53 protein-coding genes and 1 tRNA gene (1 of these 54 cut by a window edge) are annotated in these 56,155 nt (G+C 63.6%); 39 read left to right on the top strand and 15 right to left on the bottom strand.

The window, feature by feature from the left end:
• The 10 genes from DRB19_RS11940 to DRB19_RS11895 all read left to right on the top strand — a co-directional run.
• Positions 1-422: the 3' portion of a segregation and condensation protein A gene (locus DRB19_RS11940; protein ID WP_114186263.1), read on the top strand. Its footprint begins 379 nt before the window's first position; only the last 422 of its 801 coding nucleotides appear in the window; its start codon lies off the left edge, out of view; the stop codon is at positions 420-422.
• Position 423: 1 nt separating this feature from the next.
• Positions 424-1,128, top strand: coding sequence for an SMC-Scp complex subunit ScpB (gene scpB, locus DRB19_RS11935; protein ID WP_114186262.1), 705 nt, complete (start codon positions 424-426; stop codon positions 1,126-1,128).
• Entirely contained in the window at positions 1,125-2,246 is a 1,122-nt protein-coding gene (locus tag DRB19_RS11930; protein ID WP_114186261.1) for an ABC transporter ATP-binding protein, read from the top strand. The genes scpB and DRB19_RS11930 overlap by 4 nt, the downstream gene beginning before the upstream one ends.
• A gap of 56 nt (positions 2,247-2,302) precedes the next feature.
• Positions 2,303-2,557: a twin-arginine translocase TatA/TatE family subunit gene (locus tag DRB19_RS11925; RefSeq protein WP_114186260.1), complete on the top strand. Its 255-nt coding sequence runs from the start codon at positions 2,303-2,305 to the stop codon at positions 2,555-2,557.
• A gap of 62 nt (positions 2,558-2,619) precedes the next feature.
• Entirely contained in the window at positions 2,620-3,150 is a 531-nt protein-coding gene (tatB, locus tag DRB19_RS11920; RefSeq protein WP_114186259.1) for a Sec-independent protein translocase protein TatB, read from the top strand.
• Positions 3,147-3,947, top strand: a complete 801-nt coding sequence (gene tatC, locus DRB19_RS11915; protein ID WP_114186258.1) for a twin-arginine translocase subunit TatC — start codon at positions 3,147-3,149, stop codon at positions 3,945-3,947. The genes tatB and tatC overlap by 4 nt, the downstream gene beginning before the upstream one ends.
• A 100-nt stretch (positions 3,948-4,047) precedes the next feature.
• A complete protein-coding gene (gene serS, locus DRB19_RS11910) occupies positions 4,048-5,412 on the top strand; it encodes a serine--tRNA ligase (protein WP_114186257.1) in 1,365 nt (454 codons plus the stop codon).
• 1 nt (position 5,413) lies between these two features.
• Complete coding sequence (gene surE, locus DRB19_RS11905) at positions 5,414-6,175, top strand: 5'/3'-nucleotidase SurE (RefSeq protein ID WP_114186256.1); 762 nt, start codon at positions 5,414-5,416, stop codon at positions 6,173-6,175.
• Positions 6,176-6,192: 17 nt separating this feature from the next.
• Positions 6,193-6,897 (top strand): protein-L-isoaspartate O-methyltransferase family protein, encoded by a 705-nt coding sequence (locus DRB19_RS11900; RefSeq protein WP_114186255.1) that lies wholly within the window; start codon positions 6,193-6,195, stop codon positions 6,895-6,897.
• Between the two features lie 117 nt (positions 6,898-7,014).
• Entirely contained in the window at positions 7,015-8,118 is a 1,104-nt protein-coding gene (locus DRB19_RS11895) for a M23 family metallopeptidase (RefSeq protein ID WP_114186254.1), read from the top strand.
• A 185-nt stretch (positions 8,119-8,303) separates the two neighbouring features.
• Here DRB19_RS11895 and DRB19_RS11890 read toward each other — a convergent pair whose 3' ends face one another.
• Positions 8,304-9,188: an ATP-binding protein gene (locus DRB19_RS11890; protein ID WP_114186253.1), complete on the bottom strand. Its 885-nt coding sequence runs from the start codon at positions 9,186-9,188 to the stop codon at positions 8,304-8,306.
• Positions 9,189-9,525: 337 nt separating this feature from the next.
• Between DRB19_RS11890 and yajC the strand changes: the two genes are divergently transcribed.
• The 5 genes from yajC to DRB19_RS11865 are packed head-to-tail and all read left to right on the top strand — an operon-like array spanning position 9,526 to position 13,642.
• A complete protein-coding gene (gene yajC / locus DRB19_RS11885) occupies positions 9,526-9,804 on the top strand; it encodes a preprotein translocase subunit YajC (protein WP_174799949.1) in 279 nt (92 codons plus the stop codon).
• A gap of 37 nt (positions 9,805-9,841) precedes the next feature.
• Positions 9,842-11,449 carry a protein translocase subunit SecD gene (gene secD, locus DRB19_RS11880; protein WP_114186251.1) on the top strand — a complete coding sequence of 536 codons (1,608 nt, stop codon included), beginning with the start codon at positions 9,842-9,844 and terminating at the stop codon, positions 11,447-11,449.
• A gap of 12 nt (positions 11,450-11,461) precedes the next feature.
• Positions 11,462-12,400 (top strand): protein translocase subunit SecF, encoded by a 939-nt coding sequence (gene secF, locus DRB19_RS11875; protein WP_114186250.1) that lies wholly within the window; start codon positions 11,462-11,464, stop codon positions 12,398-12,400.
• A gap of 4 nt (positions 12,401-12,404) precedes the next feature.
• Entirely contained in the window at positions 12,405-12,791 is a 387-nt protein-coding gene (locus tag DRB19_RS11870) for an Mth938-like domain-containing protein (protein ID WP_114186249.1), read from the top strand.
• A 2-nt stretch (positions 12,792-12,793) separates the two neighbouring features.
• A complete protein-coding gene (locus DRB19_RS11865; protein ID WP_114186248.1) occupies positions 12,794-13,642 on the top strand; it encodes a phytoene/squalene synthase family protein in 849 nt (282 codons plus the stop codon).
• A gap of 7 nt (positions 13,643-13,649) precedes the next feature.
• On the opposite strand, the gene trmFO is transcribed toward DRB19_RS11865, so the two are convergent.
• Positions 13,650-15,080 (bottom strand): methylenetetrahydrofolate--tRNA-(uracil(54)-C(5))-methyltransferase (FADH(2)-oxidizing) TrmFO, encoded by a 1,431-nt coding sequence (gene trmFO, locus DRB19_RS11860; RefSeq protein ID WP_114186247.1) that lies wholly within the window; start codon positions 15,078-15,080, stop codon positions 13,650-13,652.
• A gap of 168 nt (positions 15,081-15,248) precedes the next feature.
• Entirely contained in the window at positions 15,249-15,404 is a 156-nt protein-coding gene (locus tag DRB19_RS11855; RefSeq protein WP_114186246.1) for a DUF1127 domain-containing protein, read from the bottom strand.
• 382 nt (positions 15,405-15,786) lie between these two features.
• Here DRB19_RS11855 and DRB19_RS11850 point away from each other — a divergent pair, with 382 nt between their 5' ends.
• Positions 15,787-16,605 carry a hypothetical protein gene (locus DRB19_RS11850; RefSeq protein WP_114186245.1) on the top strand — a complete coding sequence of 273 codons (819 nt, stop codon included), beginning with the start codon at positions 15,787-15,789 and terminating at the stop codon, positions 16,603-16,605.
• A gap of 152 nt (positions 16,606-16,757) precedes the next feature.
• The gene (locus DRB19_RS11845; protein ID WP_114186244.1) at positions 16,758-17,279 is read left to right on the top strand and encodes a DUF6790 family protein; all 522 of its coding nucleotides are present in this window, start codon (positions 16,758-16,760) and stop codon (positions 17,277-17,279) included.
• A gap of 3 nt (positions 17,280-17,282) precedes the next feature.
• Here the strand turns inward: DRB19_RS11845 and DRB19_RS31490 are convergent, their stop codons facing one another.
• Complete coding sequence (locus tag DRB19_RS31490; RefSeq protein WP_174799947.1) at positions 17,283-18,251, bottom strand: hypothetical protein; 969 nt, start codon at positions 18,249-18,251, stop codon at positions 17,283-17,285.
• Between the two features lie 1,357 nt (positions 18,252-19,608).
• Between DRB19_RS31490 and DRB19_RS11830 the strand changes: the two genes are divergently transcribed.
• The 3 genes from DRB19_RS11830 to DRB19_RS11820 all read left to right on the top strand — a co-directional run bounded on the left by DRB19_RS11830 (position 19,609) and on the right by DRB19_RS11820 (position 20,930).
• Positions 19,609-20,028: a hypothetical protein gene (locus tag DRB19_RS11830; protein ID WP_114186243.1), complete on the top strand. Its 420-nt coding sequence runs from the start codon at positions 19,609-19,611 to the stop codon at positions 20,026-20,028.
• A 151-nt stretch (positions 20,029-20,179) separates the two neighbouring features.
• Positions 20,180-20,407 carry a DUF6894 family protein gene (locus tag DRB19_RS11825; RefSeq protein ID WP_114186242.1) on the top strand — a complete coding sequence of 76 codons (228 nt, stop codon included), beginning with the start codon at positions 20,180-20,182 and terminating at the stop codon, positions 20,405-20,407.
• Positions 20,408-20,549: 142 nt separating this feature from the next.
• On the top strand, positions 20,550-20,930 hold the full coding sequence (locus DRB19_RS11820) for a hypothetical protein (protein WP_114186241.1): 381 nt from the start codon (positions 20,550-20,552) through the stop codon (positions 20,928-20,930).
• A gap of 90 nt (positions 20,931-21,020) precedes the next feature.
• Here DRB19_RS11820 and DRB19_RS11815 read toward each other — a convergent pair whose 3' ends face one another.
• A complete protein-coding gene (locus DRB19_RS11815; RefSeq protein ID WP_114186240.1) occupies positions 21,021-21,332 on the bottom strand; it encodes a porin in 312 nt (103 codons plus the stop codon).
• Between the two features lie 83 nt (positions 21,333-21,415).
• The gene (locus DRB19_RS31485) at positions 21,416-22,012 is read right to left on the bottom strand and encodes a YidB family protein (RefSeq protein ID WP_114186239.1); all 597 of its coding nucleotides are present in this window, start codon (positions 22,010-22,012) and stop codon (positions 21,416-21,418) included.
• A 198-nt stretch (positions 22,013-22,210) separates the two neighbouring features.
• Here DRB19_RS31485 and DRB19_RS11805 point away from each other — a divergent pair, with 198 nt between their 5' ends.
• Both DRB19_RS11805 and DRB19_RS11800 read left to right on the top strand, forming a co-directional pair.
• Positions 22,211-23,188 carry a hemerythrin domain-containing protein gene (locus tag DRB19_RS11805; RefSeq protein ID WP_114186238.1) on the top strand — a complete coding sequence of 326 codons (978 nt, stop codon included), beginning with the start codon at positions 22,211-22,213 and terminating at the stop codon, positions 23,186-23,188.
• A 204-nt stretch (positions 23,189-23,392) separates the two neighbouring features.
• Positions 23,393-24,043 (top strand): hypothetical protein, encoded by a 651-nt coding sequence (locus tag DRB19_RS11800; RefSeq protein ID WP_114186237.1) that lies wholly within the window; start codon positions 23,393-23,395, stop codon positions 24,041-24,043.
• Positions 24,044-24,602: 559 nt separating this feature from the next.
• Here the strand turns inward: DRB19_RS11800 and DRB19_RS29905 are convergent.
• Both DRB19_RS29905 and DRB19_RS11790 read right to left on the bottom strand, forming a co-directional pair.
• Positions 24,603-25,403: an SEC-C domain-containing protein gene (locus DRB19_RS29905; protein WP_147021742.1), complete on the bottom strand. Its 801-nt coding sequence runs from the start codon at positions 25,401-25,403 to the stop codon at positions 24,603-24,605.
• An 87-nt stretch (positions 25,404-25,490) separates the two neighbouring features.
• Positions 25,491-26,234 carry a DUF4336 domain-containing protein gene (locus DRB19_RS11790; protein ID WP_114186235.1) on the bottom strand — a complete coding sequence of 248 codons (744 nt, stop codon included), beginning with the start codon at positions 26,232-26,234 and terminating at the stop codon, positions 25,491-25,493.
• Positions 26,235-26,586: 352 nt separating this feature from the next.
• Here DRB19_RS11790 and DRB19_RS11785 point away from each other — a divergent pair, with 352 nt between their 5' ends.
• The gene (locus DRB19_RS11785; RefSeq protein WP_114186234.1) at positions 26,587-27,534 is read left to right on the top strand and encodes a hypothetical protein; all 948 of its coding nucleotides are present in this window, start codon (positions 26,587-26,589) and stop codon (positions 27,532-27,534) included.
• A gap of 74 nt (positions 27,535-27,608) precedes the next feature.
• On the opposite strand, the gene uvrA is transcribed toward DRB19_RS11785, so the two are convergent.
• Positions 27,609-30,593, bottom strand: coding sequence for an excinuclease ABC subunit UvrA (gene uvrA / locus DRB19_RS11780; RefSeq protein ID WP_114186233.1), 2,985 nt, complete (start codon positions 30,591-30,593; stop codon positions 27,609-27,611).
• Positions 30,594-30,790: 197 nt separating this feature from the next.
• On the opposite strand from uvrA, the gene DRB19_RS11775 reads away from it, so the two are divergent.
• From DRB19_RS11775 to DRB19_RS11760, 4 genes are all read left to right on the top strand, one after another.
• Positions 30,791-31,465 carry a hypothetical protein gene (locus DRB19_RS11775; RefSeq protein WP_147021743.1) on the top strand — a complete coding sequence of 225 codons (675 nt, stop codon included), beginning with the start codon at positions 30,791-30,793 and terminating at the stop codon, positions 31,463-31,465.
• Between the two features lie 100 nt (positions 31,466-31,565).
• Positions 31,566-31,913 (top strand): hypothetical protein, encoded by a 348-nt coding sequence (locus DRB19_RS11770; RefSeq protein WP_114186231.1) that lies wholly within the window; start codon positions 31,566-31,568, stop codon positions 31,911-31,913.
• A gap of 239 nt (positions 31,914-32,152) precedes the next feature.
• The gene (locus tag DRB19_RS11765; RefSeq protein ID WP_162815665.1) at positions 32,153-32,461 is read left to right on the top strand and encodes a c-type cytochrome; all 309 of its coding nucleotides are present in this window, start codon (positions 32,153-32,155) and stop codon (positions 32,459-32,461) included.
• A gap of 235 nt (positions 32,462-32,696) precedes the next feature.
• Positions 32,697-33,206, top strand: coding sequence for a single-stranded DNA-binding protein (locus DRB19_RS11760; RefSeq protein ID WP_114186229.1), 510 nt, complete (start codon positions 32,697-32,699; stop codon positions 33,204-33,206).
• A 67-nt stretch (positions 33,207-33,273) separates the two neighbouring features.
• On the opposite strand, the gene DRB19_RS11755 is transcribed toward DRB19_RS11760, so the two are convergent.
• A complete protein-coding gene (locus tag DRB19_RS11755; protein ID WP_114186228.1) occupies positions 33,274-34,665 on the bottom strand; it encodes a cytochrome P450 in 1,392 nt (463 codons plus the stop codon).
• A gap of 127 nt (positions 34,666-34,792) precedes the next feature.
• On the opposite strand from DRB19_RS11755, the gene DRB19_RS11750 reads away from it, so the two are divergent.
• The gene (locus DRB19_RS11750; RefSeq protein WP_114186227.1) at positions 34,793-35,461 is read left to right on the top strand and encodes a TetR/AcrR family transcriptional regulator; all 669 of its coding nucleotides are present in this window, start codon (positions 34,793-34,795) and stop codon (positions 35,459-35,461) included.
• A gap of 33 nt (positions 35,462-35,494) precedes the next feature.
• Here the strand turns inward: DRB19_RS11750 and DRB19_RS11745 are convergent, their stop codons facing one another.
• Positions 35,495-36,820, bottom strand: a complete 1,326-nt coding sequence (locus tag DRB19_RS11745) for a calcium-binding protein (RefSeq protein ID WP_114186226.1) — start codon at positions 36,818-36,820, stop codon at positions 35,495-35,497.
• A 345-nt stretch (positions 36,821-37,165) separates the two neighbouring features.
• On the opposite strand from DRB19_RS11745, the gene DRB19_RS11740 reads away from it, so the two are divergent.
• Positions 37,166-39,796, top strand: coding sequence for a cadherin domain-containing protein (locus tag DRB19_RS11740; protein WP_114186225.1), 2,631 nt, complete (start codon positions 37,166-37,168; stop codon positions 39,794-39,796).
• A gap of 137 nt (positions 39,797-39,933) precedes the next feature.
• Entirely contained in the window at positions 39,934-41,043 is a 1,110-nt protein-coding gene (locus DRB19_RS11735) for a M20 family metallopeptidase (RefSeq protein ID WP_114186224.1), read from the top strand.
• Between the two features lie 61 nt (positions 41,044-41,104).
• Here DRB19_RS11735 and DRB19_RS11730 read toward each other — a convergent pair whose 3' ends face one another.
• Positions 41,105-41,743, bottom strand: a complete 639-nt coding sequence (locus DRB19_RS11730) for a MarC family protein (protein WP_114186223.1) — start codon at positions 41,741-41,743, stop codon at positions 41,105-41,107.
• A gap of 60 nt (positions 41,744-41,803) precedes the next feature.
• On the opposite strand from DRB19_RS11730, the gene DRB19_RS11725 reads away from it, so the two are divergent.
• Entirely contained in the window at positions 41,804-42,661 is an 858-nt protein-coding gene (locus DRB19_RS11725; RefSeq protein WP_114186222.1) for a hypothetical protein, read from the top strand.
• Here DRB19_RS11725 and DRB19_RS11720 read toward each other — a convergent pair.
• Both DRB19_RS11720 and DRB19_RS11715 read right to left on the bottom strand, forming a co-directional pair.
• Positions 42,658-43,656: a M48 family metallopeptidase gene (locus DRB19_RS11720; protein WP_114186221.1), complete on the bottom strand. Its 999-nt coding sequence runs from the start codon at positions 43,654-43,656 to the stop codon at positions 42,658-42,660. The genes DRB19_RS11725 and DRB19_RS11720 overlap by 4 nt on opposite strands.
• Positions 43,657-43,665: 9 nt before the next feature.
• Positions 43,666-44,223 (bottom strand): LemA family protein, encoded by a 558-nt coding sequence (locus tag DRB19_RS11715; protein ID WP_373867401.1) that lies wholly within the window; start codon positions 44,221-44,223, stop codon positions 43,666-43,668.
• A 535-nt stretch (positions 44,224-44,758) separates the two neighbouring features.
• On the opposite strand from DRB19_RS11715, the gene gyrA reads away from it, so the two are divergent.
• The 7 genes from gyrA to tgt all read left to right on the top strand — a co-directional run bounded on the left by gyrA (position 44,759) and on the right by tgt (position 53,059).
• Positions 44,759-47,452 (top strand): DNA gyrase subunit A, encoded by a 2,694-nt coding sequence (gene gyrA / locus DRB19_RS11710; protein ID WP_245439446.1) that lies wholly within the window; start codon positions 44,759-44,761, stop codon positions 47,450-47,452.
• Between the two features lie 1,043 nt (positions 47,453-48,495).
• Positions 48,496-48,990, top strand: coding sequence for a pantetheine-phosphate adenylyltransferase (gene coaD / locus DRB19_RS11705; protein ID WP_114186219.1), 495 nt, complete (start codon positions 48,496-48,498; stop codon positions 48,988-48,990).
• Between the two features lie 29 nt (positions 48,991-49,019).
• A complete protein-coding gene (locus DRB19_RS11700) occupies positions 49,020-49,568 on the top strand; it encodes a peptidylprolyl isomerase (protein WP_114186218.1) in 549 nt (182 codons plus the stop codon).
• The gene (locus DRB19_RS11695) at positions 49,565-50,083 is read left to right on the top strand and encodes a hypothetical protein (protein ID WP_114186217.1); all 519 of its coding nucleotides are present in this window, start codon (positions 49,565-49,567) and stop codon (positions 50,081-50,083) included. Before DRB19_RS11700 ends, DRB19_RS11695 begins: the two co-directional genes overlap by 4 nt.
• A 44-nt stretch (positions 50,084-50,127) precedes the next feature.
• Complete coding sequence (locus DRB19_RS11690; RefSeq protein WP_114186216.1) at positions 50,128-50,595, top strand: peptidylprolyl isomerase; 468 nt, start codon at positions 50,128-50,130, stop codon at positions 50,593-50,595.
• A gap of 115 nt (positions 50,596-50,710) precedes the next feature.
• On the top strand, positions 50,711-51,799 hold the full coding sequence (gene queA / locus DRB19_RS11685; RefSeq protein WP_114186312.1) for a tRNA preQ1(34) S-adenosylmethionine ribosyltransferase-isomerase QueA: 1,089 nt from the start codon (positions 50,711-50,713) through the stop codon (positions 51,797-51,799).
• Between the two features lie 78 nt (positions 51,800-51,877).
• Positions 51,878-53,059, top strand: coding sequence for a tRNA guanosine(34) transglycosylase Tgt (gene tgt / locus DRB19_RS11680; protein ID WP_114186215.1), 1,182 nt, complete (start codon positions 51,878-51,880; stop codon positions 53,057-53,059).
• Positions 53,060-53,124: 65 nt separating this feature from the next.
• Here the strand turns inward: tgt and DRB19_RS11675 are convergent, their stop codons facing one another.
• Positions 53,125-55,518, bottom strand: a complete 2,394-nt coding sequence (locus DRB19_RS11675; protein WP_114186214.1) for a transketolase — start codon at positions 55,516-55,518, stop codon at positions 53,125-53,127.
• A gap of 133 nt (positions 55,519-55,651) precedes the next feature.
• Here DRB19_RS11675 and DRB19_RS11670 point away from each other — a divergent pair.
• Positions 55,652-55,726 (top strand) — tRNA-Lys (locus tag DRB19_RS11670).
• The last annotated feature ends 429 nt before the right edge of the window (positions 55,727-56,155 follow it).

The following is a 56,155-nucleotide window of genomic DNA, read 5'->3' as shown; positions in this document are numbered from 1 at the left end:
AGCTCGGCGAGCGCGACTGGCTGGGCCGTGACGTGTTCGCCCGGGGCGAGCCCGAACCTGTCGTGATCCGCCGCGATGCGCGCTACGAGGCGAGTCTCTACGATCTTCTCAAGGCCTATGCCCAACAGCGGCAGATCCAGCTCAATGCGCGGGTTTCCCTTCACAAGCGGACCGTCTGGTCTCTGGTGGACGCCCGGGAGGCGTTGGAGCGCCTCGTCGGGCACCTGAGGGAGTGGGTGACCCTCGACAGCTACCTGGTCGAGTATATGGTCGAGCCGGCCATGCGCCCCACCGTCCTCGCCTCCGCCCTCTCGGCCACCCTCGAGATGGTGCGGGAAGGAAAGCTCACGGTGCGCCAGGACGAAGCTTTCGCACCCGTCTGGGTCAGACCCGTCGCGGAGCCCGCCGAGGCAGGAGCCTGAAATGGAAACCACCGACGAAACCATCGAGGCCGGAATCCCCGACGAGAGCCGCGTGCCGGATCATGGCGAGGCGACGCGCGTCGCCGAGGCGCTGCTTTTCGCCTCCGCCGAGCCGTTGAGCGTGCAGGATCTGACCGGCCGTCTCCCGGAAGGGGCCGATGTGGAGCGGATCCTGGAGGATCTGGCTGGCTACTATGCGCCGAGGGGCGTCAATCTCGTCCGGGTGGCGGGCAAATGGGCCTTCCGCACCGCCAGCGACCTGTCCTTCGTGCTCTCGCGGGATGTGGTCGAGCAGCGCAAGCTCTCGCGCGCCGCCATGGAAACCTTGGCGATCGTGGCCTATCACCAGCCGGTGACCCGGGCCGAAATCGAGGAAATCAGAGGCGTCGCCACGTCGAAGGGCACCCTCGACACCCTGCTCGAAACGGGCTGGATCCGCCTGAGGGGACGCCGCAAGGCACCGGGGCGGCCGGTCACCTACGGCACCACGGCGGGCTTCCTCGATCATTTCGGCCTCGACGCCATTGACGACCTGCCGGGGCTCGAGGAGCTGAAGGGTGCCGGATTCCTGGAAGGACGCGTTCCGCCGGACCTCTCGGTTCCTGTACCGTCCGACGACAACACCCTGCGCGAGGATGAAGACCCCCTCGACGATGATCTCTTCCAGCCTCTGGACATGGACCAGACCGAGACAGGCGAGGAATGACCGCAAAACCCGCGCAGGCGCGTGACCGCTTCCGTCTTCCCCGGTGGGGGCAGCGTGGAACGGCCGGGGCTTCGATTCCCGCCCAGCTGTCGTTCGAGAACATCGTCCAGACCTACGGCGGGACGACCGTGCTCGACGGCGTATCCCTCACGGTCGAGCCGGGGGAACTCGTGTGCCTTCTCGGCCATTCGGGGTGCGGCAAGACCACCTTGCTTCGCATCGCGGCCGGGGTCGAAGCGCCGACCTCGGGCCGGGTGCTGATGGACGGCCTAGAAGTCAGCGGACCGCGCGCCTTCATCGAGCCGGAGCGGCGGGGCATCGGGCTGATGTTCCAGGATTACGCGCTCTTTCCCCACATGACGATCCTCCAGAACGTCATGTTCGGCCTAAGGGACCTCTCCGCGAAGGAGGCCGACATCGCAGCCCGTCGCGCCCTGTCCCGCGTGGGGCTGGAGCACTACGCGGATGAATTTCCTCACACGCTTTCGGGAGGCGAGCAGCAGCGGGTCGCGCTGGCGCGCTCGATCGCTCCCCGTCCGGGCGTCCTCCTCATGGACGAGCCGTTTTCCAACCTCGACCGGAGGATGCGGGACGCGATCCGCGACGAGACTGTCGCCATCCTGCGGGAGACGGGAGCCACTACGGTGGTGGTGACGCACGACCCGGAGGAGGCCATGCGCATCGCCGATCGCATCGTGCTCATGCGTTCGGGCGTGATCATCCAGCAGGGCCTGTCGGAGGAGATCTACCACGAGCCGGCCAATCTCTTCGCCGCGCGGTTCTTCTGCGACTTCAACGAGATCAGGGGCGAGGTCCGCAATGGCCAGGCCTCCTGCCCGGTGGGGATCTTCCCTGCACCGAATGTGGCCGATGGTCCGGCGGTCATCTGCGTGCGACCGCAGGGGCTCCGACTCAAGCCGGCGGGGTTCTGTCTGCCCGGCCGCGTGGTATCACGACGTTTCCTCGGAGAGGTGGACCTTGTCTACATCGATGTCGAGGGCGTGGACCGGCCGCTCCAAGCGCGTGTTCACGATCCGGTGCGGGTGAAGGAGGGGCAGGACATCGGGATCGAGATCGATCCAAAGGATGTTCTTGTTTTCGCCGCCGCGGATGCCTAGGTTGGCCACGGGTTTAAGTTTAGAAGCCGCGCCGCATAAGGCGCAGGAGGATCGCTATGGGTGGCGCTAGTATTTGGCATTGGATCGTTGTCGGCTTGATCGTCGTCCTGCTGTTCGGGCGCGGCAAGATTTCCGATCTCATGGGCGATGTCGCGAAGGGCATCAAGGCCTTCAAGAAGGGCATGTCGGAGGATGAAACGGCCGTGAAGCCGGTTTCCCCGTCCGAGCCGGTCCGTACGCTCGATCATCAGGCCGGTACGCCGGCCACCGGCGCAACGACCAGCGCGACGACCGATCACAAGATCGGCTGATAAACAGAGCGCCGCTTGCCGCGGCATGTGAGTATTGTTGGGGTAGGGTTCGAGGCCACGCCATGTTGGACATGAGCTGGGGTGAGGTGATGGTGATCGGCGCCGTCGCGCTGATAGTCATCGGCCCCAAGGACCTGCCGCGAGCGCTGCGCACCGTGGGACAGGTGACCGGCAAGGTCCGCCGCATGGCGGCGGAGTTTCAGGGGCAGTTCCAGGAAGCTATCCGTGAGGCCGAGCTCGACGACGTCAAGCAGCAGCTCCAGGGCATGAACGATTCCGTGTCCTCGATGAACAAGGGCTTCAACCCCATCCAGTCGATCCGGGACGAGCTGAAGACCGCTGTGGACGCACCTGTAACGTCTCAGGCGCCGGCTTCCACGGAGGAGCCTGCCATCGCTCAGGTGACCGGAGAGGCGACGTTGCCGGCGCCTGTCGAGCCTGACGTCCCCTTGCCGATTCCCCCTGTCGAGCCCATCGACGATCCGGCCGAGGTGATCGCTGAATCCCTGCGGCGGGAGGCGGAGATCGAAGCCGAGAAGGCCGCGGCAGCCAGAGCCGCGTTGGACGAAAAATCGGATTTGAAAGCCTCATGACCACCGCTGACCATGACGAGGTCGAGGCATCGCGCGCGCCTTTGATCGAGCATCTGACCGAGTTGCGCACGCGCCTGATCCGGGCGCTGATTGCCTTCGTGCTCATGTTCTTCATCTGCTTCGCAGGCGCGAAGTACATCTACAATGCCTTGGTCTGGCCGTATGTCCTCGCGGTCGGCTCGCCCGACAGGGCGCATCTCGTCTACACCCACGGCCTGGAATACCTTTTCACGCAGATCCAGGTCGCGGCCTTCGGCGCGGGCTTCCTGGCATTCCCGGTCATCGCGGCGCAGATCTACAAGTTCGTCGCGCCGGGCCTCTACCGAAACGAACGCAAGGCGTTCCTGCCCTACCTGGTGGCCACGCCGGTTCTATTCGCGGTTGGCGCGGCCTGCGTGTATTTCGTCGCGATGCCGCTCCTCATGAGGTTCTCGGTCGGCATGCAGCAGCTTGCCACCGATACCTCTCCGGCCATCGAGTTCCTGCCGAAGGTCAGCGAGTATCTGTCGCTGATCATGACGCTGATCTTCGCCTTCGGCATCTGCTTCCAGCTTCCCGTGATCCTGACCCTGCTCGCCCGGGCTGGGATCATCGATTCGCAGTTTCTCAAGGACAAGCGCCGCTACGCGATCGTCTTCGTGTTTGTCATCGCGGCCGTTCTGACCCCGCCCGACGTGATCAGCCAGTTCGCCCTTGCGATCCCCACCTTGCTTCTTTACGAGGCGTCCATCCTCTCCGTCCGCATGGTGGAGAGGAAGCGCGCGGAAGCCGAGGCCGCGCGCGCGGCGGCCGGTTAGGCTCAAGGGCCTTCGCAAGCGCCGAAAAACCACCTTGGCATAGCGAGGGGCGGTCGTGTCGCGAGGGCAGGGCCGCGCCTTAGAGCACGGTCCCAGTCCTATGCATGACATTCGTTCCATCCGCGACAATCCCGCGGCTTTCGACCAAGGCCTCAGGAAACGGGGCATGGAGCCCTTGTCCGAGCGCGTGATCGCCCTCGACGAGCGCCGCAGGTCCGCGATCTCGGCCGCGCAGGGAGAGCTGGAGCGCCGCAACAGCCTCTCCAAGGAAATCGGCCAGGCCAAGGCGAAGAAGGACGAGGCGCGGGCCCAGGATCTGATGGCAGAGGTCGCGCGGCTGAAAGAGAGCATCCCGCGTTTGGAGCAGGACGCCCGGGAAGCCGAGGCGGAGCTTCACGCCATGCTGGCCGCCATCCCGAACACCCCGAAGGATGATGTGCCTGTTGGAGCCGACGAGGCGGGCAATGTGGAGCGCCACCGCTTCGGCTCCCCGAAGAACCTGGAAGCCGCCAAGCAGCATTTCGAGATCGGCGAAGAGCTCGGCCTGATGGATTTCGAGACCGCCGCGAAGCTCTCCGGCTCGCGTTTCGTTGTGCTGAAAGGCGGCCTTGCCCGCCTGGAGCGGGCGCTTGGTCAGTTCATGATCGACCTGCATACGAACGAGCACGGCTATACCGAGGTGAACCCGCCTCTGCTGGTGCGCGACGATGCCATGTTCGGCACCGCGCAACTACCGAAATTCGAAGACGACCAATTCTGGGCGTTTCCTGGGTCGGCCCTGGAGCAGTTCATCGCTTCCGCCGTTGCCGATGGGGTGACGCGCGAGGGGCTGCAGCAGATCGTCAAGGAAGCCCGTTATGGACTTATCCCCACGGCGGAAGTGACCCTAACCAACCTCGTCCGGGAGCTGATCCTGTCCGAGGAGGAGCTTCCCCTGCGCTTCACGGCGCTCACTCCGAGCTTCCGGGCCGAGGCGGGCTCGGCTGGCCGCGACACCCGCGGCATGATCCGCCAGCACCAGTTCGTGAAATGCGAGCTGGTGTCGATCACAACGCCCGAAACCTCGTCGGACGAGCACGAGCGCATGCTCACCAGCGCCGAGAACGTGCTGAAGAAACTCGACCTTCCTTTCCGCACCATGACGCTCTGCACGGGGGATATGGGATTCGCCTCGGCGAAGACCTATGACATCGAGGTCTGGTTGCCGGGGCAGGGGATGTATCGCGAGATTTCGAGCTGCTCGGTCTGCACCGATTTTCAGGCGCGCCGGATGAATGCGCGCTATCGCGCCGCTAGCGAAAAAGCTCCGCGCTTCGTCCACACCCTCAACGGCTCGGGGCTCGCGGTGGGTCGGACCATGGTGGCGGTGCTGGAGAATTATCAGAACCCGGATGGCAGCGTCACGGTCCCGACGGCGCTCCAGCCCTATATGGGTGGCCTCACCCGGATCGAGCGGCAGGCCTGACATGCGCATCCTCTGCACCAACGACGACGGCATCCATGCGCCTGGCCTGAAGACCCTGGAGGCCATCGCCAGGGCCTTGTCAGATGACGTCTGGGTCGTCGCCCCGGAAACCGACCAGAGCGGCGTCTCTCATTCCCTGTCGCTGAACGATCCCCTGCGCCTGCGGGAGATCTCGGACCGGCATTTCGCCGTCAAAGGCACGCCGACCGATTGCGTCATCATGGGCATCCGCCAGCTCATGCGCGAGCACAAGCCCGATCTGGTCCTGTCCGGCGTCAACCGCGGCCAGAACGTGGCCGAGGACGTGAGCTATTCCGGCACTGTCGCGGGAGCCATCGAGGGCACGATCCTGGGCGTCCCGTCCATCGCGCTCTCGCAGGCCTATGGGGCCGGCAGCCGCAATTCGCTCAAATGGCACTGCGCCGAGCATCACGGCCCGAAGGTCATTCGCAAGATCCTCGAAACCGGGATCGACAAGGGCATTCTGGTCAACGTCAACTTCCCGGATTGCGAGCCGGAAGACGTGGAAGGCTCGGCGGTCGTGAACCAGGGGCAGCGGGCGCAGGAGCTCCTTCGCCTCGACGAGCGGCAGGACGGACGCGGCAATCCCTATTACTGGATCGCCTTCGAGCGCCGTCCGTTCACTCCCGGCAACGGCACCGATCTCTGGGCCATCGCCAATCGCCGCATCGCGATCACGCCCCTGCGCCTCGACATGACTGACGAGCCGACGCTGACGCGCTACGCTCAGGCCTTCGACTGAGGAGGCGAGGCGGAACCATGACAGACCATCATCCGGGACCAGGGCCGATCCATTTTCCTTTCCTGCCGGATGACCACCGTGTGGACGAGCAGGCCATCGGGGCCGCATCGTTCGTTCTGTCGTTGAGGGCGCGCGGCATCCGCGACATCGCTCTGTTGCGCGCCATGGAGCTGGTGCCGCGAGAGGTGTTCGCCCCGCGCCGCTTCTCCGACCTCTCGCGCACCGATGTCGCCCTGCCGCTTCCCTGCGGCCAGACCATGACCGCCCCCCGAACGGTCGCGGCGATGCTCCTGGCGCTCGGGGTCCAGCCCGGGCAGCGCGTGCTGGAGGTGGGAACCGGCACGGGGTACGTCACGGCGCTCCTCGCCAAGCTCAGGGCCGAGGTTCATTCGGTGGAGCGCTTCAACACCCTAGCCGAGAGCGCCGCGCAGCACCTCAGGATCGTCGAGGCTAGCGGAACCCGCCTCGAGGTCGGAGATGGTTTGGCGGCGCGCCCGCGGGACAGGTTCGACCGGATCCTGCTCAACGGCGCGGTCGGCGCCGTCCCGTCCTCTGTCACGTCGCTGCTCGCGCCAGGCGGACGCCTGGTGGGGGCTCTCAGCGCCGGCGGGGCGCCGCGCCTGGTCCGCATCGACCGCCAGGAAGACGGTGAGTTGCGACAGGAGCCCGGCGCGAATCTGCGGATCGCGCCGCTCGTGACCGGCGTCGCCACGACCCTTTGAGCAGCCTCGAAAAAATCCAGTCAAGGTTACGAATAAAAGCACCACAGCAACGGTTGCTTAACCTGAATCGGCTTTTAATGGCTTCATCGAGTTGCGTGTGGTTGGGGTGTAAGTGTCATGCGTTTGCGTGTGGGTTCTGGGCAATGGATCGCGGTTTCGCGGATCGCTCTGGTGGGGTTGATCGGCAGTACTGCGGCAGCCTGTAGTACGGACACCATGCGGTTTGCCGAGAATCCATTCTCCAATCCGTTTGCGTCCAGCGAGAGAGTGGCATCGAGCGAGCCCGCTCCGTCCGCACCGGCTCAGCCCTACGCTTCCGCCGCAACGCCGACCCCATCCGTTCATGCCCAGGCCCTGCCGCCCGTGCAGTCCCAGCCTCTTTCGCAGCCCACGCGAACCGCTGCCGCCCCGGCCGCCTATACGCCTGCTCCAACGCGCTCCGCGTCACCCATGCAGACGGCCGCCGTTCAGCCGGCGCCTCAGCCCAAGTTCCGTCTCGTCGACAACTCGAAGGCCGCAGCCAAGCCCGTCGAGCCGATCGAGACGCCCAAGCGCGCTCGTCCTGGTATGATCTCCACCGCTCAGGTTCAGCCCCTGCCTGCCAAGTTCGAGCGGGCTTCCGCGAAGGCAGAGCCGGCGAGGGTTGTCACGGCCTCGGCCCAGCCCCTGGTCTCCGCTCCTCAGCCTGTGGTCGAGCCCAAGCCCGTCCAGGCTCCCAAGGTGGCGGCGCTCATCGAGCCCCAGCCTGTGAAGCCCGTCGCGATGCAGCCTGTTGCTCCGGCTCCCGCGCCGGTGGCGCAGCCGGAGGCCGCCAAGGCTCCGACGCCCGAGCCCGAACAGACCGCCAGCATCTCCGGTGATTTCCGGTGGCCGGCTCGTGGCCGCGTCATCGCCGGCTTCGGCGCCAATGGCGGCAACGAAGGCATCAACATCGCGGTTCCCGAAGGGACCCCGGTCAAGGCCGCCGAGGCCGGAACCGTCACCTATGCGGGCAGCGAGGTGAAAGGCTACGGCAACCTCGTCCTCATTCGCCACGAGAACGGTTACGTCTCGGCCTACGCCCACAATGGTTCACTCAACGTCAAGCGGGGAGAGCAGGTGAAGCGCGGCCAGGTGATCGCCACCTCCGGCCAGACCGGCAACGTGACCTCGCCGCAGCTGCACTTCGAAATCCGGAAAGGTTCGACCCCGGTCGACCCGGTCAAGTATCTCGGCGGTTAACCAGGAATTCTGTTCCGACCGGCCTGCGCGACCCGTGGGCTGGTTAAACGAGGGGACGGTGGAGCTCAGCCACCGTCCCTTTGTTGTTCTAGCTTTCAGGTCGCACGCTCCTCCCTCCCCCTTGCGGGGAGGGAACAGGGAGGCTCGGCTGGAAGACGATCCCGGCTATGACCGATGGTCGAGGCTCAGATCGCCCGCCCCAAGCGGCCTGCCAGGTCCTGGATGAACTGCCAGGCCGTGCGTCCCGACCGCGCACCGCGGGTCGTCGCCCATTCGAGCGCCTCGGCCCGAATGCTCTCCCGGTCTCCCTCGAGCCCCAGATGATCGATATAACCGAAGACCATGTCGAGATATTCGTCCTGGCTGCACTTGTGGAAGCCGAGCCACAGACCGAAGCGGTCCGATAGGGAAACCTTCTCCTCCACCGCCTCGCCCGGATTGATGGCGGTCGAACGCTCGTTTTCCATCATGTCCCGCGGCAGGAGATGGCGGCGGTTCGAGGTGGCGTAGAAGATCACGTTCTCCGGCCGGCCTTCGATCCCGCCTTCCAGCACCGCCTTCAGCGACTTGTAGGACGTATCGTCCGCGTCGAACGAAAGGTCGTCGCAGAAGATGATGAAGCGGTGTGGGTCCGGGCGGAGGAAAGCCATCAGGTCCGGCAGGGTCTCGATGTCCTCCCGGTGGATCTCGATCAGCTTCAGGGGCCGCGATTCGTCCGGCCGGGCGTGATTGATCTCGGCATGGACCGCTTTCACGAGCGAGGATTTTCCCATGCCCCGCGCTCCCCACAGCAGGGCGTTGTTGGCCGGAAGGCCCCTCGCGAAGCGTTGGGTGTTCTCCGCCAGGGTATCCCGCACCCGGTCGATCCCACGCAGCAGGCTCATCTCGACCCGGCTCACCTTGGGCACGGGGGACAGCCTCCGGCTGGCCGCCTGCCAGACAAAGGCGTCCGCTTCGGAGAAATCCGCTTGGGGCCTGGCGGCGGGGGCAAGGCGCTCCAGGGCGTCGGCGATGCGCTGCAGAACAGCCAGGGATTCGGGGGAGGTGAGGGCGTCCAAGGTACCGACCATGATGTCATCAACGTGGGAAAGAGGTGCTTAGAGTATTTTTCCGGCGAAGGGGATCCGGTTCACCGCCAAAAATGCGGCCTATCCGGAAGAAGAGCCAGTTCCAACCCGATAAAAACGGCTCAGCTGCGACGCTGCCGCAGCGTCTATCGACGCAGGCTTTGGAAATCCCCGCAACTTCATTGATTTCGTGGAGTCGATGGGTATAGTCCGCCCCGCTTCTAATCCCGACCGGCGCGGGTGGGCGGTTCAGGCCCGCCTCGCGCCTTTATCCATGGAGAGCCGCTTGTTCATTTCACCCGCCTTCGCGCAAGGGGCCCCCGCCGCAGGGGGGACGGATATGATTTTGCAATTCGTCCCCTTCATCCTCATCTTTGTCATCATGTGGTTCCTCATCATCCGGCCGCAGCAGCGTCGGGTGCGCGCGCATCAGGAAATGATCAAGAATGTGCGCAGGGGGGACACGGTGGTCACCTCCGGCGGCATCATCGGCAAGGTGACCAAGGTTCTCGAGGACTCGGCCGACATCGAGGTCGAAATCGCCGAGGGCGTGAAGGTCAAGGTCGCCAGGGCCATGATCTCCGAAGTTCGCACCAAGAGCGAACCGGTCAAGGTCTGACGAACGCGCCCGATCCTGCAGAAAGGCTGAACTGACGATGCTGCGCTTCTCGAAGTCCAAGATCATCGCCACCATGGCGATTATCGTCATTGGATTGCTCCTTGCAGTTCCAAGCACGATGACCCGCGAGACGCGCGACGCGTTCCAACGCTCACTGCCGGGATGGGTGCCGTCATGGCTGATCCCGTCTCGCGCCATCGTTCTCGGCCTCGACCTGCAGGGCGGCTCTCACGTGCTGCTTGAAGTGGACGTGCCGGACCTTTTGCGGACGCAAAGCACGCAGATCCGCGACGACATCCGACGCATCCTGCGCGAGACCCGCGTGTCGCCCCAGGGCGGCATTCAGATGACCCAGCGCGGCGCACAGCTGCGCGTGCCGGACGCGGGCGACAGGGATCGCCTCCTGCCCCGCCTGCGCGAGCTCTCCCAGCCCATCGGCAACGCGGTCATCGGCCAGACCGGAAACCGCGACATCGACGTGGCGGTGACGCCGGAGGGGCTGATCACCCTGAACTTCACGGAAGCCGGCGTGAACGAGCGAGTCCGCCGCGCCGTGGATCAGGCCATCGAGGTCCTGCGCCGGCGTGTCGACGCGCTCGGCACCACCGAGCCGAACATCCAGCGCCAGGGCGTCGACCGTATCCTGGTCCAAGTTCCGGGCTTGCAGGATCCGCAGCGCCTCAAGGACATCCTCGGGCGCACGGCCAAGCTCGAATTCCGTCTGCTTGGCCAGCAGGGCGCGGCGGATGTGGACATGCTGCCCATGCGCGATGCGGGCGGACAGCTTACCCCCGTCGAGCGTCAGATCATCGTCGAAGGCGGCGATCTCGTGGATGCGCAGCCGGCCTTCGACAGCCGCACCAACGAGCCCATTGTCAATTTCCGCTTCAACATCCGCGGCGCGCAACGCTTCGGCCAGGCAACCACCGAGAATATCGGCCGGCCGCTTGCCATCGTGCTCGATAACGAGGTGATCTCCGCGCCCACGATCCAGTCCGCGATCACGGGCGGCTCGGGCCAGATTTCGGGCCGCTTCAGCGTCCAGCAGGCGAACGATCTCGCGGTCCTGCTGCGCGCAGGCGCGCTGCCGGCCAAGCTCACCATCGTCGAGGAGCGCACGGTCGGTCCGGGTCTCGGCGCGGACTCCATCGAAGCCGGCAAGATGGCTACCTATGTGGCGGCTATCCTCGTCATGATCTTCATGTTCGCCACCTATGGCCTGTTCGGCCTTATCGCCAACATCGCTCTTCTGGTGCACGTAGGCCTGATCTTCGGTCTCATGTCGGTCCTGGAGGCGACCCTGACGTTGCCTGGCATTGCGGGCATCGTTCTGACCATCGGCACGGCCGTCGACTCGAACGTGCTGATCTACGAGCGCATCCGCGAAGAGGTGAAGGCGGGGCGCTCCATCGTGTCCGGCGTTCAAGCTGGCTTCGAGCGGGCCTTCGCGACCATCGTGGATTCCAACAGCACCATGGCGATTGCCGCCGTGATCCTGTTCTTCCTCGGCTCCGGCCCTGTGCGCGGCTTCGCCGTGGTGTTCATTCTCGGCATCCTGACGACCGTCATCACGGCCGTTACCCTGACGCGCATGATGATTGCCCTCTGGTATCATTGGGCGCGTCCCAAAACCCTTCCGTTCTAAGGAGTCAGTATCGTGCGCCTTGTCCGTCTCTGGCCCGAGAACTCCCATTTCGACTTCATGAGCCTGCGGCGCTTCTCGCTGCCGTTCTCCGCGCTCATCTCCGTCCTGACCGTCGTGATGCTCATGACGGTCGGCCTCAATTTCGGCATCGATTTCAAGGGCGGCACGCTCATGGAAATCCAGTCGAAGACGGGGCAGGCCGATGTCGGCAAGGTACGCCAGACGGCGGAATCCTTCGGCTTCGGGGAGGTGGAGGTGCAGGAATTCGGCACCGCCGGCGGCGTCTCCCTGCGCTTCGCCATTCAGCCCGGCGGGGAGGCGGCGCAGAGCGCCGTCGTGCAGAGGGCTCGCGATACGTTCGGCCCCGAATACGACTTCCAGCGCGTCGAGACGGTGGGACCTCGCGTCTCGAACGAGCTCGTGCAGTCCGGCACCGTCGGTATCGTTCTGTCGGTCATCGCGGTGCTGTTCTATCTCTGGTTCCGGTTCGAGCGCGAGCTCGCCATCGGGTCGATCATCGGCACCCTGCACGACATCGTGCTCACGGTCGGCTTCTTCGTGATCACCCGTCATGAGTTCAACATGACGTCGATCGCGGCGATCCTCACCATCGTGGGCTATTCGCTGAACGAGACCGTCGTGGTGTTCGACCGGACCCGCGAGCTGATGCGTCGCTACAAGACCATGCCGACCACGGAGTTGTTGAACCTCTCCATCAACCACACCATGTCGCGCACGATCATGACCGCCACCACCACGGCCTTGTCGCTCCTGGCGCTGGTGCTCTTCGGCGGACGGGCCATCGAGGGCTTCGCGCAGGTCATGCTCTACGGCGTCGTGATCTGTACCTATTCGGCGATCTTCATCTCGTCCCCCATGTTGATCTATATCGGCCTGCGCAGCTCCGAGACTGCGAAGGTTCCGGAGGGCAAGGTCGCGGCGGCGGAGTAAGCTGATGACCGACGGCCGCCTCCATGACGGGTTCATTCCCGGGCGCTTCCCCATCGACGCCTACGGCAATGGCGGCTTTCGCTTCGCGGAGATGTCGCATAAGGGCTCGATCCTTCTCCTGCCCTCGGGGATCAGGGCCTGGTCGGTCAACTCTGTGGCCGAGATGAGCATCGAGACATTCGGGCCTGTCTTCTCCGAGGGCAGCGCGCTTGAGCTGCTCTTGCTCGGCACAGGACCGGACATTGCCGGCATTCCCGAACGCCTGCGCCAGCATTTTCGCGACGCACGGATCAGGCTCGAGGTCATGCAGACGGGCTCCGCAGCCCGTACCTACAACATCCTGCTCGCTGAAAACCGCAAGGTCGGTGCGGCCCTGATCGCGGTGCCGTGACCATGGCGGAGGACGCCGCCCGGTTCGCCCTTGCGCATTGCGAATCCCTCGTCCGGGAGGGAGACCCCGACCGCTACTGGGCGAGCCTGTTCGCACCGGCCGACAGGCGCCCCTATCTTCACGCGCTGTACGCGTTCAACTTCGAGATCGCCCGCATCCGGGATGCCGTGCGGGAGGCGTTGATCGGCGAGATCCGCCTGCAATGGTGGCGGGACGCGCTGCAGGGAGAGACCCGGGGCGATGTGCGGGCCAACCCGGTCGCGGCGGCTCTCGATGACACCATCGTCAAGTTCAGACTGCCCCGGCAGGCGCTCGTCGACCTGATCGACGCGCGGGTCTTCGATCTCTACGACGACCCCATGCCGAGCCTGAACGATCTCGAGGGCTATTGCGGCGAGACCTCATCCAGCCTGATCCAGCTTTCCAGTATCGTCCTCATGGATGGCCAAGATCCCGGCTCCGCCGATGCGGCGGGTCATGCGGGCGTTGCCTATGCCATCACGGGGCTGCTGCGCGCCTTTCCATGGCATGCGCGGCAAGGTCAGGTCTTTATCCCGGCCGATATCCTGGCGCGGCACGGCGTTGTGCGGGAAGACATTGTGGCAGGCCGGGGAGGGCCGGGCCTTCGTGCGGCTCTCGCGGATCTACGCGCCGTGGCCCGCAGGCATGTGGAGCAGGTCAGGATTTTGCGCCCGACCATACCGCCCGAGGGGAGCCCTGCATTCCGGCTGCTCTCGCTCGTCGAACCGTATCTCACCCAGATGGACAGGCGGGACTACGATCCCCTCGCCACGCCCGTCGATCTGCCGCAATGGCGTCGGATCTGGGCGTTGTGGCGAGGGAAGTTCTAGACGCGGTTCACTCGGCCGCTGCCGGCATCTGAGTCCCGGAAAGCCACGATGCGAGATCCCCTCTGGCCCTGTCCGTCAGCGCCTTCTTCTTGGCGAGAGCCTTGGCCGGTCCACGCAGCCGCTTGCCGTCTTCAGACTTCGGCGCAAAGTCGAGCAGCGGGAAAAGCCCGAAATTCACGTTCATGGGCTGGAACGAGCGCGGCCCTTCGTCGATCGTCTCGATGTGGCCGCCGGTGATGTGGTTGATCAAGGCTCCGAGCGCCGTCGTGGAGGGCAGGGGGGAAACGGATTGCCCAAGCCGCTCCGCCGCCGCGAAGCGGCCCGTCATGAGGCCGATGGCGGCGCTTTCCACATAGCCCTCGCAGCCCGTGATCTGGCCGGCGAAACGCAGGCGCGGCATGGCTTTGAGCCGCAGAGTGCTGTCGAGGAGTTTGGGCGAGTTGAGGTAGGTGTTGCGGTGGATGCCGCCGAGACGGGCGAATTCCGCGTTTTCCAGGCCAGGGATCATGCGGAAGACCTGGGCCTGCTCGCCGTATTTCAACTTGGTCTGGAAGCCGACCATGTTGAAGAGCGTGCCAAGGGCATTGTCCTGGCGCAGCTGCACGATCGCGTAGGGCTTGACGGTTGGGTTGTTGGGATCGGTTAGGCCTACGGGCTTCATGGGGCCGTGGCGCAGCGTCTCGCGTCCACGCTCGGCCATGACCTCGATTGGCAGGCAGCCGTCGAAATAGGGGGTGTTGGCCTCCCATTCCTTGAAATCGGTTTTGTCGCCGCCAATCAGGGCGTCCACGAAGGCTTCGTACTGCTCCTTGGTCATGGGGCAGTTGATGTAGTCCTTGCCGGTGCCGCCCGGTCCAACCTTGTCGTAGCGGGACTGGAACCAGGCGATGTCCATGTTGATGGACTCGCGGTAGACGATCGGCGCGATGGCGTCGAAGAAGGCAAGTTCCTTCTCGCCTGTCAGCCCAAGGACCGCCTCGGCCAAGGCCGGGGAGGTGAGAGGGCCGGTCGCCACGATGACGGAGGACCATTCCTCCGGCGGCAGTCCGGCTACTTCCCCGCGCTCGATGGTCACGAGCGGATGGGCCTCAAGCGCTGCCGTCACGGCGTCCGAGAACCCGTCCCGGTCGACTGCCAGCGCGCCGCCCGCAGGCACCTGGTTGGCGTCGCCCTTGGCCATGATCAGCGAGCCGAGGGTGCGCATCTCCTGATGCAGAAGGCCGACGGCGTTGCTTTCGGCATCGTCGGACCGGAAGGAGTTGGAGCAGACGAGCTCGGCAAGACCATCCGTCTTATGCGCATCGGTTCGGCAAACGGGGCGCATCTCATGCAGGACGACGGGGACGCCCGCCTGGGCGATCTGCCAGGCGGCTTCCGACCCGGCAAGGCCTCCGCCGATGACGTGGACAGGTTCGAGAGTGCTTTTCACAGTGCTCATGGGAACGGGTTAAGCAGAGAGCAGCCTGCAATCAACTGGCTTTGATGAAGCAGGCGCTCCTATTGCGGTAAAATCTCCGACGGTACGAGACCTACCTCCGTCGGCATCCCCAAAAGCAAACGCCCGCCGGAGGGGCGGGCGAGGCAGTTGCTGCGATGCAGCAAATTATTACGCGGCAGCGTGCTCGCGAGCGATGCTGTCGATCTGGAAGCGGGAGATGCCCAGATCATCGAGCTCGCGGTCGGTGAGAACCGAAAGCTCGCGGACGGTCTCGCGGTAACGCAGGTAGTTGCGGACTTTAGACAGGATGTAGGTCACGAACATTGGAAGCTCCTAACAGTGTACCGGCCCGGATCGACCGGAGGCCTTTGTTCTTGCGTGTGCAATGCAGCATATAAGTGCGGGTCAGGCCCGCGAGGAGTGGTAATAGTGTAGGGCAGTTATGCTTTAGTAGCATGGCACCTTAAGGCCAAGTTAACGGGTCCTGCGCCCTGGGCATGCCGATCCTGAGCCCTTGATCCAAATAGTCGCCCGGGTAATGGGTCGCCCGATCAGCCCGCCAAAGAGCATTCAGCTAGATGAACATGTATTCATCTTCGCCTTTCAAGTGAATGCCAGTATATATTCTTCATGGCTTGGAACCTCGGCCGTCAGCGAGCGTTTTTTCTTGGCAATACGCGGTTTTTGCTTTGCAGGAGATGAAGTGATGAAGAAGATCGCCCTTGGGGCGGCGGCTCTGTTGTTGAGCACGTCCGCCTTTGCCCAAACGTCCGTGGATACCAAGTCCACATCGGAATCTTCGACGGGCGCCAGCACGACGATCCGCGCGCAGTCGGGCGGCGAGACCGAGAACACGAGTTCCTCGCGCCGCCAGTCGGTCGGCACGGAATCCAACATCCGCGCTCGGACCGACAGCAATCCTCGGGTTGGCATGGATGTCGAAACCCGCGAGCGAACCGGCGTGTCCATTCAGCGCTCCCGTACGGTGCGCGAGGTGGAGGAGCCGAGCGTGTCGGTGACGCGCCGTCGGTCTGTGACGACTTATGAGGAGCCGGATACCGAAGTCCGGCGGACCGTCGTTAAAAAGAAACCTACATCCAAGAAGGTCGTGCTGAAAAAGAAGAAGCCCAACACCAAGGTGGTGACAAAGAAGCGCCGCTACCAGGTTGTCGACGAGCCGGTTGAGGTCCGTCGCAGCAGGACTGTCCGCCGCTACGAGGTGGATGAGCCCAGCGTGTCCGTGCGTCGCACGAGTGTTCGCCGGGACGTTTCTCCCAGCGTCGGAGTCTCTGTCGAACAGCGTCGCACCCAGTCCAATGACGTGAACGTCACGACTCGTCAGCGCTCGTCGGCTCCTGACGCGACCGGTTCGGTCTCGACCCGCAGCCGCACGGAAATGAATAGCGGCGGTGCCACCGGCACAAGCGGTTCGACCAACATGCGCCTGCAGCAGCAAGGCGGGTCTTCGTTCGGCTCTTCCTCTGGCACTTCGAGCGGTGGCTCCAGCCAGAGCACGGGCCAGTAAAAGCATAACCTAATGGAATGCGCGAAAGGGCCGGGAGACCGGCCCTTTTTCATGGTCGTGAGCAACACAGCGGCGCTTGACGGCCGGTTGCGAGCACGAACCCGAGGCGTCACAATCGCAGCGCAACGGACGACCGAGGGGCGTAAGACCACATGCGGCAGGCGATTGTTTTTTTGTTCAGCAACTTCACGCTGACGCTCTTCGTCATTGGATTGATCGCAGCGCTGGCATCAATGGCGCGAAGGCCGCGGCCATGGGAGCGGCCCGCGGTCGTGGAAGCGCTTCTGTCATGGTTCCTGTTTTTCTCGTTGGGGGTGAGCTTCCTTTACAACTTCGTCATGCACGTTTTCTTCTCGGAGACGGCGGCGGCGTTCATTGGCTGGCAGACGAGTCCCTTCCAGAAGGAAGTTGGCTTCGCGAGTTTGGGATATTCGGCCGTCGCATTCCTGGCTTTTAGGGGCGGCGCGGGTCTCAGGCTTGCGGCGATCCTCGGTCCCGGCTGCTTCCTGTGGGGCGCTGCCGCTGGCCATGCCGTGCAGATGGTGGAGGCGCACAATTACGCCCCGGGCAACGCGGGCATCATCTTCTATTCCGATATCCTGCTCCCCCTGTTTGGGATGAGCCTGCTATGGATGCAGAGAGCCTATGCGCTGTCTCCCGTCGTTCGCGCATAGAGTTTAGCCGGCCCTCGTACGCGCCGGTCTTCCGGCGGGCTCTGGACGGGGATACCGGTCGGGCACGGCATAACCGGCGGTTTCAGCAACAAGAAAAAGGGGCGCATGGCGCGCCCCTTCAGTTTTGACACGGTCTGGGAGTTTACCGGCTATTGCCGCCACCCCCATGACCTCCTCCGCCTTGGCCACCGCCGTGATTGCCGCCTCGACCGCCACTGTCATTGTCGCCGCCATGGTTGCCGTTGTTGCCACCACGGCCGCCGCCATCATGGTTTCCTCCTCGACCCCCATCGTGGCCTTTGCCGCCGTCTCGGTCTCCACCGTGGTTACCGCCTCGGCCGCCGCCATCCCGGTCGCCGCCTTTGCCGCCGCCGTGGCTGCCGCCATAGCCGCCACCGTCATTGCCACCCCGGCCACCGCCCTTGCTGTCGTCGCCTTTGCCACCGCCGTGACCGCCGCCATAACCGCCGCCGTGGTTGCCGCCGTAGCCACCATCATTCCCGCCACGGCCGCCGCCTTTGCCGCCATCGTCACCTTTGCCGCCTTGACCTCCGCCGTAACCGCCGCCGTCGTTGCCTCCATGGCCGCCTTTGCCGCCCCGACCACCGCCTTTGCCGTCGTCGCCTTTGCCACCGCCGTGACCGCCACCATGGTGGCCGCCACCATACCCGCCGCCGTGGCCGCCACCATGGCCTCCGCCATAACCACCGCCGTCATTGCCGCCGTGACCGCCACCGTGGTTGCCACCACCATGATGGCCCCCACCGTGGTGTCCACCGCCGTGATGGCCGCCACCATGGTGTCCGCCACCGTGATGGCCGCCGCCGGGATTCGTTCCACCACCTGGGTTCGTTCCGCCGCCGGGATTTGTGCCTCCGCCCGGGTTCGTTCCACCACCGGGATTTGTGGTTCCTCCGCCGGGGTTAGTCGTTCCACCGCCGGGATTGGTTGTCCCGCCGCCTGTGTTTCCACCTGGGTTTCCGGCGCTAGGGCCGGGACCGCCTACAGGGCCGCCGCCACCTCCGCTCGGCGCGGCTCCGCCGCCGCCATTCCCGGATGAGCCTCCACCGGACGAGCCTCCACCCGCACCTGGGTTGGACGGATTGCTCGGGCCGCCTGCAACTGGGCCAGGAGCCGAGGGTGCTGGTCCGGCAGAGCCCGTCCCGTCGCGAGGCCCGTCGCCTCGCTGCCGGTCGGTATTGATCAGTCCGGTGGGCGCGATGGCTCCCGTTCGGATGCCCGAAACCGATGGGCACTCCCAGACATGACGCGGCCCGAACAAGCCTCGGATCGTCACCGGGCGACAGTTGTGCCGGTAAGATGCTTCCACGTTCTCCGTGTAGAGCGGGGCGGCTGCGGTCCTGGCGACAGCCGAAGCCGGCGGGCCGGCAAGTGCGCGAGTGCGCGGCGCGGCCGTCCGCGCTCTGGCCGTATCGGCGGGCCTCACGTCCCGAGTCCGGGCCACGGAAGGCCGCGGAACCACGCTCCTTTCGGAGTAGGCGGGAACGCCATAGCGCGCCGATGCTCGACTCGGATAATCGGCCGCGAAGACACTAGTTGAAGACAAAAGGGCTAATGCCCCGACAAACAGCCGAAGTTCCATGACGACTCCACAATGTTGGAAGTATTCTTGAGAATACCGCTTCAGGCGGATAACGGTCTTATTCTAGGACAAGTTCAGCTATGCATTGCGGAGATATGGGATTAGTACCAGTGTCGTAAGACTATTTGTAGAAATGGGGACGTTAGTCTGAGCCTTTTGGCTTGCCTCAGAAGGACTTTAGGCTGATCCCATGCGACCAGCGTCTGATTTCCGGTGCTCTCGGCCTTGACGATCCCAACGGGACTCCGCTCGTGTTCAGTCCGCAGCACCGTGAGCTGAATGATGGTTGTCAGCTTTGAGGAAGCCGCTATCGACTAAGAGAGGTGAGATCTGCGCGCCGGTTCGGCAGCGTGATCAGATCACCGGTTCAGGCGACGCGTCTCATTATGGTTGCCGCCTTCGCGCAGCGTCTTAGCTCGCGCAGAAACGGAAAACCTCCTGCTGCCGCGCTTCATCATCGAGTGATGCTGTCCTGCAGAAAAATGCCCGTATTTTCATGTATTGTTACCGTTATAACGTGCAGTATTACCAAACTTGGCAAGCGCACGGCACAGTTGTCGACGTTAGGTAGAAGCGATGTTGTTTGACTTCCCTATCCCTGTATTTTTTCAGACGATTTAAAACTCAAATATATCAAGGGTAACTCTTCCATTACCTTCGTGGGCGACAATATAGCCGTTGCATCATGCGATCTGTGCCGCGCTTTGAAATGGGATTGAAACAGAGATGACGGAGGAAGAAGTAGAAGCAGTCGCCGAGGAACTCGCCAAAGTCGGCGGATCATCCTGGTATCCTGGCCGTACCACGGGTCCGTTGGTCAGGGCTGTCGGCGACCGGTATCGCGACCGCGCGCGCGTGGCGATCGCTGCTCTTGACCGATTGCGGGCGAGCCAGAAGGGCACTGAGGCGACGGATCACTCCGCCGCGCCTGCGGTAGACGCTGCTTCCCAGACCAATGACCGTCTCCAGATCGGCAGCATTGTGGTCTACCGGCCTGCCGGTGAAAGAAGAGCTGTCCCATGCAGGGTCGAGAAAATCGCCGAGGGGCGCGTCTATCTGGTCCATTGTGCTCAGCCCGATGTCGGGTGGGTGTCCACAGACGGCCTGGTTTCCTTGGATGCAGTGGAACACGCGAGCGGCGAATAGTTTTTGCGGCGGCGCGTTATTCTTAATTCTTAAGCCATGCAACGCAGGAATAGATAAGGTTCTGTTGTGAACCTTTACATAGGTTAGCTGGATTTGCTAATGGATCGAAGCAGGCAGCAAATGAGGCTGTTCCTGTTTACGAAGGCCGCAGATGCGCTGCTACTTTCATCTTGTGAACGGCGAAGATGCAATTCTCGACGACACGGGCGTCGAGGTTGCCGATTTGGAAACAGCGCGCACGGAAGCGCTGAGGGCCATTCAAGAACTGCGGCAGGAGCTTGACGGTTTTACCGATGAGTGGATGGGCTGGCACCTTGATGTTGTGTGTCCGCAAGGCACGGTTCTTCTGTCGGTGGATCTCAAGACAACGGTGCACTGACCGGTCCTTAACCTAGTCGACCGTCATCCCAATACTGTGATCGCCCCACGGCGGCATATCGAAACTTTGTCCTAATCCCTGCGTTGCACCCCGGACCGACACGGCAACCAGCCTGTTGGCTGATCAACCATGGAGAAACGATATGCGTCGCATTCTTTTCGCGTTTGGCGCGCTGGCTTTCAGCACCGCCGGGGCGATGGCTCAAAGTGCTCCGCCGGTCCCGAACGCCAGCGGTTCGCAGGTGACGAACCCCAACACCTACGGCAACACCGCCAGCCCAGGCATGCCATCGGCGATGCCGGGCCAAGCCATGAACTCGGGCGCTCCCTGCGCACCGGTTCCGAACGCAAGCGGCTCGCAGGCGAACAATCCGTGCTCCTATGGCTCGACAGCACAGCCTGGCATGAATCCGTCGTCCACCGGCTCCGTGAACATGGCGCCGTCAGGCGCTGCTGCGCCGGTTCCGAACGCCAGCGGTTCGCAGGTCACGAATCCGGGCACCTACGGCAATACGAAGCCTTAAGCTCGTCATCCCATAGTCTGTTCAAGCCCCGTCCGGCAGATATTGCCGGGCGGGGCTTTTTTGTTGAGCAGATGGTCGGTCGATATCCGGCTAGCGGAAACCCTCTCCGCGAACCACGGCGCGAAGCGGACCGTATTCCGTCTGCTTCCTGACTTCGAGCTGGATCCGCCCGCCGGCGCGGGTCCCAAAGGCATGGGAATCGCGCGTGCGTGGCGAGCCGAATATGGTTTCCGCCTGCACCCGGCCGCTGATCCGCACACAAGCATCCGAACCCTCCAGGGCCGCAAAGCCGGGCGGGCAGGCGGACGCTCGAGGTGCGGCCCCGCGTGCGCGCTCAAGCGGGGCCGCATCGGCGGGAGCGATCAGCAAGACGCTACAGGCGGCAAGAAGCGCCAATCTCATGGTCCGACCTCCGGACCTCATGGTAGCGCATCCTCCCGCCGCCCGGGAGGGCAAATGCCGGTAGGCCTGCGCCGAGGCTCCGCTCAATACTGGTGGAGCTCGTCCTCCTTGGGCAGGCGCCCCTGCGGCGTCAGCTGGTCAACCACGCCCGGGAGCACATGGGAGAGTTCCGAGAGCAAATCCTGCTGCGGCATGCCGGTCCGCTGCGACAGCTGGTCGACCGTATCGGGCCCGAGGGTATCCGCCAGCTGGTTAGGCGCGATGGGACGGTTTTCACCCGGACCCACCCATGAATTGGCGATGTCCCCATGTCCGGACTGGCTGAAGCTGTCGAGCAATCCTCCGAGGCCGCCAGCCAGGCCGCCGCCCGAGAGCCCGCCGCTGCCCCCGAGGCCACTCAGAAGACCTCCCAGGCCGCCGCCTCCGCCGCCTCCCAGCAGGCCGCCAAGCCCGCCACCGGAACCGCCGCCTCCCAGCAAATCGCCGAGCTCGCCGCCGGATGAGCCGCGACCGCCCATGGATTTCTGGGCCAGCAGGGCAATGATGGCCATCACGAGGGGCGACATGCCTCCGCCGCCGCTGCGACCTCCGAGAGCGTCACCGCCCATGCCACCGCCCATCATTCCGCCGCCCGGCCGCGAGCCGAGAACGTTGCCGAGCACTTGATCAAGCAAACCCATGGTATCGTTCCTTTTCCTGTATCCTTGCGGAAACCTTCGCTCTGCAAACGGAGGAGGGCGCGAACGGTTGCAACCTTGAGTGCAGGCGACCGGGTCGCTGGGTCATTCGAACGGCCATTACCCGGAAGATGGGCGGAACAGCCGCGCGACCAAGCCGTTCACTGGCTGAAAATCAAACGGTACAACAGGAGACGCGTCATGGATCTCTGGCAGATGGTTTCGGCCGACCACGCAAACATCAGGGAGCTTTGTCGTGAGGTCCTGCGCGCTACGGGCGGCGGACCGAACAGCCGCGCGAACCTGTTCGAGGATCTCGACGACGAAGTGGAGCGCCATATCGGCGCGATGGAAAGCGTTCTCTACCCTGCGCTTTCCCACCATCCGCAAACCAGTCAGCATCTCTCCGAACTCACGCAGCAGCACGAGGAGATCCGAGACCGTCTCCACGGGCTTGCGGCCTATCCCAACAAGAACAGCCGGACCTGGGCGCTGGATTTCAAGGAGCTCGAAAGCGCGCTGACGAACCATTTCGACCGGGAGGAGCATGGTGTTCTGATGATCGCCAGGACCACCCTCGCGCCGCAGGAAACCGACACCCTGAGGCGCTCCTTCGAGCGCGCCAAGATCGCGTCCTTGCAGTCCCGCCGCTGGCACCTGCCGGAAGCCCTGATGCCGGGCCGCTATGGCCTATCGACCGGAACCGTTCTCGGCGTGCTTGGCGGCGTGGTGGCCATTGGGGCCGCGATTGGCTGGGGCATGGCCCGCCAGAGTCCGAAACATGCAGGCCCGCTCCGTCCGGCGCGCCGCCGCCCGGAACCGCCGTTCCCCCTTCAGAGCGGCGTGGTCGACACGAGCCTCGAGAGAAGCCGCACCTCAGGCCAAACATTCACCGGCCAGACCTCCGCCCGGCAAACCTCCACCGGTTCGGCCATGGGCAGGGAGGCCGCTGCTCCCATGCCCGGAACCACCTCCGGCACGGGCGGAGCGGGCGCGTCCTCCAACACTGGGTTCTCCTCCGCCAATCCGCCCCGGCCGCCGTCCGGCCTTGCGACCGGATTGCAGCCCGGCGGTGTGGCGCCAGGGGGAGGCCCGGGCGCGTCGGTGGGATCCATCGGCACCGGAGGCGGCTCCACGGGAGGCCACGACAGCGGCTCCCTGAAACCGGACGGGCGTTAACGCTGGGCGCCCGCCAAATCCGAACGCAACCGGTTGCGGGAAGGAGCATCGGGCTCCATCCCAACGGGTTAGCAACCGGGAACTGGCCGACGCGTTGATATGTCAAGCGCGGCAGCCTTCTCGGATGGGATTGGCGACATTTGAACGGCAGCGTGGCCTTTGGCCGAGTTGGCGGCGTTCCTCCTGTTGAGGGGGGATTGAGCCATGAAACGTGTTGTCCTTCTAGCAATTGCATGCGCCGCAGCGCTCACCGCAGGAGCCGAGGGCGCATCACCCAGAAAGCGCGGCGCCTCCACACCGGAGCGCGCCCCGCCCAATCAGCTTGCGCAGGAACAGGACGAGTTCAGGTCCTGCGACGTGGCGGTTCGGGATTTCGTCCAAGGCCGGAGAGAAGCAACGGCCCTTCCGGTCAAGGAGGTGAAGGTAGACGGGTTGCGGATGACGCTGAACTTCGTCCACCCCTACGGGGAAAGCGGCGATACGCCTCCCAATCTCGGCTTCACCCGGGCCGAGTCGATCGAAGAGCGCCGCAAGGCCCTGAACGAGGCCAAGCAGCGCATTCGCACCCTGGAGGAAGCGGCGAAGACCGGAAACGTCTGGTATGTCATCGCACTGACGAAGGACGAGCCGGACGGACCGGATGGCAGGCGCAGCCCGGCGAGCATGCAGCCCGACGCTGCCCGCGGCACGGCCTCGGCCGTCGTGATGGCGAGCATCGAGAACCGCTGCATCACCATCGCCCAATATGCGACGATCGCCCCTGATACCTTGAGCGAAGATTTGCGCCGGCTGCTGGGCGAGAAGGGCCGGGAGGCATCCCCGGCCGACCCGCCCGCCGTACCGCCTCCATCGTGAGCGTACCCGACGCGACAGGCCGGCTTTGATCCGCCTGTCGCCCATGCTAAGCCTGACCGTGGAACCGGGCGCACCCGGCTCCGGGGCGTGAGAACCCCTCCTGTAGCGGCCGGCATTGGCCGCAACGATGCCTTCCCAGCTACGGCCGGGGAGGCGATGGCGCATGTCCAGGGCGAAAGCCTAAAGGTCATCGCGGTCGTCTACAGGCGGCTTCTCAACTCCCCGACCACCAGCCCGGCTGGTGGTCGCTTCACTCAAGGGAGTTCGCGATGGAGCAGCCTTACAGCGTGGTGGCCGATTGGCTCTCGAAATTCCACACATGGCCGGAGAGCATTTAAGTGCTGTGGGTCGTCGCCATTCCTGTGACGGTGCTCGGCGTGACGTGGATTGTGATGCGGGGGTTGCGGGAGATCGTCGTGGTGTGGCTGGTGCTGGACTATCGTGATGACAAGGCGAGGGTAGTGATAGCGACGCTCTACTGCTACCACCAATGCTGTCATCTTAATGCTGCTATGACTAGTCCTGGGCAAAACATGCGAATGAGCGGGTCTTTCACCTATTACGAAGTCCGGCCATGACAATGCTTGTATCTAAGACCGCTACCACAATAGCAACACTCATTCCGCCGCATCTCCTGAGGTATTATTCGAGACGCACTATCAGGAATACACGGCGAGAACACTATTTCAAATCCGCTAACGGCGAAGCCTGTTTCGTGAGTAGTAGCCTTGGTATAGTTGGGACGAAGAGTTTTTAATACTTCGTGAGCGATCTGACGAATGGAAGCACCTTCAGCTCCACGTAGCGGAGAAAACTCTTCAGATCGGCCAGAGAACCACTGGAGTGAGTTTTTTCTGCTGATTTCCGCATATGCCCTGTTCAAGCGAGCATCGACATGCTTGCCACCATCCTGATCTGCAGCGGTACGGATGAGATCTGCGCGTGAGAGCTTACGACTCTCTGTGTCGATGATGACAGGTTGTGTCCACCAAGTTTCGAAATCTACCAGACGTGACGTTGATGCGGTGGTATCAAGGTGCGGTATGAATCTTGCTCCTTCGGGGCCAGAATACGCAGCGACAAGACCAGAATACGATTTCAATACAGGTGTCTCTGAGTGTGGATCCTTTAGAGCTGTGTCGAGGAATGGCTGGTTTTTAATTCCTAGGTGCGTGAGAACGCTCGTCGATGATCGCGTATCGTGAAGCAAAACTCGAAGTGTGACAGCAAGCCGTTTCGCTTCGCTTTCAAAGCCGTCATCATAAACTTTTGCTGAGTTCTCTAGGAATTGCAGCTGATCTTCAAGCTGTTGCTCGAAATCCTCCTGCGTTAATTCATACTGATCTTCTCTATCAGCCACCGGTACACCTGGATAAGTTTGGCAGTTCTCTTTATACTTATTTGTAGCTCTTTATGTATCGGGCTGCAATTCACAGCTCATTCTTCGTCACCCCAACAACCACCGAAACGCCCGCCGCATCTGCTCTGTCCCGTCCCGCTCCAACCAGCGGCCGTGGCTGAAGATGACGCGGTCGGGGGCCCAGGCGACGAGGCGCGAGACGGCTTCCCTGGCGTCGTGGCGGCGCATGCGGATGACGAGGCGGAGGTAGGCGGGAGCCTTGCCGTCGGGTGCTTGCACGCCGGTGAGCTTGGCGAAGAGGCGCGTGCCGAGGGACAGTTTGTGCGGTTCGAGGTTCTGGATGAGATCGGTCAGGATGAGCGTGCGTGTGGGCCGGTGAAGGAAGGCGACTTCATGGAAGCCCGCGCCGCCTGGAATGATGGTCTGGTCGATCTCGTCACCCCATGAATCCGGTGGAGCGTCGGTAAGGTCGCGGTCGAGGCGCAGGCCAGCGGCTTTCACCTGGGCGCGTTCGCGCAGGCCCGGCGCGGCGGATGTGACGGCGGCGGGGCAGCGGCTCTGCCAGTCCTTGAGATGCGTCCAGTGGGCCACGTTGGGGGCGACGATGTGGCGGATGGGGCCGAGAATTTCGATCTCCCGCCGCAGTTCCGCATTGAACCGCGTCGGGGAGTGGAGCCACACGTCACCCGAGGCAAGCCGGATCACGGTCATCCGCACCGGAAGCGACAGGCCCATGGCTTGCTGCGGACCGCTGTCGACGATCCAGATATTCTCCGCGACAGGCTTGAGGACATCCACGGGAGGGTAGGTCACGTCTTGATCGGAGGCCATCGTCATCTCCTGCCCGAGGCCGGGTCGGGGCTCCGGTACCTCAGCTATCTGTCCTTCATCAACGCGGTCCAAAGGGAATTTCCTTATTGCTCTACGATAATATCTCGGGGCGCATACGGCGGACTTCGCCGGCCATCAGGCGACCACCGTTGGCAGGATGACTAACAACTTTAATGTTACGTAACATAGTTATAAAATTCGGGTGAATACTTCTGCGGCCGCAGTTTTTGCGGTGTCAGATCAGTAAATAATAGTAAACCCGGAAAAATTTCTTGAAGCAGGACGGAACATCTAGCCCCTAGGGATTATTACTTTTGATTGAGACGGTCGGTCTCATCCATAGGAGGTACATATGAGCGGAGTTCTCTATAGCCGTTACAAAGGACCGGTTTGCGCCGTCGCGGCGCTCCTCGTGGCCAGTCTCGTATCGCATCCGTCGGTTGCGCAGGTCGGGGTAGGTGGGGGCGCGAGCATCGGAGGGTCGGATGGTGTGTCGGCTGGCGTCGGTGCAAGTATTGGAGGGTCTGACGGCATATCGGCCGGAGTCGGCGCAAGTATTGGCGGCTCCGATGGGGTCAATGCCGGTGCAGGCGCGAATGTCGGCGGGTCCGGCGGTGTCTCGGCCGGAGGCGGCGCAAGCATCGGCGGCGCGGGCGGGACCAGCGCCGGAGCCGGAGCCAATGTGGGCGGATCCGGCGGCGTCTCGGCCGAGGGTGGTGCGAATGTGGGCGGTTCGGGCGGCGTTTCGGCCGGCGCGGGCGCGAATGTGGGTGGCTCAGCGGGCGTGAGTGCGGGCCTTAGCGCCAGCATCGGCGGCTCCGATGGGGTCAATGCTGGGGCGGGGGCCAATGCGGGGGGCTCGAACGGCATTGGGGCCGGGGTCGGCGCCAGCATCGGCGGGTCTGGCGGCATCAGTGCCGGTGGCGGGGCCAATGTTGGCGGATCGAACGGTGCGACGGCCGGGGTCGGCCTTGGTATCGGGGGCTCGGGCACGTCGGGCGGCGGCTCCGTCGTTCCAGGGGGAACCGGTGGCATTCGGCCAGGCGTTGGAGCGGGTTCCACAGGCACCTCCACACGCGGGACCACCCGCAACCCGTCTGCGACCGGCAGCGTCAATCCGCGCTCGCCCTCGGTCGCTCCTGCGCCGGCCGGCAGCGTGGCGGCCGGGTTGAGAAACATGAGCGCTGGCCAGAAGCAGCAGCTTCGGCGCAATTGCGCTGTGGTCCTGGCCTCTCCGGACAGCTACGAGAGCGACCTGAAGGGGCTCTGCGGCCTGCTGAACAGTTCGTCGTCGCGCTGAAGTAACGGTCTTGCTCTGTCACGCACGGCATCGAGCGAGGCGCGACGCGTTAACGGCCGCGCCTCGTCTTTCGATCATTCCGCCGCTTCGCGGGTGATCTTCTTGTCCTTCTTGGCGGGCTCTTTCTTGGAAGGTTCTTTCTTGACGGCCGCCTTCTTGAGAGGCCGGCGCTCCAGCACTTCCTTGAGGAAGCGGCCGGTATAGCTCTCCTTCACCTCGGCGATCTCCTCGGGCGTGCCCTGCGCCACGATCTGGCCGCCGCCGTCGCCGCCCTCGGGGCCAAGATCGATCACCCAGTCGGCGGTCTTGATGACCTCGAGATTGTGCTCGATCACCACCACGGAGTTGCCCTGCTCGACCAGCTCGTGCAGCACCTCCAACAGCTTCGCCACGTCGTGGAAGTGCAGGCCCGTCGTAGGCTCGTCCAGAATGTAAAGGGTTCGGCCGGTGGCGCGCTTCGACAACTCCTTCGACAGCTTCACGCGCTGCGCCTCGCCGCCAGAAAGAGTCGTGGCCTGCTGGCCCACATGCACGTAGTCGAGGCCCACGCGGGCCAGCGTCTGCATCTTCTCGCGGATCGACGGCACAGCCTTGAACAGATCGCGCGCCTCCTCCACGCTCATGTCGAGCACATCGGCGATGGACTTGTCGCGGTACTTCACCTCCAGCGTCTCGCGGTCGTAACGCTTGCCCTTGCAGACGTCGCAGGTCACGTAGACGTCGGGCAGGAAGTGCATCTCGATCTTGATGACGCCGTCACCGGAGCAGGCCTCGCAGCGCCCGCCCTTCACGTTGAACGAGAAACGCCCGGCCTGATACCCACGCGCCTTCGCCTCCGGCAAGCCGGCGAACCATTCGCGGATCGGCGTGAATGCTCCCACATAGGTGGCCGGGTTCGAGCGCGGCGTGCGGCCGATGGGGGATTGGTCGATGTCGATGACCTTGTCGAGGTGCTCCAGGCCCTCGATGCGGTCATGCGGGGCCGGATGTTCCAGCGCTCCGTTGAGCTTGCGCGCCACCGCCTTATAGAGCGTGTCGATGACAAGCGTGGACTTGCCGCCCCCGGACACGCCGGTGATGCACGTGAAGGTGCCGAGCGGGATGTCCGCCGTCACGTTCTTGAGGTTGTTGCCCTTCGCGCCGACGACCTTGATCATGCGCTTCCGGTCGGGCTTGCGGCGCTTGGCCGGCACCTTCACGGACATCTCGCCCGTCAGGTACTTGCCGGTGAGAGACTTCGGATCCTGGAGGAGCTCGTCCGGCGTGCCCTCGGCAACAATCTCGCCGCCATGGATGCCTGCGCCCGGGCCAATGTCGAACACGTAATCGGCCTGCAGGATCGCGTCCTCGTCATGCTCGACCACGATCACCGTGTTGCCTAGGTCGCGCAGGCGCTTGAGGGTCACGAGCAGGCGCTCGTTGTCGCGCTGGTGCAGGCCAATGGACGGCTCGTCGAGCACATAGAGCACGCCCGTGAGGCCGGAGCCGATCTGCGAGGCGAGACGGATGCGCTGGCTTTCGCCGCCGGACAGCGTGCCGGAAGCACGGGATAGCGTGAGGTATTCCAGCCCCACATCGACCAGGAAGGTGAGCCGCTCGCGGATCTCCTTGAGGATGCGGCCCGCGATCTCGTTCTGTTTGTTGGTGAGCTTGTTCGACAGATCGCCGAACCACACATGGGCGTCCTTGACCGACAAGGTGGTGGCGTCGCCGATGTCGAAGCCGGCGATCTTCACCGCCAGCGCCTCCGGCTTGAGCCGTTTGCCGCCGCAGGCCTCGCAAGGCGTCTCGCCCATGAAGCGGCCGATCTCCTCGCGGGACCAGTCGCTCTCGGTCTCCTTGTAACGCCGCTCCAGATTCGGAATCACGCCCTCGAAGGGCTTCCTGACCTCATAGGCCCGAAGCCCGTCGTCATAGGAGAAGCGGATCGCGGTCTCGTCCGTGCCGTACAGGATCGCCTCGCGCACGGCTTCCGGCAGCTCCTCCCACGGCTTGGTCATGGACGAGCGGAAGTGTCGGGCAATCGATTCCAGGGTCTGGCCGTAATAAGGCGAGGTAGACTTGGACCAGGGCGCGATGGCGCCGCGCTTGAGCGACAAGGTTTCGTCCGGCACAATCAGGTCAGGGTCGATGCGCATCTCGTGGCCTATGCCGCCGCAGGTGGGGCAGGCGCCGAAGGGATTGTTGAACGAGAACAGGCGCGGCTCGATCTCCGGAATCGTGAAACCCGAGACCGGGCAGGCGAATTTCGACGAAAAGACGATGCGCTTGGGCTTGCCCTTCTCGTCGGTCTCATCAGCATATTCGATGACCGCAATACCGTCCGTGAGGTCGAGGGCGGTTTCGAAGGATTCCGCTAAGCGCGCGGCGATGTCGGCGCGCACCACGATCCGGTCGACCACCACGTCGATGTCGTGCTTGAACTTCTTATCGAGGGCAGGGGCCTCATCGATGGCGTAGTATTCGCCGTCGATCTTCAGGCGCTGGAAGCCCTTCTTCTGGAACTCGGCGATTTCCTTGCGGTACTCGCCCTTGCGGCCGCGCACCACCGGAGCCAGCAGGTAGAGCCGTGCCTTCTCCGGCAGCTCCAGAACCCGGTCCACCATCTGGCTGACGGTCTGGCTCTCGATCGGAAGGCCCGTGGCGGGCGAGTAGGGGATGCCGACCCGCGCCCAGAGCAGGCGCATGTAGTCGTAGATCTCGGTGACCGTTCCCACCGTCGAGCGCGGATTGCGCGAGGTGGTCTTCTGTTCGATGGAGATGGCCGGGGAGAGACCGTCGATCTGGTCCACGTCCGGCTTCTGCATCATTTCCAGGAACTGGCGGGCATAAGCGGACAGGGATTCCACATAGCGCCGCTGCCCCTCGGCATAGATCGTGTCGAAGGCCAGCGATGACTTGCCGGAGCCCGAAAGACCCGTGAACACCACGAGGTGGTCCCGGGGCACCATGAGGTCGACGTTCTTGAGATTGTGCTCACGCGCTCCGCGCACGGAGATCACGCGCGCATTGGGATCACCCGCCTTTGCGCGGTTGAAGAGATCGTCGAGTTTGGCCATGTGCTGCCCAGCTTAGTATGGAATTCCGACCCGCTGGGCCGGCTCCGGGATATGTGATGCCTCACCCGCCAAAACAACATGCGGCAGATGATTCCATATCGACAACTTTAGAACAAAGAGAGTACGGGCGGCAAGGTGACAGGCGAGGATAGTAAGCCTAACGGCTCTATTGTAACAAAGTTTTAGTTGGGGTTTCCATGCTTGCCGCCAGATTTGCCGCGTTCATCGTCTGTATGGGCCTCACGGCCTGCGTCGCCGTGAGCGAAAGCGTCTCCTTCGTTCCCGGGCCCAAGCAGCAGGTTATCCCGTGGAACGGCTACGAGCTGTTGGCATCACGCCAGAAGGTCACCGGCGTCGGCCTTGTCCATCCACCAGGCTACGCCAAGGCGGGCACTTGGGTGCCGTTCGTGATCGAGATGCGAAACCACGGGAAAACACCTATCGAGTTTCGAATGCAGGACGCGACTGTCGTCCTTGCCCATCCAGACGGGGAGGTGGTTCTGCCTCTCAAGACCCTCGACGACATCGTCGCTGCGGAGCGGAGTCGGCACGCCACCGCCGAGTTCGTCATTGGGAGCCTTGCCCAAGCGAACATATCCCTAGCCCGTCAGATCGGATCGGGCATCGGGCAGGCGCGCCGGGAGGGGCGAGAGGACATGGCGGCGCTAGGAGGGGAGCACCGCCAAAATCTGGAACTCGCCCGGCAATATGCTCTTCAAGATCACACGCTCATGCCGGGGATTCACACAAAGGCGCTCCTCTTCGTTGAGGCGCCGGAGGCAATCGGCGGCGAGCGGAACTACACGATCCGCATCAAACTAGGTAACGAACTGCACGAGCTGAAGGCCGCCCAGTCCGTGCCGAAGCAGTAAGTCGACTCGTAGAGGCAGGTTCTATCAAAGAAATCCGTGTCTTGAGCCTTCCCATAGGTTAAGTTTGCCCATCGGGAGCTTCTTCCCCAGGAGCCGGATCATGATCCAGAAGGTGTTGGTTGGGAGCATATTTCTGCTGATCCTCACCGCCCAGCCGGTCCTTGCCGGCCCCTGTACCCAGGACATCAACCGGGTTCAGGCACAGGTCGATGCCCGGATCGGCGCAGTGGCGGGAGCCGGTCCCACGGGACCGGAAACCAATGCAGCCCTGTTGCACCGTGAGCCGACGCCGGGCTCAATCGCGGCCGCGGAGCAGCGGCTCGGGGAGGGTAGGCCCATGGAAGCTGCTCTGGCCGCCCTGGCGCGAGCCAGGACCGCTGACGACGCAGGCGACCGAGCCGCTTGCGAGCGGGCGCTCGCAGATGCCCGGCAGGCCACCTCGCCTTAGGGAAACGCTTTCCGCCTTGCGCTCATGCATCGCCCTGGCAAGCGCGCAGCACATGTATGGGGGCGGTCTCTATTTCGGTCTGACCATCGCGTCGCCCTAGAACAGGGCGTGGCGACCGAAGCTTTAGGTGCCGGTGCAGCTGCGCCGGGCGGGATCGTCTTAGGCTTGGCAGATCAACTATCGCAGGCTAAGCCATGAGAGCGGATCAAACCGATCAGCCCTGCCTACGGATCTCCTCCATGCTCCTTCGCTCGGGCTGCAAGGCAGCCGCGGTTATTTTTCTGATTGTGAGCAGCCCTGAATCCGCGACGGCTCAGGATGTCAGCGACAAGTTGGAACTCTGCATGTCGTGCCATGGCGAGACGGGGACCCCGCAGGTGCAGGGCGTTCCCACGTTGGCAGGCAAAACCGAATCAGATCTCGCGGCACAGCTCAGGCTGTTCCGGGACGGACAGCGGCAAAATCCTCAGATGGTGATGGCCAAGCGCCTTACCGATGAAGAAATCGAGCAACTGGCCGCATTCTTCGCGAAACAAACGCCGAAGTAGACAGCAAAGGTTAGGGCCAGTCGACCGGCTGCCGAGCGCGAACTGCGGCGGCTTCCGTCTCGGCCTCGGAGAATTCCGGCAAACACGACGTTTCGATCGCTCACTCGGCGATTGCGGGAGGCGGTGACTGGGCTCGGCGGTTAATTGGGGACAGTCCTGTGCACAACCGAGACGCTGCTTGCCCCTTGGGCGCTGCGGCCCCAGAACAGCCTCATGTGAATGAGGAGTGGCCCCAATGGCTGGCAGCGTGAACAAGGTGATATTGGTGGGGAACCTGGGGCGGGACCCTGAGGTGCGGCGCCTGAACTCGGGCGAGCCGGTGGTGAACCTGCGGATTGCGACCTCTGAGACGTGGAAGGACAAGGGGTCGGGGGAGCGCAAGGAGAAGACCGAGTGGCACTCGGTGGTGATCTTCAACGAGAACCTGGCGCGGGTGGCGGAACAGTACCTGAAGAAGGGCTCGAAGGTGTATCTTGAGGGCCAGCTGCAGACGCGCAAGTGGCAGGACCAGCAGGGGCAGGAGAAGTACACCACCGAGATCGTGCTGCAGCGCTTCCGCGGCGAGCTGACGATTCTGGACAGCCGCGGCGGCGGCGCCTCGGAGTTTGGCGAGGAGGAGCCGGGCCAGATCAGCCGCGGCGGCGACTTCGGTCGCTCCTCCCCCATGGACAGAAAACCCGCCGCAGCGCCTGCGTCGGGCGGCGGTTCGCGCTTCAGCGACATCGACGACGATATCCCGTTCTAGGATATTCGTCGGCGACAGGCTCGATTTGGGAAAGCCGCGACCGCACCAGGGCGAGACGCGGCTTTTTTTACTGAGCTTCCGCTCGGGCGCGGCGCTCGACCCGCATGCGCAAGTCCCGCATCGGTCGCAACGTGACCTTCATAGAAGCCGCCGGGGTCTCTTCCGAGATATTCCGCAGCTGAACGCCTTGCAGGAGCACCCCCATGATGGCCACCGCCTCCATCGTGGCGAAGGCGCTGCCGATGCAGATGCGCGGCCCCGCTCCGAACGGCATGTAGGCGTAGCGGTGGCGGGTCTTCGCCTGCTCGGGCGCAAACCGCTCCGGGTCGAAGCGCTCGGGAACGTCCCAGATTTTTTCGTGGCGGTGCACCGCATAGATGGGCACGACGAGAACGGTGCCCGCCGGAATCGTATAGCCGCCGAGCTGAAAATCCTGGATTGCCGTTCTGGTGATGATCGGAGCCGGCGGGTACAGGCGCATCGCCTCCGAGAAAACCTGCCGCGTGTAGGTAAGCTGCCCAACTTGCTCAGGCCGCAAGGGCTCGCCCTTCGTGACCTCGTCGATCTCAGCCAGCACCTTCGCTTCGGTCGACGGATGTTTCGCCAGCAGGTGAAAGGTCCAGGCGAGGCCAAGCGCCGTGGTCTCGTGGCCGGCTGTGACGAAAGTCAGGAGATTGTCGGCGATTTCTCCGTCCGTCATGGTCCGGCCGCTCTCCGGGTCGATAGCCCCGAGGAGCAGGGCCACGAGATCCTCGCGGCTCTCGCCGCTGTGACGGCGCTCCGCGATCATGGCCGTGATGGCCGAGCGCAGATAGGACGCCGCCGCCGCGGCGCGCCGTCGCCCGGGGTAAGGAATCCAGTCCGGCGCCTTGAGGATGCTGAGGGCCAACACCCACCCGGTCGGTTCGAGATAATCCGTAATGCCCCGCTCGACCCGGGCAACGTCGATCCCTCCAGGACCCAACATCATGGTCTCGACGATGATGTCGAAGGTCGTGCGCATCATTTCATGGCCGATGCTCAGATCGGCTTTCGCGCCCGATGCCAGCCAGCGGTCGCGGGTACCTTCCGCGGCGGCGATCATCGCAGGCAGAAGACTCGTCAGTTTCTCGTGTCGGAACGCAGGCGCGACGGACTGGCGCTGCCACCGCCAATGCGCGCCGTCCGCGGTGAGCAAGCCTTCACCGAGCGCCGGACCGAGCGCGCGCCGGACATCCTCGCCCTTAACCAGCGCATCCGCGTTTCGAACCAGCGCTTCATGGATTAACGTCGGATCGCTGATCAGAACACGCCTGCGGCCTGCGATGCGCGAATAGACCAGCGGCTCGTGAAAGACCTCGGGCGGCAGGGCCTCCAGAGGATTGCGCACCACCGCACCGAGAAGCGCGAGGGGAGAGCCTCGGCTGACGGCGAGGCCCGGGCTCTGCTCCGATATGACCGGAAGGGCGCTAGCGCTCATGATGTCCCTTTCATATGACCGCGACGCTTGATGGAGGCATGCGCCGCAGTGTAAGGTATGCACCTTAGAGAACCTTGATCTAAGGTGCATACCTTAGAACGTCAAGGGGCGGAACAGGCGGGCTTTCATGCGGGATGCCGAACCAGCGTCAAAGGCCAAGCGCGCTCGTCATGGCGTGAGCACCCGCGACAGGCTGATCGCGGTTGCTCTCAAGCTCTTCACTGAGCGTGGACCGGATCGGGTCACCACGGCGCAGATCGCCGATGCAGCCGGGATTAACGAGGGCAATCTCTACTATTACTTCAAGACCAAGCAGGCGCTCGTGCTGGTGATCTTCGACCGGTTCGAGGCTGAGGTGGACAGGCTTCTCGAAAGCCCCAGGAGGGACAGCGCGGATCCGGCCGCCTATGCGACTTTCCTGCGTGAATGGTTCGAGATCGTGTGGTCCTATCGCTTTCTCTACCGCGACTTCATGAGCCTGCTGGCGACGGCGCCGGAGCTGCGTCGCCGCATCCGGGCCATCAGCGCGCGTCTGCGGGCTCCAGTCAAAACACTCATGGGCCACATGCGAGCGGCCGGCTTGATCGCGATTTCGGACGAGGAGCTTGATGCCCTGCTGGCGAATGTCTGGATCGTCTCGACCTATTGGGTGGTCTATCTCGACGTGCAGGAGGGTGTGCGCGCGCTGAAGAAAGCGCACCTGGAATGGGGGATCAAGCAGGTATCATCCCTTTTCACGCCTTACCTAACCCCGCTGGCTCGTGAATGGCTCGACGCGCAGGCGGCAACGACATGAAAAAGGCCCGGACAGTCGCCGGGCCTTTGCGTATTATAGGATGAAGTCGACCGCTGTGAGGGCCGTCTTTTCGACATTCTCCAGCTTGATGTAGTGCGTCGTTCCAGAGAGATACACCACCGTATAGCCCGTGCGCTGCGCCATCTGGATGTCGTCGAAGTCCAGGATTCTCCAAGCGCGCAGATCGATCTGATCCTCGCCGGGCCGGAAATACTGGATGGTGTCCCGGCCGGACGCCGCATCGAAGCCGAAGATGTCGCGTCCGCCGCCGCCGTCCAGAGTGTCGTTTCCTGTTCCGCCGTTGAGGTAGTCGACGCCCGTTCCTCCATAGGAAGAGTCGCCCACGAGCCTGTCGTTGCCCGCGCCGCCGAACAGCGAATCGTTGCCATACGTGGCATTTGGGCCCGTGATCTGCGCATCGCCATAGATCACGTCATCGCCGGAGCCGCCGTTCAGGTAGTCATGCCCACCAGCGCTGGAATCGTTGAGGGTCGCCGCATCGCCGTAGAGCTTGTCGTTCGACGAACTGCCATAGATGCTGTCGTTCCCGCCGACCGACGAGCCGTACATGTTGACCGCATCGCCGTAGAGTGTGCCGGCGCCGCTTTCGCCGTAGATGAGGTCCGACCCGCCGCGCGCATTGTCGAAGAACGTGTAGGCGTCGCCATCGTAAAGCGTATCGCCGCCGCCGACCGCCGAATGCTGCAACTGATAGGCGTCTCCGTAGAGGACATCGTCGGAGCTGCCGCCCCGGAGGCTGTCGTTCCCGCCGACGGTCGATTCCCTCAGGGTGCGGGCGTCGCCATAAAGCGTGTCCCGTCCGTCATCTCCGGAGAGCGTATCCGATCCACCCTTTGCACCGCCGGCAAGGGTATAGCCGTCGCCGTAGAGCGTGTCATCGTCCTGATTGCCGTAAAGCTCGTCGTTCCCGCCGACCGTGCTTCCGCTCATGGAATAGGCGTCGCCATAGAGGGTGTCCTCGTCACGACCGCCATAGAGACTGTCGGCCCCGCCGATTGCCGATGCCGTCATGGTGCGGGCGTCGCCATATAGCACGTCGAACCCGTGCTCGCCCCACATGCGGTCCGCTCCGCCCTGGGCCGACCCCCTCATGGTGTAGGCGTCGCCATAGACGGTGTCCCGGTCGCTGCCCGTCCAGAAGCTATCCGCGCCGCCCCGGGCGGATCCGCTCAAGGTGGAAGCGTCGCCGTAGAGAAAGTCCGCGCCGTTGTAGCTGTGAATCTGGTCGCGGCCCATCGTGCGCGATGAGATCAATCCGCCGCTGTCGCCGTAGATGCGGTCGGAAGTCGAGGATCCCTCAAGGAAATTGCCGCCGAGAGTGCCAATCTTTTTCGCCATAGCGTCGCATGCCCCTTTGAAGCTTATTGTCTTGCTTTAAGCCTCATGTCTTAACGTAGCATTATAACAAAGGTAACCGGCTGCCGCTGCGTCACATTGGCATGCCGATGTGGCTGTATCTCCGCTAGGAGCTGCCAGTTACCAAAGGCGCTTTAGCTTGCTGATCCAGGTAGAGCCTCGGGCTTTACCGCCTTAGCCACCAATAAACGGCAAAGCTGCATTTTAACGATAAGCTGCAATTGCCACGCTTTCCTTTAGGGAAATCAACCCGAACCTACATGTTCATATAGTGATATCGTAACGCCCGGCGTGCTAGCAGGCCTTCTGTTCCTGTTGCGGTGTCCGATGCCCCTCGAAACGAATTCTCCTTACACTTTGATCTCCGGCGCTCTCACGACGGAGTATGTCGATGCGCCGGACAACACGCAGCCTCGGACCAACATCTACCGGGTGCTGATCAATTATTCGAGCAACCGCTCCCAGATGACGGTTGCCGAGGGCGCAGTAATCGAAGCCATCGGGGCCATGTCGACCGGCATTCTTGCCGTCACGGATGCGCAGATCGCCCACAACGGCGCCATCACCACATCGTGGATCGGCGTCGCCCTGGAGGCTCCCGGCAGCCTCTATGTGGGGCCGAGCGGGACCATCAACTCGGCCCAGGCGGTAAGGCTCCGGCAGGACGGCACCAGCCTCATCAACGACGGCACGCTCATGGCCTCCCTTGTGGGCGTCGAGGGTTGGGACTCCGTCAACGTCACCAACAACGGCTCGATTTCCGGCATTGCCGGCATGCTGATCTACGGCACGGCGAACCAGCCGAATACCGGCTCCCGCATCACCAACAACGGGCAGATCAGCGCGTTTCAGACCGGGATCGATCTTGGCGACGTGAACAGCACGATCCTGAACACCGGCGTCATCGCGGCCGGCCAGATCGGCATCAAACTCACGGCCAATGCGGCGCCGAGCGGCACGTTCACGGTCGCCAACACGGGCACGGTGAGCGGGCCGACAGCCGTGCTTGGCTCGGCCTTCAAGGACGTTCTCACCAACGAGGGTGTTCTCGACGGGGCGGTCCTGCTGGGCGGGGGCGATGACCTCTACATGGGCATCAGAGGTTCCGCCACGAGCGTCATCCGGCTCGACGGAGACGGCGATGCGGATGCTGGCAACGATCCTGTCGGTAACGACACCGCCTATGGCGGCGCCGGCAATGAGACCATCGATGCCGGCTATGGCAACAACCTGGTCGACGGCGGAGGCGGGGACGACACGATCGCGGCCGGCGGCGATGACACCATCCGGGGTGGAGCGGGTGACGACAGCCTGCAGGCCGGTCGCGGCGACAACCTGGTGGACGGCGGCGAAGGTCACGACAAGATCAGGGCCGGAGACGGCAACGACACCATTCGTGGTGGAGCGGGCGATGACGATGTCCATGCCGGGGAGGGCGATAACACGGTCGATGGCGGCGACGGCAACGACGTCCTGGTCGCCGGAAACGGCGCCAACGTCCTGGAGGGTGGGGCCGGCAACGACATTCTCTCGGCGGGAACGGGCAACGACGTGTTCGTCGGCGGCGAAGGGATCGACACCGTCCTCCTGTCCGGCGGCCCTGTCACCGTAGACCTGCGGCTTACGGTTGCGCAGGCGACCGGGGTCGGAAACGACCGATTCATCGGCATCGAAAACGTCACGAGCGCCGGCGGCAACGACCTCCTGATCGGCTCCGCCCTCGACAATATCCTGAAGAGCTCCGGAGGCAACGACACCCTGGAAGGCGGCCTCGGCGACGATATCCTCGACGGCGGTGCCGGCGTGGATACGGCCCGCTTCAGCGGTTCGGTCGCCGCCAAGGTGAATCTCGCCCTGCAGGGTGCGCAGGACACGGGCTATGGGCTCGATACCCTGATCGGCATCGAGAACCTGGAAGGCGGGGCGGGCGACGACGTTTTCATCGGCAACGACGGGGCCAACCGCCTCGTCGGCAACGACGGCAACGACACCCTGACCGGCGGAAAGGGCGACGACACCCTCGAGGGCGGGGCAGGGCGCAACCTCGCCGTTTTCTCCGGTCTGCGAGAGAGCTACACCGTCACCCACATGGAGGACGGCAGCATCATTGTCTCCGACACTGTCAGCCAGGATGGCGCCGATCTGCTGAAGGGCATTCGGTTCGGGCAATTCTCCGACGGCATCTTCGCGCTCATCAACGCTGACCCGGACGAAGTGGCGCTGTCGAACCTGAGCATTGCCGAGAATGCAGGCGCCGCCACGGTTATCGGCCACTTGTCCGCCCGGGACCGCGACGGCGATGCCTTGACCTATACCCTGCTGTCCAATGGGGGCGGCCTGTTCACCCTGGACGGCACGAACCTCGTGCTGGCCGGAGCTCTGGACTACGAGACGCAAGCGCAGCACAGCATTAAGATCAAGGTCGCGGATGCGTATGGGGGCGTGGTCACGCAGGATTTCACCATCACGGTGACGGATATCGACGAAACGGTTCCCGAGCCGCCTCCACCGCCGCCTCCTCCGCCTCCTCCGCCGGTGCCGGTGCTCGTGCGAGGCACGGCCGGTGCGGATCATCTCCTCGGTGGGGGAGCAAACGACACCCTCGCGGGCGGCCTCGGCAAGGATGTGCTGAACGGCGGTTCCGGCCAGGATGTCTTCCTGTTCGACACGAAGCCGAACAAGACGAACATCGACCGGATCGAAGGTTACAGCGTCGCCGACGACACGATCCACCTCTCGAAAAGCGTCTTCACCAAAATCGCCAAGAAGGGCGTTCTGGCGGGCAGCGCGTTCTGGACCGGAACGAAGGCGCACGATGCCAGCGACCGGATCATCTACAACAAGAAGACCGGTGCCTTGTACTACGATGCGGACGGCACCGGCTCCACCAAGGCCGTGCATTTCGCGACGTTGGACAAGAACCTGAAGCTCACGGCAGCGGATTTCTTCGTGGTCTGAGTCGCGCTGCACGCGGGCAGGGCGATCCGGCATGTGCGATCGGGCACGCTGACCGGGTGACACCCCGGCTTAGGCGGGCTATGAAGCGCGAGGCGGCCCGAAGCCGCCTTTTTCGTGAGACTCGAACGCAAGCGGCCATGACATCCTCCCTCGACACCCTGTTCACCTGGATCCGTACCGAGAGCCCGACCCATGATGTGGCCGGGGTCAACCTGATGATGGATCTCGTCGTCGCGCAGATGACAGACGCTCCCGTCGCGGTGGAACGGATCAGAGGAGAGCAGGGGCTGGGCGATGCGCTGATCCTGCGGGCGGGGCCGCAGCGGGACGAGCCTGCCATCCTGGTCATGTCGCACCTCGACACGGTTCATCCGATTGGGACGATCGCGGACGACCTTCCCCTGAGGGTCGAAGGTGATCGTCTTTACGGCCCGGGTGTGTACGACATGAAGGGCGGAGCCTATTTCGCCCTGGAGGCGTTCAAGGATGTGGCCCGCAAGGGCAATGCCGCCCGCCCCATGATTTTCCTCGTCACGCCGGATGAGGAAATCGGTTCGCCGATGACGCGTCCCATCATTGAAGACCTTGGACGCCGTTCCGCTTTCGCGCTGGTCACCGAGCCCGCCCGCGATGGCGGCAAGATCGTGACGTCGCGCAAGGGCGTCGGGCGCTTCGACGTGCATGTGGAGGGCCGCCCGGCTCATGCAGGCTCGCGCCACCAGGACGGCCGCAACGCCATCTACGAGGCGGCGCGTCAAATCCTCGCCATTGAGGCCCTGACCGATTACGCCCGCGGCATCACCACCACGGTCGGCATGGTGTCCGGCGGCACGGCGGTGAACACCATCCCGCAGCATTGCCAGTTCCCCGTCGATCTGCGTGTCGAGACCGTTGCCGACGGCGAAGCGCTGACCGCCGCGATCATGGGCCTGAAGGCGCATCATCCCGACATGAAGGTGACCGTCACGGGCGACATGAACCGGCCGCCCTACGAGTGTTCGGACGAAACCGCGAAACTCTTCGACCACGCCAAGGCCCTTGCGGCAGAGATCGGTTTCGATCTGGTCTCGTCGCCCCGCGCGGGTGGTGGCTCGGATGGCAATTTCACGGCCGCCATCGGCATTCCCACCCTCGACGGCCTTGGCATCGACGGCGACGGTGCTCATACGCTGAACGAATACGGCCTGATCTCGTCCATCGCGCCGCGCCAGCGGCTCATGCAGCGCCTGCTGGAGACTCTACGCTGACAGGTTAGGGTATCGTGCGGAAATTGGGCTCACTGTTTCCGCACCGAACGATGCGCCGGCTCTAGGGAGTTGGCGACCGGAGCAGGGCTTCCACGCCGTTGATGATGAACTGAACCGCAAGCCCTGCGAGGATCACGCCGAGCAGGCGGCTCAGAACCACGTTCCCAGTGACGCCGAGCATGCGGGCGACGCGTTCGGCTACCATGAAGACCACGAAGCAGCTCGCAATTCCAAGCGCGATCAGGGTGATCAGCGAGGACAGCAGCAGAACGTTGCCGTCGGCTCTTCCGGCCAGAAGAATGGTCGCCGTAATGGCGCCAGGCCCGGCCATGAGCGGGATCGCGAGCGGGAAGGCCGCCACGTTGCGGATGTGGTCCTCCGTGATGGCGATGTCGGCGGTGTGCTGCTTGCGCTCGTTGCGGCGCTCGAACACCATCTCGAACGCGATCCAGAACAGCAGCAGACCACCGGAAATGCGGAATGCCGGCAAGCCGACGCCGAGAAGCCTCAGAAGCAGCTCGCCTCCCAGCCCGAAAAAGGTCAGGATCCCGAAGGCGATAACCGATGCCCGCAGGGCCACGCGCTTGCGCTCATCCGCGTTCATGCCCCGGGTGAGCGAGACGAAGATGGGCGCCAGCGCCACCGGGTCGAGGGTGACCATCAAGGTGACGAGAGCGGCGGAGACGTAATCAAAGAGCATCGGCTGGACCTTGTGGCGCGCCTTGCGTTATGGCGTTCAAAAAGCGCTTTGGCGAGGGGCATGGCAACGATGTTCACGGTTTTGGATCGTATCAGCTGGCCCGGTTCCTCGGATCGGGCCAACGAGGACGCCTGCGGTGCATCGGGAGACTGGGCCTGGGTGATCGACACGTCGATCTTTCCGGGCACCGAGCCAATCATGGGGGAGAGAAGCGACGCTGCGTGGCTCGCGGGCTTCGCAAGCCGGCGTTTGTCGGACCTCGCGCCGAATGCCGATGACGGTCCGTCCCTGATCCGTCACGTCATGGAGGAGGCCCGCGTGGCCTTCCTGGCGGTTGCGCCGGATGAGCGACGCGATCCGGTGACATGGCCGGTCGGGGCCATGACGTTGGTGCGTCGCCGGAACGAGAGCCTCGACGTCTGGTCCTTTGCGGATACGACCGCCTTTGTGCGTGGACCCGATGGTGTTGTGCTGACTGTCGGGGAGGCTCCAGGTCTCCGACAATTCGAGGCCGCCAAGGCCGCCGAGTTGCTGGAAGCCAGCGGCGCGACGCCAAAAACGGTCACGCAGACCCCGGTTTTTCAGGAATGGCTGGCCGGTCGCCGCCAGCGCCAGAAGGAGGGCAGGGGCCTTGCCCTGCTCGGCCTCGACCCTTCGGCGGCGGGTCGCCTGAGGCATGAGGCCGTGCACTGCCCGGACGGCGCGGCTCTTCTCCTGACCAGCGACGGCTTCTCTGCGCTCGTGGACCTCTATGGCGCCATGGACGCTGCAGCTATGATGGAGGCGGCGCTGACATCGGGTCTGGAGCCCCTCGCCAGAGAGGCAAGACGGATCGAGATCGAGGTTGACCCGGGTGGAAAACTCTATCCGCGATTCAAGGAAAGCGACGATACGACGGCCTTGCTCCTGAGGGTCTAAGCGGCCGGCGCGATAACAGGTTTCCCGCCCGCGTAGCGCGTGAGGGCTTCGATGCGCTCCTCGATGGACGGATGGGTGGCGAAGAGGTCGGAGAAGCCGGAGCGGGGATTGTCGAGGCACAATTCCATCACGGCGGAGGGCACACCCTCCAGCTCGCCCTTGCCTTTGATCTTGGCGAGGGCGGAGATCATCGCATCCGCATTGTGCGTCAGCTCGACCGCGCCCGCATCGGCGAGATATTCCCGACGGCGCGAGAGGGAGAAGCGGATCACCACGGAAAGCAGCCACGCCACGACGATCAACGCAGCCGCGACCAGGATTGCGGCCAAGCGTCCGCCACCGCTGCTCTTGCCGGATCGCCCCCTGTTCGAGCTTACGATGGCAGAGCCGTTGCCGAGCGAGCGATAGACCATTTCGCCCACGAAGGACAGGACGCCCACGACCAGGACTGCGATCATCATCGTGCGCACGTCGCCGTTGCGGATATGCGTCAGTTCATGGGCCAGCACGGCCTCGAGCTCCTGATCGTTCAGCAGGTCGAGCAGGCCGCGGGTGACGGTAATCGTGTATTGCTCGGGGCGGGTGCCCGACGCGAAGGCGTTCGGCGCATCGGTCTCCAGAATCCGCAGTTTCGGCATCCCGAGCCCACGGGAAATGCAGAGGTTCTGGACGAGGTTGTAGAGGCGCGGATTTTCCTGGCGCTCGATAGCCGAGGAGCCCGTGGTCAGGTTGAGGATGAAAGCGTTGAGGCGAAAGCCGCACCAGACCCACAAGGCCACCAGCATCGTGGTGGCAGGCGCAAGCCACAGCATGTCCTGGACGGCCGCATGCAGCAGGCTGTCGAATGAGCCCAAGCCTTCAGCGCGCCGGGCCTGAAGCAGCAGCGCAAGCCCAAAGGCCATGAGATAGAAAAGGCAAAAAAGCCCGGCGATGAGAAAGGTCGAGCGGCGGCGATTGGCGGCGATGTGGGTGTGAAGGCCGAAGACGGGCAGCACGGCAGGCGCTTAGAAAGCCACTTTCGGCGGCGTATCGAGGGCCTGGCGCTGCGCCTCGCCGATGTCGAAGAAGTCTTGTGGCCGGAAGCCCATGAGGCCTGCGAAGATCACAGCCGGGAAATGCTGAATGGCAGCGTTGTACTCGGCCACCCCGTTGTTGAAGAAGCGCCGGGCGGCCGCGAGCTTGTCCTCGATGTCAGCCAGATCCGTCTGCAATTGCTGGAAATTTTCGCTCGCCTTGAGGTCCGGATAGGCCTCGCTCAGCGCCATCAGGCGTCCCAGAGCGCCCGAGAGAGCGTTCTCGGCCGTGGATTGATCGGAGGGTCCCTGCGCCTTCAGGGCGGCGTTGCGGGTCTCGACCACCGCCTGGAGGGTTCCGCGCTCGTGCGCCGCATAGCCCTTCACGGTCTCGATCAGGTTGGGGATGAGGTCGTGGCGCTGCTTGAGCTGCACGTCAATATCGGCAAAGGCCTGATTGACCCGGGCTCGGAGGGTGACCAGGCTGTTATATGTCCAGATCGCAAAGAGTGCGACAAGGCCCAAGATGGCCCACATGATCCAATCCATTGCCGGATGCCCCCTCAATATCGTTGCGTCACACATGCCACGGCCACGGCCAGGCAGCAAGTTGGCCTAGCATCGGTCTATTTTCCCAGTAGGCCTCTGTCCTGCCCGGCCTTGCGCCGGATATCCGCGCCTTCGGGCTCGGCGTTTCCACAATAGTGGATGGCCGGGTCAAGGCCCGGCCATGACGGTGCGATTTCCACCCCGAAAGCCAAAACCTGGAGGCCCGATGCCACAGGCCAGTGCCGCATTCTTAAGGTGTGGCCTTTTGGCCGAGGAAAAGCCCCTCTGGCCTTTGGAAAACCCCGGAAATGCCTTGAAAAATGGTTGCGGATCGACCATCTAAGGAGTTGATTTCACTTGGATTCGCGTAGGCTGCCAAAGGCTTGACGGTGCGGCAATTTCAGCCCGCTCGCGCCTGAGGCTCCAGCCCCAATAAGAAAGACCCGTTTTGACCGATCCGAACGATATCCGCTCCGGCGGCCCCGCCGGGGACCAGCCTGCGAGCGACGTCAAGCTGATTTCCATCGTCGACGAGATGAAGCGCTCCTATCTCGATTACGCCATGAGCGTGATCGTGAGCCGCGCTTTGCCTGACGCGCGCGACGGCCTCAAGCCCGTGCATCGCCGTATCCTCTACGCCATGCACGAGAGCGGCTACACGCCGGACAAAAAGCACGTGAAGTCGTCCCGCATCGTCGGTGACGTGATGGGTCAATACCATCCGCACGGCGACCAGTCGATCTATGACGCCTTGGTCCGCATGGCGCAGGACTTCGCCCTGCGCGTGCTGCTGGTGGACGGGCAGGGGAACTTCGGGTCGGTGGACGGCGATCCTCCGGCGGCGATGCGTTACACCGAGTCCCGCCTGACCCGCGCGGCGATGCCTCTGCTCGAGGATATCGACAAGGACACTGTCGACTTCAACCCCAACTACGACGAGTCGAAGCATGAGCCGGCGGTTCTGCCTGCGCGGTTCCCGAACCTCCTCGTCAACGGCGCCGGCGGCATCGCAGTCGGCATGGCCACCAACATGCCGCCCCACAACTTGGGCGAGGTGATCGACGGCTGCCTGGCCTTCATCGAAAACCCCGGTATCTCGACTGATGAGCTGATCGAGATCATTCCCGGTCCGGATTTTCCGACCGGCGGCTTGATCCTCGGGCGGGCGGGCGTGAAATCCGCCTACACTACGGGCCGCGGCTCCATCATCATGCGGTGCAAGTCCGAGGTGGAGGAGATCCGCAAGGAGCGTGAGGCGATTATCGTCTCCGAGATCCCGTATCAGGTGAACAAGGCCTCGCTGATCGAAAAGATCGCGGAACTCGTGCGCGAGAAGAAGGTCGAGGGCATCTCCGACCTGCGCGACGAATCCGACCGCGACGGCATGCGCATCGTCATCGAGATCAAGCGCGACGCCATGGCGGACGTGGTGCTGAACCAGCTCTACCGGTACACGCCGCTGCAGACGAGCTTCGGCGCCAACATGGTGGCGCTGAACGGCGGTCGCCCCGAGCTGATGAACCTCAAGGACCTGATCCGCGCCTTCGTGGATTTCCGCGAGGAAGTGGTCTCCCGCCGGACCAAGTATCTTCTCAACAAGGCCCGCGAGCGGGCACACGTGTTGTGCGGTCTTGCCATCGCGGTCGCCAACATCGACGAGGTCATTCGCCTCATCCGCACCGCGCCGGATCCGAACTCGGCGCGCGAGGCTCTCATGGGCCGCGACTGGCCGGCGCATGACATCGCGCCGCTCATCGCCCTGGTGGACGATCCGCGTCACAAGATCAACGACGATGGAACCTACCGCCTCTCCGAGACCCAGGCGCGCGCCATCCTCGACCTGCGCCTGCAGCGCCTCACCGCACTGGGCCGCGACGAGATTGGCGACGAGCTCTCCAAGCTCGCGGCCGAAATCTCGGACTACCTCGACATCCTGCGGTCCCGTGTGCGCATCATGGGCATCATCCGTGACGAACTGGCGGAGATCCGTGAGGCTTTCGCAACGCCGCGCAAGACCCAGATCGTCGACTGGGACTCGGACGTGGACGATGAGGACCTGATTGCCCGCGAGGACATGGTCGTCACCGTCTCTCATGCAGGCTACATCAAGCGCGTCCCGCTCTCGACCTATCGGGCGCAGCGCCGCGGCGGCAAGGGCCGTTCCGGCATGGCGACCAGGGACGAGGATTTCGTCACGCGCCTGTTCGTGGCCAACACGCATACGCCGGTCATCTTCTTCTCGTCCGCCGGTCAGGCCTACAAGGAAAAGGTGTGGCGTCTGCCGCTGGCAGCCCCGAACGCTAAAGGCAAGGCGCTGGTGAACATGCTGCCGCTGCGCCAGGGCGAACGCATCACCACCATCATGCCGCTGCCCGAGGACGAGGCGTCCTGGGACAGGTACGACGTGATGTTCGCCACCTCCCGCGGCACGGTGCGCCGTAACAAGCTGTCGGACTTCGTGCAGGTCAATCGCGGCGGCAAAATCGCCATGAAGCTGGACGAGGGCGAGCACATCGTCGACGTGCAGATCTGCACCGAGAACGATGACGTGCTGCTCACCACCGCCAAGGGCCAGTGCATCCGCTTCGCGGTGCCCGAGGTCCGCGTGTTCAAGGGTCGCGACTCCATGGGCGTGCGCGGCATCAACCTTGCCGACGGCGACCGCATCATCTCCATGGCGATTCTCCGCCACGTGGAGGCGTCGGGCGAGGAGCGCGCAGGCTACCTCAAGATGCGTCGCGCCATTACGGGCGAGCAGACCAACGGCGATGCCGAGGTCGAGAACGGAAGCGACGAGGAGAACGTCGCCGCCGACGCCCTGTCGATGGAGCGCTACACGGACATGAGCGCGCAGGAGCAGTTCATCCTGACGCTGTCCGAGAAGGGCTATGGCAAGCGCACCTCGTCCTACGAGTACCGAATCACCGGACGCGGCGGCAAAGGCATCACGGCCATGGCGGTCAACAGCCGCAATGGGGAACTCGTGGGGTCGTTCCCGGTCGAGAACTCCGACCAGATCATGCTCGTCACCGACGCTGGCCAACTGATCCGCGTGCCGGTGGACGGCATCCGCACCGTCGGCCGCAACTCGCAGGGCGTCACGGTCTTCTCGACCAAGGGCAAGGAACGGGTCGTCTCGGTGGAGCACATCGAGGGCGAGGATGCCGAGGACGGAGACCTCGAAGCCAACGGCGATGCCGGTGAGGCTGCCGAGGGAACGGAAGAATAATACTGTTCGACACCGAAAACCATGCATCCCGCCAGCCCCAGGTTGGCGGGATTTTTGTTGAGATGAGCAACCTTATCCAGCCTCTCGGCGGGCGAGACAGTGAATGGCTCTCCGTCCTGGGTTCGAGCGATCCCCGAGGAAGATAGAAGAACCCATACCGGTTTGGACACGGTCGGCAACACTCGTGCTCATAGGGTTAATAGGACGGAGGCTTACAATTCGACTGCGGGTCTCCGAAACGGCGGAGGTAACATAGTCTAAACCCGAACACTTCAATTGGTTCTCGTTTTGTTCTTGACAATTCTCCTAAGCTTGGCTATGGGTTGGCTGTCCCGGCCCACCGAGGGGCGCGCTCGCGAGGCGTCGTGATTGTGGGGTCGGGAACGGTCCCGCGCCTGGAGTGACGCAACTCCCGGCGGCGGGAGGCCCAGGCATCCGCTCTGGGGTCGGGGTTGGCTCGCGACCCGCCGCTGTTCAAGCGCGGCGTCCGTCGAGGGCAGCTCCCGAGCCAGAGCTGCCTGTTTGCCTAAAAGAGCCGTGCGCGAGGGGCCATCCGGCTCTTCCCCACCATCACCCCCATCGAGCCGGATCGCCCATCGCGCCCCTCGATCGCTCTTCAGGCTCGGGCCTTTGCGGCCCAGAGCCCGACGACGCTTGCCTGTTTCAAGAACAATTCATTTTCATGTGAGTCATTGCCGGGAACACCTCCATGAACCGCATCGGTCGACCCTGTCTAAGTCCAACCTTTTCATGCTTTGTCATTGTTGGCCCCTCGCCAACGTCCCCTCTCGGCAAACCCGCCGGTTTCCCGCATTCCTGGAAACGCTGCCTCAGGGTGAGGTCGCAAAATGCGTTCTAGACAAAGCCGGCTAGGGCGGCAGGGCTCAGAACGAGGACTGCCGTGACGGCGACAACAAAAAGGCGAAAGATCATCGGATCCTCCTATTCCCAAAGGTCATGAGCTTTTCGCATCTTGGAGGCCGGGCGGCGGTGCTCTATCGCACAGCTTGCCCAAAGCCGCGTCTCAAGCTACGCCATAGCCTATGACCCGAACCGCGCTCTTTACCGGCAGCTTCGATCCCGTCACCAACGGCCACTTGGACGTGGTGCGTCAGGCCGGCCATGTGGCGGACCGGATCGTTATTGCTATCGGGGTCCATTCTTCGAAGGCGCCGATCTTCAGCGCCGAGGAGCGGGCCGAGCTGCTTCGGGCAGTGTGCGGACCAGTCCTTCAGGGAAAAGAGCTGGAGGTTGTGACCTTCAGCGATCTGGCCGTCGAGGCGGCAAGGCGTCATGGGGCCTCGATCATCGTCCGGGGCCTGCGCGACGGCACCGACTTCGACTACGAGATCCAGATGGCCTCCATGAACGCCGCCATGGCGCCGGAGGTTCAGACGGTCTTTCTGCCTGCCTCGCCTCCGGTTCGCCCCATCACGGCCACGCTTGTCCGGCAGATCGCCCAGATGGGCGGCGATGTCTCGGCTTTTGTGCCAGACCTTGTCGCCGAGCGGCTAAGGGCCAAATTCAAGCGGCAATGAAGTCCGCATAATCCAAGGAGACCTCGTCCATGAAGCGTTTGCTCGCAGCCGGTGCGATCGTGCTCGCCGGCCTTGTGCCTGCCGCGGCCCAGCAGGCCAACGACCCGCAGAACACCATCTTCCTCGACACGAAGGATGGCCGCATCACGATCCGGCTGCGTCCGGACCTCGCCCCCAAGCATGTGGAGCAGATCAAGGCGCTGGCGAAGCGCGGCTTCTACGACGGCGTCGTGTTCCACCGGGTGATCGACGGCTTCATGGCCCAGACGGGGGATCCCACCGGCACCGGCACGGGCAAGTCCGACTTGCCTAATCTACCGGCCGAGTTTTCGCAGACCCAGTACAAGCGCGGCTCGGTCGGCATGGCTCGCTCGCAGAGCCCGAACTCCGCCAACAGCCAGTTCTTCATCTGCTACGACGGCTGCGGCCCCTTGACCGGCCAATACACCTTGTTCGGTGAGGTCGTGGGCGGCATGGACGTGGTCGACAAAATCAAGAAGGGCAACTCGGCCGCCAACGGCATGGTCACGAATCCGGACAAGATCGTGAAGATGCAGGTTGCCGCTGACGCGAAATGATGCGGTACGATCGGCCATACGGAGCGCGGCGGCTTGCCGTCGCGCTTTTCCTCGCGGTCGGTATCTCCTCGCCTGCGGCTGCGCAGGACGAGAGCCCGTCGCCCTTCGGCGATCCGGACGAGCGGATGGAGCAGCTCGAGCCGCCCCTGACCTCGCCCGACGTGCCGAGAGGCACTGTTTGGCGCTATGAGGACGCGGCCCCCGTTCCGCGTGTCGATCGGATCCGCGATGTGTTCCGGGCCATCGAAGCTTGCTGGCAGCCACCGACCGGAAGCGGATATTCCGGTCAGGAGATCACCCTGCGCATCGCCTTCAAGCGCAACGGCGAGGTCCTGGGGCTGCCCAAGATCACATACTACCGAGCGGGCACCCAGCCGGAGCAGCGGGAGCCGTTCACCCGCTCGGTCCGCGAGGCGTTCGTGCGCTGCACCCCGCTTCCTTTCACGGAGGGGCTCGGCGGCGCGGTCGCTGGACGGCCCTTCCTCTTCCGTTTCGTCGACTCCCGGCCTATGTGAGCCGGACGACTCGGACCGTATTTCAAGCCATTCAGGAGAGTTCTATGGCAGACCCGGAAAACACCATCATCATGGAAACCACCAAGGGCCGCGTGGTCATCGAGCTCCGTCCGGATCTCGCGCCCGGTCATGTGGAGCGCATCAAGACCCTGTCGCGTCAGGGCTTCTATGACAACGCGCCCTTCCACCGGGTGATCGAGGGCTTCATGGCCCAGACGGGCGATCCCACCGGCACGGGAACGGGCGGATCGGACCTGCCGGATCTCAAGGCCGAGTTCAACGCTGAGCCCCACGTGCGCGGAATCTGCTCCATGGCGCGCACCAATGCGCCTCATTCGGCGAATTCTCAGTTCTTCATCGTGTTCGACGACGCCCGCTTCCTCGACAAGCAATACACCGTTTGGGGCAAGGTGACCGAGGGGATGGAAAACGTGGACAAGATCAAGCGCGGCGAACCCGTGCGAGATCCCGACCGGATCGTCTCCATGAAGGTCGCGGCCGACGCGGCCTGATATTTTCGACCGAACGACATCGTGCCCGGGTCCGTCCCGGGCACACATCTTCAACCGCCGGACAGGCGTGGATGGCCGGACCTAGTCCGGCCATGACGTTATGAGCCAGGGTTTCATGCGCGTAGACCTCTTCGACTTCGACCTTCCCGAATCCAGCATCTCGCTCCGCCCCACGGAGCCGCGGGATGCGGCGCGCATGCTTGTGGTCAAGCCGGACGAGGTTCCGTTCGAGGACCGCACGGTCCGCGATCTGCCGGACCTGCTCCAGCCCGGCGACGTGCTGGTGCTCAACGACACCAAGGTCATTCCGTCCCGGCTCTATGGGCTGCGGGTGCGCGAGGAGACGGCCGCCCGGGTCGAGATCATGCTGCACAAGCGGGAGGGTATGGACCGCTGGCGCGCCTTCGCGCGCCCGGCCAAGAAGCTCAACATCGGCGACCGCATCCGCTTCGGCGAGGCGTCGGAAAGCACGGCCTGCGAGTTGGTGCGCGTGGACGCGGAGGTGGAGGAGAAAGGCGATGGCGGCGAGGTCACGCTGCGGTTTTCCTTCGCGGGTCCGTTTCTGGACGAGGCCATCGCCCGGTTGGGCGAACTGCCGCTGCCGCCTTACATCGCCGGCAAGCGCGCTACGGACGAAAAGGATCGGGCTGATTACCAGACGGTCTATGCCCGGGACGAGGGTGCGGTCGCGGCCCCAACGGCCGGGCTGCATTTCACAGACGATCTGTTTCGCCGCCTCGAAGAACGTGGCATCGGGCGCCAATTCGTGACGCTTCATGTGGGCGCGGGAACGTTCCTGCCCGTGAAGGCGGACGATACGGCGGAGCATCGGATGCATGCCGAATGGGGCACCGTGACCGAGGAAACGGCGCGGGCGCTCAATGAGGCGAGGGCGAGGGGAGGTCGCGTTGTGGCGGTCGGCACCACCTCCCTGCGGCTTCTCGAAAGCGCTGCTGAGGAGGATGGAACGATCGCGCCATTTTCCGGCGATACCGCGATCTTCATCACGCCCGGTTACCGGTTCAAGGCTGTGGACGTGCTCATGACCAACTTCCACCTGCCGCGATCGACCCTGTTCATGCTTGTTTCCGCCTTTGCCGGGCTGCAACGCATGCGGGCTGCTTATTCCCACGCCATCGAAGCTGGCTATCGCTTCTATTCATATGGGGACGCGAGCCTGCTGTTTCGGGCCAAGCCGTCTTGAGGATCTGGTCAGGCCGCATCTCTTCCTCTTGCGGTCACAATCAGGGATAAAGACGCCAAATCGATTTCAGGATTTCATATGACCACGGATCAATTTACCTTCACGGTCAACAAGACGGATGGCGCGGCCCGCACCGGCGAGATCCGCATGCCACGCGGCGTCATCCGCACGCCGGCCTTCATGCCGGTGGGGACCGCGGCCACCGTGAAGGCCATGTATCCCGATCAGGTGAAGGCGCTCGGCGCCGACGTGGTGCTGGGCAACACGTACCACCTCATGCTCCGCCCCGGCGCGGAGCGGGTGGCCCGCTTAGGCGGGCTGCACCAGTTCATGAACTGGCCCTATCCGATCCTGACCGATTCCGGTGGCTTTCAGGTCATGTCGCTCTCGGCCCTGCGCAAGATCGACGAGACCGGCGTCACCTTCCAGTCTCATATCGATGGCTCGACCCATGTGCTGACGCCTGAGCGCTCCATCGAGATCCAGGGGCTGCTGGGTTCCGACATCCAGATGCAGCTCGATGAATGCGTGAAACTGCCCTGTCCCGACGAGGTGGCCGAAAAGGCCATGCGGCTTTCCTTGCGCTGGGCCGAGCGCTGTAAGGTCGCGTTCGGTGAGCAGCCGGGCAAGGCCATGTTCGGCATCGTCCAGGGTGGAGCGGTGGAGCACCTGCGCATCGAGAGCGCCCGGGAGCTCGCAGCCCTCGACCTCAAGGGCTACGCCATCGGAGGGTTGGCCGTTGGCGAGCCGCAGGATGTGATGCTGCGGATGATCGAAACGGTTGAGCCGCACATGCCCAAGGAGAAGCCGCGCTATCTTATGGGCGTCGGCACGCCGGACGACATTGTGGAGGCGGTGCGCCGCGGGGTCGACATGTTCGACTGCGTCATGCCCACGAGAGCCGGCCGCCACGGGCAGGTCTTCACCCGCCACGGCCGCATGAACCTGCGCAACGCGAAATTCGCCGAGGACACCAGCCCCCTCGATCCGGAATCCAAGTGCACCGCATCCAACACCTATTCCCGGGCCTACCTTCATCATCTCGTCCGCTCGAACGAGATCCTGGGCATGATGCTGCTGACCTGGAACAACCTTGCCTATTACCAGGACCTCATGGCGGGCCTTCGCAAGGCAATCGCCGAGGGTCGGCTTGAGGATTATGTCGGCGAGGTGAAGGAAGGCTGGTCCAAGGGCGAGCGCGACAGCAAGGCAGAAGTCGGAGAGCACGCAGACAACACCGCCATGGCGGTGGAGGACTGAGTTCACGGCACTAACCTTGTTGCCCTCCCCACGAGGCGAGGGAGCAGGGCAGTGCTATTTCCTGATCATACCAGCGCCTTCAAATGCCGGATCGGCCGACCCGGCGCAATCATCTCGGCAGCGGCGATGATCCCCTGTGCGTCGATGCCGAAGTGGCGATAGAGGTCCTGCACCGTGCCGGTCTGGCCGAAATGCTCCACGCCCAGGGAGCGAGTGCGGTGACCAAGCACCGAGCCGAGCCATGCCAGAGTCGCCGGATGACCGTCGATGACGGTGACGAGGCCGCAATGCGGCGGGAGATCGCCTAAGAGCCGCTCGATATGGCTTCGGGCATGAACGAGGCCGCGCTCTCTTGCCCGCTGCGCGGCGGTCCAGCCGGCATTGAGCCGGTCAGCCGATGTGATGGCCAACAAGCCGATGTCGCGCCGATCCTCGGCCATGAGCCCCACGGCCTCGATAGCCTCCGGCGCGACCGTGCCCGTATAGGCGACCACCACCTGGGCATTCGGTCCGGGTTTGCGCATCCAGTACGCGCCGTCGACGACGTCGGCGGCAAGCTCCGGCGTCATGGTCCGCTGGGGCTGGTCAAGCGTGCGGGTCGACAGGCGCAGGTAAACAGAGCCGCCGGTCTCGTCACGCAGCCACGAGCGCTCATTCGGCTCCGCTTCGCCATCGCGCTGGAGATAGTCGAAGGCCCAGCGGAGAATCACCGATAGCTCGTCTACGAAAGCCGGTTCGAAGGACGCCAGCCCATCCTGGGCCAGTCCGATGAGGGGAGTGCCAATGGATTGGTGCGCGCCGCCCTCCGGCGACAGCGTCACGCCGGACGGGGTCGCCGCGACGATGAAGCGGGCGTCCTGGTAGCACGCGTAGTTCAGGGCATCGAGCCCGCGGGCGATGAACGGATCGTAGAGCGTGCCGATGGGCAGGATCCGTTCCCCGAACAAGGAATGGGACAGACCCAGCGCGGAGAGCAGGATGAACAGGTTCATCTCGGCGATGCCGAGTTCGATGTGCTGGCCCTTCGGGCCGAAATCCCACGTGAAGGTGGAGGGGATGCGCTCGGACTTGAAAATGTCCTTCATCTCCTCGCGCGCGAAGAGTCCGCGCCGGTTCACCCATGCTCCCAGATTGGTCGAGACGGTCACGTCCGGAGCGGTCGTGACGATCCGGTCGGCAAGAGGCGTGTCCGAGCGCGCCAGCTCGTTGAGGATGAGGCCGAATCCCTGCTGGGTCGACATGGAAGGCTGCGCAGGCGTCGGCAGCTCGCGGGGCACCGGAACGACCGGCGCCTCGAAACGGCGCTTGCCGCGCGCGTTGAACGGCACCGACTGAAGGAAACGCTCCAGATCCGCGACCGGCAGGCTCATTCCCTCGAACTTATCCCATTCGTGGCCTGGGCGGACCTTCGCCGAGGCGCGGTAACCGTCCATCTGGGTAGGCGTGAGCAGCCCCGCATGGTTGTCCTTGTGGCCCGCGAGCGGCAGGCCCATACCCTTGATCGTATAGGCGATGAACACGGTCGGGCGGTCGTGGTCGATGGACTCGAAGGCGTCGAGCAGGCTCGGAAGGTCATGCCCGCCGAGATTGGCCATAAGCCGCGCCAATTCCTCGTCCGAACGCTTCTCGATGAGCCGGGTCACCGGTCCCTGGTCGCCCAAATCGTCGAGGAGGCGCTTGCGCCAAGCCGCGCCGCCCTGGAAGGTGAGGGCGGAGTAAAGCTGATTGGGACAGGAATCGATCCAATCGCGCAGCCTGTCGCCGCCGGGCTCCCGGAACGCCTCTTGCATGAGGGATCCGTGCTTCAGAACCACCACGTCCCAGCCGAAAGAGCGGAAAATCGATTCGAAACGGGCATAGAGGCCCTCGCGCACTACGGCGTCGAGGCTCTGGCGGTTGTAGTCGATGATCCACCAAGTGTTCCGCAGTCCCTGCTTCCAGCCCTCGAGCAAGGCCTCGAAGATGTTGCCTTCGTCCATCTCGGCGTCGCCGACGAGCGCAATCATGCGGCCTTCCGGGCGCTCCTTAGACCAGCCGTGGGCCTTTACATAATCCTGCACGAGGCTTGCAAAGAGCGTTTGGGCGACGCCGAGGCCCACCGATCCTGTGGAGAAGTCCACATCGTCAATATCCTTGGTGCGGGAGGGGTAGGACTGGGCCCCCTTGTAGCCGCGGAAGTTCTCGAGCTTTTCCCGGGTCTGGTGCCCCAGGAGGTACTGGATCGCGTGGAAGATCGGGCTTGCATGGGGCTTCACGGCCACCCGGTCCTCAGGCCGCAGAACCGCCAGATAAAGCGCCGTCATGATGGTGGACAGGGAGGCCGACGAGGCCTGATGCCCGCCGATCTTCAGCCCGTCCCGGTTGGGTCGGACATGGTTGGCGTTGTGGATTGTCCAGCTCGAAAGCCAAAGGATCTTGCGTTCGAACTCGGACAAATAGGGCAGACGGGGATCGGTCATCGAAGGGCTCGGAAGGCGGAAGCCGGGGAGATTGTGAGATCGTCCACGATTCCGCGGTTGCGGATTAGGGTCGTATCTTAAGCCTTTTTGATTGACCCGCCAGTCGAGAGCCCCTATTCCGGGCTCACCCTGAGGGCGGGTAGCTCAGTGGTAGAGCACGTGACTTTTAATCATGTGGTCGTGGGTTCGATCCCCACCCCGCTCACCAACATTTTCAAGGGATTGTCGGCTGTCGTTAAGACTGATTCAAACCGTATCTTTATTCTGATTCAATTTTCCGAGCGTATCTTTCGGGTGGTATTCTCAGATATTCTTTGAGAATAATCGTTCGGGCTTCTTGTGCGCTTCAGATGACGCCCGTCACTTAGTAATCCCTCGTCCAACGAAGCAAAACCGAGTTTGAATTGGCTGATGGGACAGGCTTTTGCCATGAAAAAACGGTGGCATCGGGCCCGAATGCTCTTCAATGGCCTTGGTAGATGGCCCTCAGCCCCTGCTGGAACGCCCCGGTCATCGGTTAACCTGATTCAGTTTAGGCCGGCCGAGCAACTGTAGGCTGCTAGGTCGTGAACCCATAAAAGATCTTTTCTTTGCAGTGAGTTGATGATTCACCTCCCGGTCACGGGAGGATGTGATG

The sequence above is a fragment of the Microvirga aerophila genome, from assembly GCF_003332305.1.
Lineage (GTDB): Bacteria > Pseudomonadota > Alphaproteobacteria > Rhizobiales > Beijerinckiaceae > Microvirga > Microvirga aerophila.
This window is presented reverse-complemented; position numbering and strand designations above follow the sequence as displayed.

Bases quoted from the DNA above. Each gene is read 5' to 3' on its own strand.
- scpB (WP_114186262.1), top strand. From the start codon at position 424: ATGGAAACCACCGACGAAACCATCGAGGCCGGAATCCCCGACGAGAGC.
- DRB19_RS11930 (WP_114186261.1), top strand. From the start codon at position 1,125: ATGACCGCAAAACCCGCGCAGGCGCGTGACCGCTTCCGTCTTCCCCGG.
- DRB19_RS11925 (WP_114186260.1), top strand. From the start codon at position 2,303: ATGGGTGGCGCTAGTATTTGGCATTGGATCGTTGTCGGCTTGATCGTC.
- tatB (WP_114186259.1), top strand. From the start codon at position 2,620: ATGTTGGACATGAGCTGGGGTGAGGTGATGGTGATCGGCGCCGTCGCG.
- tatC (WP_114186258.1), top strand. From the start codon at position 3,147: ATGACCACCGCTGACCATGACGAGGTCGAGGCATCGCGCGCGCCTTTG.
- serS (WP_114186257.1), top strand. From the start codon at position 4,048: ATGCATGACATTCGTTCCATCCGCGACAATCCCGCGGCTTTCGACCAA.
- surE (WP_114186256.1), top strand. From the start codon at position 5,414: ATGCGCATCCTCTGCACCAACGACGACGGCATCCATGCGCCTGGCCTG.
- DRB19_RS11900 (WP_114186255.1), top strand. From the start codon at position 6,193: ATGACAGACCATCATCCGGGACCAGGGCCGATCCATTTTCCTTTCCTG.
- DRB19_RS11895 (WP_114186254.1), top strand. From the start codon at position 7,015: ATGCGTTTGCGTGTGGGTTCTGGGCAATGGATCGCGGTTTCGCGGATC.
- DRB19_RS11890 (WP_114186253.1), bottom strand. From the start codon at position 9,188: ATGGTCGGTACCTTGGACGCCCTCACCTCCCCCGAATCCCTGGCTGTT.
- yajC (WP_174799949.1), top strand. From the start codon at position 9,526: ATGATTTTGCAATTCGTCCCCTTCATCCTCATCTTTGTCATCATGTGG.
- secD (WP_114186251.1), top strand. From the start codon at position 9,842: ATGCTGCGCTTCTCGAAGTCCAAGATCATCGCCACCATGGCGATTATC.
- DRB19_RS11870 (WP_114186249.1), top strand. From the start codon at position 12,405: ATGACCGACGGCCGCCTCCATGACGGGTTCATTCCCGGGCGCTTCCCC.
- DRB19_RS11865 (WP_114186248.1), top strand. From the start codon at position 12,794: ATGGCGGAGGACGCCGCCCGGTTCGCCCTTGCGCATTGCGAATCCCTC.
- trmFO (WP_114186247.1), bottom strand. From the start codon at position 15,080: ATGAGCACTGTGAAAAGCACTCTCGAACCTGTCCACGTCATCGGCGGA.
- DRB19_RS11855 (WP_114186246.1), bottom strand. From the start codon at position 15,404: ATGTTCGTGACCTACATCCTGTCTAAAGTCCGCAACTACCTGCGTTAC.
- DRB19_RS11850 (WP_114186245.1), top strand. From the start codon at position 15,787: ATGAAGAAGATCGCCCTTGGGGCGGCGGCTCTGTTGTTGAGCACGTCC.
- DRB19_RS11845 (WP_114186244.1), top strand. From the start codon at position 16,758: ATGCGGCAGGCGATTGTTTTTTTGTTCAGCAACTTCACGCTGACGCTC.
- DRB19_RS11830 (WP_114186243.1), top strand. From the start codon at position 19,609: ATGACGGAGGAAGAAGTAGAAGCAGTCGCCGAGGAACTCGCCAAAGTC.
- DRB19_RS11825 (WP_114186242.1), top strand. From the start codon at position 20,180: ATGCGCTGCTACTTTCATCTTGTGAACGGCGAAGATGCAATTCTCGAC.
- DRB19_RS11820 (WP_114186241.1), top strand. From the start codon at position 20,550: ATGCGTCGCATTCTTTTCGCGTTTGGCGCGCTGGCTTTCAGCACCGCC.
- DRB19_RS11815 (WP_114186240.1), bottom strand. From the start codon at position 21,332: ATGAGATTGGCGCTTCTTGCCGCCTGTAGCGTCTTGCTGATCGCTCCC.
- DRB19_RS31485 (WP_114186239.1), bottom strand. From the start codon at position 22,012: ATGGGTTTGCTTGATCAAGTGCTCGGCAACGTTCTCGGCTCGCGGCCG.
- DRB19_RS11805 (WP_114186238.1), top strand. From the start codon at position 22,211: ATGGATCTCTGGCAGATGGTTTCGGCCGACCACGCAAACATCAGGGAG.
- DRB19_RS11800 (WP_114186237.1), top strand. From the start codon at position 23,393: ATGAAACGTGTTGTCCTTCTAGCAATTGCATGCGCCGCAGCGCTCACC.
- DRB19_RS11790 (WP_114186235.1), bottom strand. From the start codon at position 26,234: ATGGCCTCCGATCAAGACGTGACCTACCCTCCCGTGGATGTCCTCAAG.
- DRB19_RS11785 (WP_114186234.1), top strand. From the start codon at position 26,587: ATGAGCGGAGTTCTCTATAGCCGTTACAAAGGACCGGTTTGCGCCGTC.
- uvrA (WP_114186233.1), bottom strand. From the start codon at position 30,593: ATGGCCAAACTCGACGATCTCTTCAACCGCGCAAAGGCGGGTGATCCC.
- DRB19_RS11775 (WP_147021743.1), top strand. From the start codon at position 30,791: ATGCTTGCCGCCAGATTTGCCGCGTTCATCGTCTGTATGGGCCTCACG.
- DRB19_RS11770 (WP_114186231.1), top strand. From the start codon at position 31,566: ATGATCCAGAAGGTGTTGGTTGGGAGCATATTTCTGCTGATCCTCACC.
- DRB19_RS11765 (WP_162815665.1), top strand. From the start codon at position 32,153: ATGCTCCTTCGCTCGGGCTGCAAGGCAGCCGCGGTTATTTTTCTGATT.
- DRB19_RS11760 (WP_114186229.1), top strand. From the start codon at position 32,697: ATGGCTGGCAGCGTGAACAAGGTGATATTGGTGGGGAACCTGGGGCGG.
- DRB19_RS11755 (WP_114186228.1), bottom strand. From the start codon at position 34,665: ATGAGCGCTAGCGCCCTTCCGGTCATATCGGAGCAGAGCCCGGGCCTC.
- DRB19_RS11750 (WP_114186227.1), top strand. From the start codon at position 34,793: ATGCGGGATGCCGAACCAGCGTCAAAGGCCAAGCGCGCTCGTCATGGC.
- DRB19_RS11745 (WP_114186226.1), bottom strand. From the start codon at position 36,820: ATGGCGAAAAAGATTGGCACTCTCGGCGGCAATTTCCTTGAGGGATCC.
- DRB19_RS11740 (WP_114186225.1), top strand. From the start codon at position 37,166: ATGCCCCTCGAAACGAATTCTCCTTACACTTTGATCTCCGGCGCTCTC.
- DRB19_RS11735 (WP_114186224.1), top strand. From the start codon at position 39,934: ATGACATCCTCCCTCGACACCCTGTTCACCTGGATCCGTACCGAGAGC.
- DRB19_RS11730 (WP_114186223.1), bottom strand. From the start codon at position 41,743: ATGCTCTTTGATTACGTCTCCGCCGCTCTCGTCACCTTGATGGTCACC.
- DRB19_RS11725 (WP_114186222.1), top strand. From the start codon at position 41,804: ATGGCAACGATGTTCACGGTTTTGGATCGTATCAGCTGGCCCGGTTCC.
- DRB19_RS11715 (WP_373867401.1), bottom strand. From the start codon at position 44,223: ATGGATTGGATCATGTGGGCCATCTTGGGCCTTGTCGCACTCTTTGCG.
- gyrA (WP_245439446.1), top strand. From the start codon at position 44,759: ATGAAGCGCTCCTATCTCGATTACGCCATGAGCGTGATCGTGAGCCGC.
- coaD (WP_114186219.1), top strand. From the start codon at position 48,496: ATGACCCGAACCGCGCTCTTTACCGGCAGCTTCGATCCCGTCACCAAC.
- DRB19_RS11700 (WP_114186218.1), top strand. From the start codon at position 49,020: ATGAAGCGTTTGCTCGCAGCCGGTGCGATCGTGCTCGCCGGCCTTGTG.
- DRB19_RS11695 (WP_114186217.1), top strand. From the start codon at position 49,565: ATGATGCGGTACGATCGGCCATACGGAGCGCGGCGGCTTGCCGTCGCG.
- DRB19_RS11690 (WP_114186216.1), top strand. From the start codon at position 50,128: ATGGCAGACCCGGAAAACACCATCATCATGGAAACCACCAAGGGCCGC.
- queA (WP_114186312.1), top strand. From the start codon at position 50,711: ATGCGCGTAGACCTCTTCGACTTCGACCTTCCCGAATCCAGCATCTCG.
- tgt (WP_114186215.1), top strand. From the start codon at position 51,878: ATGACCACGGATCAATTTACCTTCACGGTCAACAAGACGGATGGCGCG.
- DRB19_RS11675 (WP_114186214.1), bottom strand. From the start codon at position 55,518: ATGACCGATCCCCGTCTGCCCTATTTGTCCGAGTTCGAACGCAAGATC.